This is a genomic window from Promicromonospora xylanilytica, assembly GCF_054782895.1.
Genome location: NZ_BAAGRP010000007.1, coordinates 855,033 through 912,703, shown reverse-complemented (window position 1 = coordinate 912,703; position 57,671 = coordinate 855,033). Strand labels below are relative to the sequence as shown.

Sequence of the window (57,671 nt, the reverse complement as noted above, 5' to 3'; positions counted from 1 at the left end):
GCCACGGCGAGCGCCATGCCGATGCCGAGCTGTTGCATGAACGCGACCTCGCTGGACGCGTAGACGGCGAACGACGCGGCCAGGATGAGAGCCGCGGCCGTGACGAGCGGTGCCGAGCGCGCGATGCCGGCGGGCACCGATCCGACCACGTTGCCGGTGCGCGCGTACTCCTCCTGGATGCGGGCCAGCAGGAACACCTCGTAGTCCATGCTGAGGCCGTAGGCGATGCAGAACATCAGGAGCAGGATGCTGGGTTCCACCACGCCCGTGGGGGTGAACCCGAGCAGGCCGGCGAGCGCACCGTCCTGGAAACCCCACACCACCACGCCGAACATGACGGAGAGCGAGAGCAGGTTCAGCACGATCGCGGTGAGTGGCGCGACGATGCTCCCGGTCATGACGAACAGCACGAGGAACGTCACGACGAGAATGAGCAGTGCTACCAGCGGGAGGCGGTCGACGATGCCGTCGCGGTAGTCGGCCAGCTCCGCCGGGTAACCGCCGACGAGGACCTCGAACGGTGCGTCCAGACTGCGCACCTCCCGGACCAGACCAACCGGGTCCCTGGCCAGGCGCTCGCTGGAGGGCAGGACGGACAGGCGGGTCGCCGTGCGGGACTCGAACCGGTCGGGACCGAACGGTCCCGCCGGGCCGATCCGCTCACCGGCGACGAAGGCGCCGGCGGCCGAGTCGACCCGGGCGACACCCGGGATCCGGGACAGGGACGCCGCATAGTCCTGAAGGCCGCCGTCAGGTACCGCCGCGGTTCCCGTACCGGCAGCCGCGTCCCGTGCGACGACGAAGAGCGCGTCGGCGTCCTCGGCGGCGAAATCGGCGCGGATCGTGTCGTACATCGCGCGCACCGGCTGGTCGCCGTCGTTGAGCACGCGGTCGTCGGGCGAGCCGAACGTCAGCCCTAGCGTGGGGGCACCGAGCACGAGGAGCACGAGGAGGCCCGCACCACCCGTCACGACCGGCCGGCGCATCACCGTGGCGGACACCCGGTACCAGAAGCCGTCCTCTGGCCGGCCGGGACGGGTCGGACGCAGCATGCTCGGGCCCGCGAGGCGGAGGATCGCGGGGAGGGCCACGGTAGCGCCGAGCACCGCGCAGAGCACCACGGCGATACCGGCCCAGGCGAAGGACGTGAGGAACGGGTACGGGAAGACGAACAGCACGGCCAGGGCGGCGGCGACGGTGAGGCCGCTGAACAGGACCGTGCGGCCGGCCCCGGCTACGGTTCGGTGCACTGCCGCCACTGTGTCGTGGCCTGCGGCGACCTCCTCGCGGTAGCGATAGATCATGAACAGGCTGTAGTCGACGCCCAGGCCGATCCCCATCACGAGCGAGACGTTGGCGGCGAAGGTGGAGACATCTGTGAACGGCAGCACCAGCCGGAGCAGTGCGAGGCTGCCCGCCGCGGCGAACAGGCCGACGGCGAGGGTGGCCAGTGCCGGCGCGAGCCGCCGGTAGACCAGCCACAGGAGCACGAGGACCAGGGGTACGACGATCAGCTCGGCGCGCAGGAAGTCCGTGCGGGCCTGGCCGGCGACGATCCGGAAGATCTCGTCTCCGCCGCCGAGCGTCACCTCGACGTCCTCGCTGTCGAAGCGTTCGACGACGTCGGCCTGCAGGGCGGGTAGCACCTCGGTGCGCACGTGGTCGGCGTCGCCGGGCACCCATGCGAGCACCAGCGCCTGGCGCCGGTCCGCGCCGGCCAGGGTGTCGGGCCCGTCGGGGCTCCAGTAGGACCAGGCGTCACCGACGTCCGGGAAAGCGGCAACGGCGTCGGTGAGGTCACTGCCGAGCGCGACCACAGCGTCGTCGTCCACCGTGCCGGTGGACGGCGAGACGAGGACGGCGACGTTGGGGCTGCCGGTGCCGAACAGCCGGTCGAGGGCGGTGCGCGCGGCGGCGGACTCGGAGCCCGGCGCCTCGTAACGGTTGAGGGACAGCGAGCCGACGGTGGTGGCGGCCATCACGAACGATGCGGCCAGGACGAGGGCCGAGGTGACGAGCACCCGCCAGGGGTGTCGGCTGACAAGGCGACCGAGCACGGGTGCTCCCGGGGTCTAGGATGAATGCGAGCAATGACTCGCGTAAATAATGCGAGTGATCACTCGTGTTTGTCAACGCCTAGGGTGGACGGATGGAAGACCAGCTGCAGACCGGGGTGGCCGACGGCGGCGAGGAGCGCACGGCGCCGCGCAAGCGGCAGGCCCGCGGCGAGCGGCGGATCGCCGAGATCGTCGCGGCGGCAGCCCGGGTCCTGGCCGCGCAGGGCTACGAGAAGACGACGACCAACGCGATAGCGGCCGAGGCCGGGATCTCACCGGGCTCCCTGTACCAGTACTTCCGGAACAAGGACGAGATCGCCGCGGAGCTCGCGGCCGTCTATGCGGCCGGCCTGCGCGCCGCGCACGACGCGGCGTTCGACCTCGCCGACGTCGCACGACTGACGGCCGAGGAGACCGTCGACCGTGTGATCGACCCGATCCTCGCCTTCAACGTCGCCAACCCCGGCTTCAAGGCGCTGCATGCGCGGCCGGACATGCCACCGGGTCTCCTGGCGGCGACCCGGCCCATCCACGAGGCGCTGCACGGCCGGGTGATCGGGCTGCTGCAGACCAGGTTCCCGGAGCGGTCGCCCGTGGAGCTGCACCTGGCGGGACAGCTGATGATCCAGGTCGTCCAGGCGGCGATGCCCACGATCACCGCTGCGGCCCCCGAGGAGCGGCTGGTGATCGTCACCGAGGTGAAGCGGATGCTGAGCGCCTACGTCCGCGAGCTCGCCCGGCGCTGACCGCCGTCCACCCGCCTCCACGCCCGCACGAGGCGCGGCACGGCGTCCGACAGCTCCGCGGGCGACCGGGTGAAGGTGAGGCGCACCTTGGAGCCGGCCCCGTCGCCGTCGGGCGTGAAGAGAGGTCCCGCGGCCACGAGTGCCCCCTCGGCAGCGGCGGCTGCCGCGAAGGCCTGCGCGACGGGCCGGCCCAGGTCGACCCAGCAGAACAGGCCACCGGCGGGTCGGGGGACCTCCCACGGGAATGCCCCCCGGAGCCGGTCGACGAGCAGGTCGCGACGCTCGCGCAGCATGGCCTGCCGCCCCGTCATGATCTCGCCGCGCCGCCCGAGCAGGTCGGTCACGGCGAGCTGCTCCAGCACCGCCGTCGCGATGTCCATGGACTGCCGCGCCCGCGCGAGCTGCGCGATCATCCGCGGGTGGGCCCGGATCCAGCCGACGCGCAGGCCACCCCAGAACGACTTCGACGCCGAGCCGACCGACACGACGTGCGGGGAGGTCCCGGGCCCGGCGAAGGCCGGCGGCGTCGGGTCGCCGTCCAGACCCAGCTCGACGAGGGTCTCGTCGCCCACGACGGTGACACCGTTCCGGTCGGCGACCTCGCGCACGGCGGCACGGTCGCCCTCGGAGAGCAGGTAGCCCGTCGGGTTCTGGTAGTCGGGCACGAGATAGACGAGCCGCGCCCGGGTGCGGCGCACGGTGGAGGCCAGCAGGTCCACGTCGAGCGGACCGGTCGGGACGCCGATGACGCGGCCACCCGCCTCCCGCATCGCCTCCATGGCATGGAAGTACGTGGGCGACTCGACGACCGCGCGGTCCCCGGGGCGCAGGTGGGCGCGTGCCAGCAGGGAGATCGCCTGCTGAGCGCCCGTGGTCACGAGGATCTCGTCGGCCGTGGTCGGCACCCCGCGCTCGCGGTAGCGCGCGGCCACCGCCTCGCGCAGCGGTGCGAGACCGTACGGTTCGTAGCCGCCGGAGTCGAGGTACGCGGGCAGGCCGTCCAGGGCCCGTGCGAAGGAGTCGTGCAGCTCGGGCGGCGCGGACGGGGTCGCCTGCCACAGGTCCAGGTGCCCGACGGCGGACGGCCGGGCATCACGGAGCCCGGGGTGCTGGAGCGAGTCGTCCGCCACGGGGGCGTCGCCGCCGGCCGGGCGGCGCGGACCGCGCTCGACGCGGCCCTGCGGGAGCGTGGTGACCGTGCCCGACCCCACCCGGCTGACCGCGAACCCCAGGTCCCGCAGCCGGGCGTACGCGCCGGACGTGGTGGTCCGTGAGACGTGCAGCGCGGCCGCGAGCTCGCGCTCGCTGGGCAGCCGGGTGTTGGGCGACAGCGTGCCGGACAGGACGGCGGAGCGTAGTGCGTCGGCGAGCGCGACGTACGCCGGGCCGCCGGCATGCCAGGTACCGAGCAGCCGCGCGGCGGCGGAGGAGGACAGGTGGCGTAGCGCGACCGGCGACGATGCGGGCCGTGACCTGGGCCGGGTCACCGAACCGGGCAGCGGAGCGGGTGTCGTGCTGGGTGTCGTGCTGGATGTCGTCATGGGGCTCGCGCTGGGGATCGCGGCGTGAGGCGCGGCGGACATGGGTCCACTCTCGCGGTATTGGCCATGGAAGACAAGGCCAATGGTCCCGCATCATGGGACCATGACCACCACCAGCGGCCGCCCGGCCGACGACACCGTGCGCCCTGCCCTGCCGCCGACGGGGCAGGCCCCCGTACCCGCGGCGGCGCAGGCCGTGCTGATGAGCCCGGTGCGCCGGGGCGTCCAGCTCGTGCTCGGCCTGCTGGTGTTCGGCGCGTCCATGGCGATGATGCTGCACGCCAACCAGGGAGCCATGCCGTGGTCGGTGCTGGACCAGGGGATCGTGGGCCGGACCGGCCTGGCCTACGGCTGGGTGGTGCTCGGGATCAGCTTCCTCGTGATGCTCGCCTGGATCCCGCTCCGGCAGCGGCCGGGCATCGGGACGATCGCCAACATCATCCTGCTCAGCCTGGTGATCGACCCGGCCCTCTGGCTCCTCGAGACGCTGCTGCCCGACCCGGCGCTGGCGCCCTCGATCGGGCTCGCCCTGGGCGGGATCGTCCTCAACGGGCTGGGGACCGCCGCCTACGTGGGTGCCCGGCTCGGGCCGGGGCCGCGTGACGGGCTGATGACCGGTGCGGTGCGGCTGACCGGGTGGCCCGTCTGGCTGATCAAGACGGTGATCGAGGTCACGGTCGTGGTGATCGGCGTGCTGCTGGGCGGGACGTTCGGCTGGGCGACGGTCGCGTTCGCGCTCGGCGTCGGCCCGGTGGTGCAGCTGGGCGTGCGCTGGTTCGCGCCGTCCGGTCTGGTGGCCCGCCGCTGAGCCGGTCAGGTGCCGATTCGATTCGATGTTCGTCGTAGGGTGACGGCATGGTCAACTATCGGTACCTCGGTAACAGTGGTCTCAAGATCTCGGAGATCACGTACGGCAACTGGCTCACCCACGCCTCGCAGGTGGAGAACGACGTCGCCACGGCGTGCGTCCGCGCCGCCCTCGACGCGGGCATCACCACCTTCGACACCGCTGACGCGTACGCCAACACGGCCGCGGAGCAGGTGCTCGGCGACGCGCTGAAGGGCGAGCGCCGGGAGTCCCTCGAGATCTTCACGAAGGTGTACTGGCCCACCGGCCCCAAGGGCCCCAACGACACCGGCCTGTCGCGCAAGCACGTCATGGAGTCGATCAACGGCTCCCTGACGCGTCTCGGCACCGACTACGTGGACCTCTACCAGGCGCACCGGTACGACGTGGAGACCCCGCTGGAGGAGACGATGCAGGCGTTCGCCGACATCGTCCGGCAGGGCAAGGCCCTCTACATCGGGGTCTCCGAGTGGACCGCCGAGCAGATCCGCGCGGGTGCCGCCCTGGCGAAGCAGCTCGGCTTCCAGCTCATCTCCTCGCAGCCCCAGTACTCGATGCTCTGGCGGGTCATCGAGGACGAGGTGGTGCCCGCCTCGAAGGAGGTGGGTGTCTCGCAGATCGTGTGGTCGCCCATGGCGCAGGGGGTGCTGTCCGGCAAGTACCTGCCGGGCCAGCCCGCACCGGCCGGCTCGCGGGCCACGGACGAGAAGGGCGGCGCACAGACGATCAGCCGGTTCATGGACGACGAGACGCTGGCCGCCGTGCAGAACCTCAAGCCGGTGGCCGCCGAGCTGGACCTCTCCATGGCGCAGCTCGCCGTCGCGTGGGTGCTGCAGAACGACAACGTCGCCGCGGCACTCGTGGGTGCTTCACGCCCCGAGCAGGTGGCGGAGAACGTGAAGGCGTCGGGTGTGACCATCCCCGCCGAGCTGATGAAGCGGATCGACGACGCCCTGGCCGGCGTGGTCGTTCGCGACTCCGCCAGGACTCTCGAGGGCATGCCGAAGACCCGCCCGGTCTGACCCGGCGAGGTAGTCACCCGGCGAGGTAGTCAGGTGGCCAGGTAGTCAGGTGGCCAGGTAGACATGTAGCGAGGTAGTCACCCGGTTCGTGCTGGGTGACTACCTCGCTGCATGTCTACCTCGCCGGAGCTCGAGCTCGGCGGGGTCACTCCGGGTAGTTGCCGCGCTTCTTGCTCATCGGCTTGGGCAGCCGGGACCGGCGCAGCTGGTAGGCGCGCGTGATCGTGTACATGAGCAGGCCGCGCTGGACCTCGCCGAACTTCGCGGTCAGGCGCTTCTTCAGCGACCGCCACAGGAGCCACGCGTCGATGATCGTCAGGAACAGGAACCCGTACAGGCCGAGCATCACGAAGATGCTGAGCTCCGGGTACTGCGAGGTGAAGAACGTCGCGAACAGGAAGATGAACGCGACCGGCAGGAAGAACTCGCCGAGGTTCCAGCGCGCGTCCACGAAGTCGCGCACGTACCGGCGCACCGGGCCCTTGTCCTTGGCCGGCATGTACTTCTCGTCGCCGGTCTGCATCGCCTGGTAGGCGCGCTCGCGGTCGATGCGCGACTTCTCGCGCTGAGCCTTCCGCGCCGCCTTGCGGTCGTCCGGGACCAGGGGTCGCTTGTTGGCGGCCTGCGCGACGTTGCGCTTGGGTGTCGGGCGCCCCTTCTTGGGGGCGCCGTCCGGCGTCGTCTCGGACGCGGGCGTCACCTCGTCGGGTGAGTCGCCCACGGGGGTCACGCCGTCGGGGGTCGGAGTCTTGCTGCGGGAGAACACCTCCCCAGCCTACTGGCTCGCGGCGGTGCACCGCCGCGAGCCGTTAACGTGGGGCGGTGACCTCTGATACAACCGCGGCTCTCCGGGCCCGCGTCGCCGAGCTGTTCCCCGCCCTGCAGGCCGACCTCGAGGCGCTGGTGCGCATCCCGAGCGTCTCGGCCGCAGCGTTCGACCAGGCGCACGTCGCCGCCAGCGCGGCCGCAACGGAGCAGCTCCTGCGTGACGCCGGCCTGCCCGACGTCCAGATCCTGTCCGCACCGCGCCCTGACGGCACGCCGGGCGCGCCAGCCGTCGTCGCTCGCCGCCCCGCACCTGAGGGCGCGCCGACCGTCCTGCTCTACGCGCACCACGACGTGCAGCCGCCGGGCGACGCTGCCACGTGGGAGTCCGACCCGTTCGAGCCGACCCAGGTGGGCGAGCGGCTCTTCGGCCGGGGAGCGGCTGACGACAAGGCGGGCATCGTCGCCCACCTGGGCGCGCTGCGTGCGCTCGGGCTGCCGGACGGAGCGGACCTGCCGGTCGGCGTCACGGTGTTCCTCGAGGGTGAGGAGGAGTCGGGGTCGCCGTCGTTCCGTGCCTTCCTGGAGGCGCACCGCGACCTGCTCGCCGCCGACGTCATCGTGGTGGCCGATTCCGGCAACTGGAAGATCGGCGTCCCCGCACTGACCACGTCGCTGCGTGGCCTGGTCGACGGCGAGGTCGAGCTGCGGGTCCTCGACCATGCGGTGCACTCGGGCATGTTCGGTGGCGCTGTGCTGGACGCGGTGACCCTGATGTCGCGGCTCGTCGCCACGTTCCACGACGAGGCGGGCGACGTCGCGATCGACGGCCTGGTCGTCGCACCGGAGCCGGAGGTCGACTACGAGGAGGCCGATCTCCGGGCCGACTCGTCGCTGCTCGACGGCGCCGCGCTCGTGGGGACCGGCAGCGTCGCCGGCCGGCTGTGGGCCAAGCCCGCGCTGTCCGTGATCGGCATGGACGTCACGTCGGTGGCCGCGGCCTCGAACACGCTCGCACCGAGCTGCAGCGCGAAGATCTCGCTGCGGCTGGCGCCCGGCCAGGACCCGGTGGCGGCCGACGAGGCGCTCGCCGCGCACGTCGCGAAGCACGCGCCGTTCGGCGCGCAGGTGACCTGGCGCTGCGGCGAGCAGGGCAAGCCGTTCCTCGCACCGGGCGACTCGGCGGCGATGCGCGCGGCGCGCGCCGCGTTCACGGAGGCGTGGGGCACGGCTCCCGTCGACGTCGGGATGGGCGGGTCCATCCCGTTCATCGCCGACCTGCTCGAGGTCTTCCCGGAGGCCGCGATCCTCGTGACCGGCGTCGAGGACCCGGACTCGCGGGCGCACGGCGCGAACGAGTCGGTGCACCTCGGCGAGCTCCAGAAGGTCGTCCTGGCCGAGGCGCTGCTGCTGACGAAGGTCGGCGAGGGCCTCTAGCGCGTGGCGGAGGGCTCGCGCGGCGCGACGTCGATCGCGCGAGCCCACGCCGCGACGTCCGCGGGGAGCTCGGGGGAGGGCAGGTCCTCGCCCGTCGCGTCCCGGACCACGTCGAACGCGGAGATCCGGTTGCCCTTGCGGTCCAGGAACCGGCTGGCCACGATGCCGCGGGCGCACAGCTTGCCGGCGCGAGTGAACACCTGCTCCAGGTAGAAGACGCGCTCGTCCCAGCCGAGGATCCGGGTGGTGATCTCGAAGCGGTCGAACGGCTGCAGGGACCGGCGGTACTTCATGGTCGACGCCGCGACCACAGGGGCCCAGCCCTTCTCGCGGGCGATCGGGAACATGCCGAGGTCGGCGATCTGGTTGTTCCGGGCGACGTCCATCATCTGCAGGTACGTGCCGTTGTTGACGTGCAGGTACGAGTCGAGGTCCAGGGGGCCGACGCGCATCCGGGTCACCGACGGGTCGAGCAGGTGCTGTCCGGGGCGGGCCTTGCGCGGGAAGAGTCCGGTCCAGGTGAGCTGGAGCATGCGAGCCATACGTCGCAGGCTATACCGAGAACCGGCAGTATCAGATACTTCGGTCCCTGCCCCGACGGCCCCGCGGCGGGTCAGTTCGCGGGGTGCTGGATCTCGCGCCGCAGCGCACGGGCCACCGCCGCGCTCTCGAGCCGTTCGACGAGGTGCAGTGCCATGTCGATCCCCGACGAGACGCCGGCGGACGTGACCACGTCGCCGTCGTCCACGTAGCGCGCCTCGGTGTCCACGAGGATGCTCGGGTCCAGGCCGGTGAGCTCGTCGTAGTGCGCGTGGTGCGTGGTGGCCGGTCGCCCTGCCAGCAGACCGGCGGCCGCGAACGGCAGGGCACCCGTGCAGACGCTGGCCATGATCGGCGTCTGCTTGCGGATCAGGCGCAGCCACTCGAGGTGCCCGGGCTGGGCGAGGAGCGGGCGGGTGCCGAGCCCGCCGGGATAGACGAGCAGGTGCAGCGGCCCGACGTCGTCCGCGCCGTGCGCCGGCAGGATCCGTAGACCCTTCGCGAGGCGCACCCCGGAGCCGTCCCAGGAGAACGTGCTCACCGACGGCCGCAGCTGCGAGTGGGAGCCCCACTCGGCGAACACCTCGAAGGGCCCGACCACGTCGAGCTCCTCGGCTCCGTCGAAGACGAAGATCCCGATGCGCAGCCCGCCGTTGCCGGTCATGTGCTCAGCCCGGTCAGATTCCTGGGAGGGCCAGCATCTGGTCGAGCGCCACGCGGGCCCAGTGGGCGTCGTCGGCGTCCACGACGATCTGGTTCACCATGCGCCCCTCGACGAGCGACTCCATGGCCCACACGAGGTGCGGCAGGTCGATGCGGTTCATGGTGGAGCAGAAGCACACCGTCGAGTCGAGGTAGTGCACGTTCTTGTCCGGGTGCGCCTTGGCGACCCGGCGCACCAGGTTCAGCTCGGTGCCGATCGCCCACGAGGACCCCGGCTCGGCCGCGTCGAGCTGCTTGATGATGTACTCGGTGGAGCCCACGAAGTCGGCCGCCGTGACGACCTCGTTCTTGCACTCGGGGTGCACCATCACGTTGACGCCCGGCACCGCCGCGCGGATGTCGTCCACGTTCTGCACCGAGAAGCGGCCGTGCACCGAGCAGTGGCCGCGCCACAGGATCATCCGGGCGTCCCGCAGCTCCTGGTCGGTGAGCCCGCCGTTCGGCTTGCGCGGGTCGAAGATCACGCAGTCGTCCAGGGACATCGCCAGCTGGAGGACGGCGGTGTTGCGTCCCAGGTGCTGGTCGGGGAGGAACAGCACCTTGCCGGTGCCGTCGACGCCGCCCACCTGGTCGAACGCCCAGCGCAGCGCGACCTCGGCGTTGGAGGAGGTGCACACCGTGCCGCCGTGGCGCCCGGTGAACGCCTTGATGGCGGCGGACGAGTTCATGTAGGTGACGGGGATCGTCGAGTCCGCGATGCCGACGTCCTGCAGCACAGCCCAGGCCTCCTCGACCTGGCCGATCGCCGCCATGTCTGCCATGGAGCAGCCGGCCGCGAGGTCGGGCAGGACCACCTGCTGCTGGTCCGAGGTGAGGATGTCCGCGCTCTCGGCCATGAAGTGCACCCCGCAGAACAGGATGAACTCGGCCTCGGGGCGGGCGGCGGCCTCGCGTGCGAGCTTGAAGGAGTCGCCCGTGACATCGGCGAAGTCGATGACCTCGTCCCGCTGGTAGTGGTGCCCCAGCACGAACGCCCGGCTGCCGAGGGCGGCCCGCGAGGCACGGGCCCGTTCGACGAGGTTCGGGTCGCTCGGTGCTGGTAGCTCGCCCACGCACTCCACACCGCGCTCGGAGGCCAGGTCACGGCCCTGGCCGAGCAGAAGCAGCGGCGACGGGGCGGGTTCGGAGAAACCGGAGTGTTCAGCCAGCAGGGTGCTCACGGTCACCATCATGACACGCGGTGGTGACACGAAGTCAGGACGTGCCACGATGCCGGGGTGCACGTGCTGCTGCTTGCCGAGACCCTGCCCGACGCCGAGCGACTCGCCTCGGCGTGGCGCGACGCCGCGCCCCACACCGACACCGAGGCCCGCGCGGTGCGCGTACCCGGCTCCCTCGGCGCGACCGCGGGAGCCCTGAGCCAGGGTCCGGCGCTCGGCAGCGTGCCGGGGCACGGCCCGAGCGGGGGAGGCGTGCTGCTGGCCGGGCCGGCGATCCCCGTCGGACGGCCCGACGCCGTCGGCCCGCAGGACGTCGGCCCCGCCCACCCGGGCCCGAGCGCGCCGGGCCCGTCGCCGTCGGCGCTGCCGCGGGCGGAGGGAGCCGCGCTCGCCGAGGCCGCCGCGGACGCCGACGTCGTCGTGGCGTACGTCACGCGGCTCGACGGCGAGGCGCTGCACCGGGGCGTCGTCGTCGAGGCCGCCGCGGCGGCGGCGGCGCACGCCGTCCCCGTGGTCGTGGTCACCGAGCGCAGCGAGGTGACCAGGCGCGAGTGGTCGACGGCGGGCCTCAGCGGGGTGCACGAGGTGGCCGACGGCGACGTCGCCCGCGTGGCGAGGACCTGGACGCCCGGCTGGGCGCGCTGAGATCCGGACGGGTGCTCGGCCTGGACGGCCCGTGGGCGTACGATCGTCAGAACAGACCGGCGACGGGAACAGACGGACGGCCCGACGGGTTGGCACCGCTGAGACATCGACTACCGGTATGTCGAACACGATCGGGAGATGACATGACCGACACGACCACGGACATCGGGACCCACGGCGTCAACGTCACCGACGTCGCCGCGGGCAAGGTCCGTAGCCTGCTCGAGCAGGAGGGCCGGGACGACCTGCGCCTTCGCGTCGCGGTGCAGCCGGGTGGCTGTTCCGGACTGATCTACCAGCTCTACTTCGACGAGCGTGTGCTCGACGGGGACGCGCTGCGTGACTACGACGGCGTCGAGGTCGTCGTGGACAAGATGAGCGTGCCGTATCTCGAGGGCGCCACGATCGACTTCAAGGACACCATCGAGCAGCAGGGCTTCACGATCGACAACCCGAACGCGGGCAGCGCGTGCGCCTGCGGGGGCTCGTTCTCCTGATCGAAGCTTGCTGCGCCGACCATGGCGTTGCACGACGGCGGGCCGGTCACCTTCGCGGTGACCGGCCCGTTCTCCTGCGCCGTGTGCCCGGCTCGGTGCAGACGCCCCGCTCGGTGCAGGCGCACCGCTCAGTGCAGGCGCACCGTGACGGCCCAGCCGTCGGCACCGTCGCCTGACCCTGCCGGGTGCTCGACGGTCGCGACGTGCTCGTGGCCGCGCATGCGGCACCACGCGGGCACGTCGAGCCTCGCGGCGGGATCGGTCGACAGCACGGTCAGCTCGGTGCCGGAAGGTAGGCCCTTCGCGGCCGCCGCGAGCCGGATCACGGGCAGGGGACAGCGCAGCCCTCGCGCGTCCACCAAGGTGTCTGGCACACCAGCCACCCTAGTCACCGGGCCGGAGCCACGGGGCGGAGCCACCGGGCCGGCCGTCTCAGAGACCACCGACGCCCAGCATCTCCCGGACCCGGGCCACCGCGTCCGGCAGCACCGCGCAGAAGCGGTCGACGTCGTCGGCGGTGGTGCCGCGGTCCAGCGCGATGCGTACGTTGCCGTGCGTGAGCACGCCCATGGCCGCGAGCACGTGCGACGGCTCCAGGGTGCTCGCCGTGCACGCGGAGCCCGAACCGACGGCGAACCCGTGCCGGTCCAGCTCCGTCACGAGCGCCTCGCCGTCCACGTAGAGGAAGGAGAACGTGGCGACGTGGGGCAGCCGGGCATCAGGGTCGCCCACCACCTCGACGTCGGGGATGCGTGACGCCTGGGCGCGCACGTGGTCGACCAGCTCCCGTCGCCGGGCCTCCTGGGCGACCCGGTCGGCCTCGACCGCCTGCAGCGCCACAGCCGCGGCGAACGCGAGGGGCACGCTGACGCCGCCCGGGGCCCACGGGTTCTCGTCCTCGGGCCCGACCGGTGCGGTGCGGGCCCGGTGCCGGACCGCGAGCACACCGACTCCGGCGGGCCCGCCCCAGTCGGCGGGGTCGGCGGCCAGGAGGTCCCAGCTCCCGGGCACGGCCACGTGCCCGATGCTCGCACCGGCGTCGACCAGCAGGGGGACACCGGCCCCGCGGGCCGCCTCGTGCACGGCCTCGACCGGCTGGATCGTGCCGACCTCTCCGTTCGCGTGCTGCAGCGCGGCCAGTGCCGCGCCGGGCACGCGGAGGGCGGCGATCATCGCCTCGTCGTCGACCCGGCCGTGGCGATCGACGACGACGGAGGTCTGCTGGCCCGCCGCGCGGGCGGCGTGGAGCAGGGCCGAGCGCTCGACGGCACTGGTGACGATCCCGGTGCCGGCACGCCGTCGGGCGGCGGCCGCCGCGGCAACCGCGGCGTGGAGCGACGCCGTGTGGCCAGGGGTGAAGTGGACCTCCTCGGTCCGTGCGCCGAGCACGGCCGCGACCGCCTCCCTGGCACCGTCCAGCAGGCGGGCGGCGCGCCGGCCCTCCGCATGCAGCCGTCGGGGGTCAGCCCAGCCGTCGGCGAGGGCCTGCTCGAACGCCTGCCGGGCGAGGGGGTGCCACGGGGCACGGCCGCCGTTGTCGAGGTGCACCCGGTCGGGGGCGTCCGGGGTGGCGTGGCTCACACGTCCTCCTGCTCCTGTTCGTCGCGGCTCGGGATCACCGGCCTGCCGCGCGTCGCCGGCTCCGTCGGTCCCGGTGACGCGGTACCGACGGTGGTTACGGCATCCTGCTGCCGTCTTTCGCCTGATCCTCGCACCGGTACCGGCCGGTACGCGGCCCGGATCGTTATGACACCTCCATGGTCCGTGTCTGAACAGCGTCGATAGGCGACCCGGATGCGGAGAGGATCACGTCCGGGAGGCCCCGCTCAGGGCATCATCCGGCTCCGGAGCGCGCTAGGCTGCACCCATCGAGGACGAAGGTTCTGCGTGGAGCTCGGGAGGAAACCGGTGCGACGCGCCGGACGAGACGTGAAAGGCCTCCCTTGCACTCGCAGCCACCTACCCGCACCCGGCGGGCCATCATGCGCGCGTCGGCTCTTGCCGTCGGCGTCGCACTCCTGGCCACCGGCTGTGCCAGTGATTCCGTCAAGCGCGGATACCTGCCCGGCTACACCGACGGGGAGGTGACGAACCAGACTGCGCGCATCACCGACCTCTGGGTGGGCTCGTGGATCGCTGCCCTTGCCGTGGGCATCCTGACCTGGGGCCTGATGCTCTGGTGCATCGCGGCGTACCGGAAGCGGAAGGACGACCACCAGCTCCCGGTACAGACGCGCTACCACCTGCCGCTCGAGCTCATGTACACGGCCGTGCCGATCATCATGGTGCTCGTGCTGTTCTGGTACACCGACCGCGACGTGACGGAGATCACGACCGTCGACGGCACCGCGACCGAGCACATCCAGGTCATCGGCAAGCAGTGGAGCTGGGACTTCAACTACCTCGACGCCGACGTCTACGACTCCGGTGAGCACGAGGCCAACGTCGGTGAGCTCACCAAGGAGGACGAGGTCGACGGCGCGCCCGGTACCTCGCAGTCCTTCCCGACGCTCTACCTGCCGGTGAACGAGACCGTCGAGTTCACGCTGGACTCGCGTGACGTCATCCACTCGTTCTGGATCCCCGCGTTCCTGTACAAGCAAGACATGATCCCGGGCCGGACCAACACGTTCCAGGTCACGCCGACCCGTGAGGGCACGTACGCCGGCAAGTGCGCCGAGCTCTGCGGTGAGTTCCACTCCGGCATGCTCTTCAACGTGAAGGTCGTGTCCGCCGACGAGTACGAAGCCCACATGGCGGACCTGGCAGCGAAGGGGCAGACCGGCGAGCTCGGGATGGACCTCTCCCGCACACAAGGCCCGGTCGACGCCGAGGAAGAGGAGGCTGGGCACTGATGGCCGCAGCGACCACGACCGAGCTGATCCCGGGCCTGGCGCCCGGGCGCCAGACGCTCGGCCGGACCGTCATCAAGTGGATCACGTCCACTGACCACAAGACGATCGGGTACCTGTACCTGATCACGTCGTTCATCTTCTTCTGCATCGGTGGCCTGATGGCCCTGCTGATCCGGGCCGAGCTGTTCGAGCCGGGCATCCAGCTGGTGCAGAGCAAGGAGCAGTACAACCAGCTGTTCACGATGCACGGCACCGTGATGCTGCTGCTGTTCGCGACCCCGCTGTTCGCCGGCTTCGCGAACGTGATCATGCCGCTGCAGATCGGTGCGCCCGACGTCGCGTTCCCGCGGCTGAACATGTTCGCCTACTGGCTGTTCCTGTTCGGCGGTCTGATCACCACGGCAGGGTTCCTCACGCCGCAGGGCGCCGCGTCGTTCGGCTGGTTCGCGTACGCGCCCTTGTCGACCACCACCTACAGTCCGGGGCTAGGTGGAGACCTCTGGGTGTTCGGCCTGGCGATGGCGGGCTTCGGCACCATCCTCGGTGCGGTCAACTTCATCACCACGATCATCACGATGCGTGCCCCGGGCATGACGATGTTCCGGATGCCGATCTTCACCTGGAACACGCTGGTCACCAGCCTGCTGGTCCTGATGGCGTTCCCGCCCCTGGCCGCCGCGCTGTTCGCGTTGGGTGCCGACCGGCGCCTGGACGCGCAGATCTTCAACCCGGAGAACGGTGGCGCCATCCTGTGGCAGCACCTGTTCTGGTTCTTCGGCCACCCCGAGGTGTACATCATCGCGCTGCCGTTCTTCGGCATCGTCACCGAGATCCTGCCGGTGTTCAGCCGCAAGCCGATCTTCGGCTACACGGGTCTCGTCTACGCGACGATCGCCATCGCGGCCCTGTCGGTGACCGTGTGGGCCCACCACATGTACGTCACCGGTGCGGTCATGCTGCCGTTCTTCGCGTTCATGACGATGTTGATCGCGGTGCCTACCGGTGTGAAGTTCTTCAACTGGATCGGCACGATGTGGCGCGGCAAGCTCACGTTCGAGACACCCATGCTGTGGTCCATCGGGTTCCTCGTGACGTTCCTCTTCGGTGGTCTGACGGGCATCATCCTGTCGAGCCCCGCCCTGGACTTCCAGTTGTCGGACTCCTACTTCGTGGTGGCGCACTTCCACTACGTCGTGTTCGGCACGGTCGTGTTCGCGATGTTCGCCGGCTTCTACTTCTGGTGGCCCAAGTTCACCGGCCGGATGCTGAGCGAGCGCCTGGGCAAGTGGCACTTCTGGCTGCTGTTCGTCGGCTTCCACACCACGTTCCTCATCCAGCACTGGCTGGGCGTCGAGGGCATGCCGCGCCGGTACGCGGACTACATGCCGCAGGAGGGCTTCACCTGGGAGAACCAGGTCTCCACGATCGGCGCGTTCATCCTCGCCGCGTCCACGCTGCCGTTCCTGTGGAACGTGTACATCACGTGGCGCAAGGCGCCGATGGTCACGGTCGACGACCCGTGGGGCTACGGCCGCTCCCTGGAATGGGCCACGTCCTGCCCGCCGCCGCGCCACAACTTCACGTCGCTCCCGCGCATCCGCTCCGAGTCGCCCGCCTTCGACCTGCACCACCCGGAGGTCGTCGCCATGGAGCACCCCGAGTACAACCGGGGCGTGCTCGACAACGTCTACGGCGAGGCGGACCGCCGAGGCCAGGACACGCAGGCGCAGCAGCGTGCCGCGGACGGCGGCGGCTCACCGGAGCAGAGCAGCACGACGGTCGTTGACACGCCGGACGAGGGGACCAGCAAGTGAAGATCGAGGCACGACTGTTCCTCTGGGGGACACCCTTCTTCGTCCTGGCCGGCGTCGTCTACGGGTTCATGACGAACTGGGAAGAGCCGGTGGGCTACCTGGGCATGCCGCTCGTCGGTGGCCTCGTGGCGATGATCGGTGCCTACCTGGCCCTCACGGCCCGGCGCATCGACGCACGCCCCGAGGACGACCCGAACGGCAACATCGAGGACGCGGCAGGCGACCAGGGCGTGTACGCGCCCTGGAGCTGGTGGCCGCTGGCGATCGCTAGTGCTACCGCGATCTGCTTCCTCGGCCTCGCCGTGGGCTGGTGGGTCTTCTACATCGGCTTCTGCGTCGCGGCGATCGCGCTCGTGGGCTGGGTGTTCGAGTACTCGCGAGGGATCCACTCGCACTGACGGCTCGTACTGGCCGACCACCAAAGCCGGTCGGAGCGCCCCAGGGCACTCCGACCGGCTTTCGTGTGCTCCGGACCAGAGACTTCACCCGCTACTTCACCCTCTTCCGCGACCCGCGCGCGTCGCTCGGCTGATTGGATCGAAGGTCGCCCACCGGACACGGGTGCGCCCAGGGCATCCACGGTGGCGAAAACCAAGAGAGGTATGGCGTGCGAGTTACTCAGAGGATCGTGTCGCTGGCGGCTGCCGGTGTGCTGACGTTCGGCCTGGCGGGTTGTGGTGCGGCCGCCGAGGACACTGCGTCCGACACCGCACCGGACACCGCGTCGAGCGCGGCTTCCGACGCCGCGGAGCCGGCACAGGACGAGATCACGCAGGCGACGTTCGTGGAGCGTGTCGGCGCTGCACAGGAGACTGCGACCAGCATGCACATCGAGTCGTCCTACAGCGGCGCGCTGGCCGAGGCCGGGGGGATGGCCGGTGGGACCATCCCGATGGACGTCGACGCCAGCGACCCGGAGTCGCCCCGGATGTCGATGTCCATGGACATCGAGGGCATGGAGCTCTCGATGATCCTCGTGGACAAGACCTACTACATCTCGATGGGCGAGCTCAGCCAGGGCAAGTACATCAAGGCCACCGAGGAAGAACTGATGAGCGACCCCTCGATGGGCTCGTTCCAGTCGATGTCCGAGGCGCCCGACCCGAAGGCGCAGCTCGAGGGTTTCCAGGACGCCATCGTGTCGTTCGAGGCGAGCGGGACGGACACCGTCGACGGGACGGAGGTCGACCTGTACACCCTGGTCCTCGACCCCGCCAAGGTGACCGGTCCCCAGGTCGAGCAGCTCGACCCGGAGATGCTCGACGCGATGGGTGAGATGACCGTGGTCTATGCGCTGGACGAGAGCGACCGTCCGGCTCGGGTCGAGGTCACGATGTCCATCGACGGGCAGGAGCTCGTCTCCACGTCCGAGTTCAGCCGGTGGGGCGAGGACCTCGGGATCGAGGCGCCTCCGGCGGACCAGATCGTCGAGCAGTGACCGGTCCGCAGTGACCGGTCCGCGATGACGGCTCGGGCCGGACACCCGTCGGGTGTCCGGCCCGAGCTTCGTGATCAGCGGCTCGCGGCGACCCAGCGGTCCAGCACGGCCTGTGCGGCGCCGGAGTCCACGGCCTGCGCCGCCAGCTCGATGCCCGCGGTGAGGCGCTCCGCGAGCGTCCCGGAGCCGGTGCCCGGCAGCGTGCCGTCGGCGACGAGGCCGGACGCCGCGTTGAGGAGCACGGTCTCGCGCACCGGACCGTCCTCGCCCGCGAAGACCGCGCGCGCTACCCCGGCGTTGTAGGCGGCGTCGTGGCCACGCAGGTCCTCCACCTTGATGCGGGTGAGACCGAGGTCGGCGGCAGGGTCGAGTCGGTGCTCGACCACCGTGCCGCCCGCGTCCCCGGGGAGTACCTCCCACACCGTGGCGCCCGCCGTGGCGGCGAGCTCGTCCAGGCCCTCGTCGCCCCGGAACACGAGCGCCGACTTGCCCCGCTCGGCGAACACGCCGGCCATCAGCGGCGCCATCCGCGCGTCAGCACACCCGACGGCGGCGGCGCGCGGCTGGGCGGGGTTGGTGAGGGGGCCCAGGAAGTTGAACGCCGTCGGCACTCCCAGCTCCCTGCGGGTCTGGCCCGCGTGCCGCATGGACGGGTGGAAGGCCGCGGCGAAGCAGAAGGTGATGCCGGCCTCGCGGGCGATCTGCGCCACGCGGTCCGGGGCGTGGTCCAGCCGGATGCCGAGCTCCTCGAGCACGTCCGCGCTGCCCGACGACGACGAGGCCGCCCGGTTGCCGTGCTTCACCACCCGCAGACCTGTACCCGCGATGACCACGGACGCCATCGTGGAGATGTTCACGGTGTGCGCGCGGTCGCCGCCGGTGCCGACGATGTCGACGGACGGGCCAGGCACCTCGATCCGGGTCGCGTGCCGGACCATCGAGTCGGTCAGCCCGGCGAGCTCCTCGACGGTCTCACCCTTGGCACGCAGCGCCACGAGGAACCCGCCGAGCTGGACGGGGGAGACCTCGCCCGTCATCACCTGGTCCATCGCCCAGGCGGCTTCGGCCTGGCTCAGGTCCGTCCCGGTGATCAGCCCGGCGAGCAGGCCGGACCACGTGGGTGCCTCGAGGTTCACGCGGCGCCCGCCAGGAGCTGCGCGACTGCCTCCTGGACCTTGATGGCGTCGAGGGGTCGGGCCACCACGCCGTCGGCCAGGGACCACGAGGCGAGCCAGGCGTCCTCAGGGCGGCCCGTGAGGACGAGTACCGGCGGGCACTCGTAGATCTCGTTCTTGAGCTGGCGGCACAGGCCCATGCCGCCGGTCTGGTCGGCCTCACCGTCGAGGACGAGCAGGTCCCACGTCTCGTTGTCGGCCTTGTCCACCACGGCGGCGGGGGTGGCGGCCTCGGTCCAGTCGATGTCGGGCGCACCTGCGTGCAGGCGCGGGCCGACGGCGAGCCGTACCTGCTCACGTACTGTGCGGTCGTCGCTGTACAGGAGGACTCGCGGGCTCGACGTCGCCACACCGTTCGCACCTGCGCTGGTCACATCCGTCGTCATGCCGGTCATGCGTCGATCGTGGCACAGTCCCCGCTCGGACGGCAGACATGTCCACCCTCTTTTCATGGCACTCTGCCGAATCCCGTCAGCAAGAGACGCCGCAGGTAGGGCGTTGGATGGACTTTGTGAGATTCGACGCGAGCGCCCGGGGCGCTTCGGCGTTCGGGACTCCCGAACGTCGGCCATAATGGCTGTCGTGTCGACCGCAACGGCTGCAGCCACCCCCACGCACCAGCACGTGACAGTCAATCGCCCGAACCCGGTCTCGGTCGGGACGATTGTCTGGCTCGCGAGCGAGCTCATGTTCTTCGCCGCGCTCTTCGCGATGTACTTCACGGTCAGGCAGACGATGCCTGCCGAGGAGTGGGCGCTGCAGACGGACAAGCTGAACATCACCTTCTCGACGATCAACACGATCGTCCTGGTGCTGTCCTCGTTCACCTGCCAGTGGGCGGTCTTCAAGGCCGAGCAGTTCAAGCCGTCGCGTTCCGGGAAGCTGTACCAGTTCTGGACGTGGGGCATGCACGAGTGGCTCACGATGACCTACGTGATGGGTGCGTTCTTCATCGGCGGCCAGATCTTCGAGTACACCGAGCTGGTCCACCAGGGCCTGACGATCTCGTCCAGCGCGTACGGCTCGGTCTTCTACATGACCACCGGCTTCCACGGCCTGCACGTGACCGGCGGTCTGATCGCATTCCTCTTCGTGCTCGGCCGCTCCTTCGCCGCCAAGCGCTTCGGCCACCACGAGGCCACCACCACGATCGTCACGTCCTACTACTGGCACTTCGTCGACGTGGTGTGGATCGCGCTGTTCGCGGTGATCTACCTGCTGCAGTGACCCCGTAGCGAGCACGCCTCGTGGCGTGCGTCCATCGCGGCCCGTGCGGTGGCATAGGTTCATAACAGAGAAGCTCAAACACTCACAGCGAGACGAGGACATTTTCGTGAAGGCACTCGCCGCCCGCAGGCACCACCGGTTGGCTCCGGTCGTGCTCCTGCTGCTGGCGCTGCTGACCACGGGCGGCGTCTATGCCGCCCTGGCTCCGAGTACGGCTCAGGCCGAGACCGTCAGCACCGCGGACATCGAGACCGGTAAGAAGTTGTTCCAGGCCAACTGCGCGACGTGCCACGGCCCGGACGCCCAGGGCACCGACGGCGTGCCGTCCCTGGTTGGCGTCGGCGCAGCCGCCGTCGACTTCCAGGTGTCGACCGGTCGCATGCCGATGCAGATGAACGGCCCGCAGGCCGAGGCCAAGCCGCCGCAGTTCGGCGAGGAGGACACCGCGGCCCTTGCCGCCTACGTCGCCTCGCTGGGCGCGGGCCCTGCCATCCCCACGGACGAGCAGGTGGACGCCTCGAAGGGCGATGCCGCCAACGGCATGGCCCTGTTCCGTACCAACTGCGCCATGTGCCACAACGCCGTGGGCGCGGGCGGTGCGCTCTCGGAGGGCAAGTTCGCGCCCGCGCTGTGGGACACGTCCGAGCGGAACCTCTACCAGGCGATGCTCACCGGCCCGCAGTCCATGCCGGTGTTCAACGACGCGAACATCACGCCTGACGAGAAGCGCGACATCATCTCCTTCCTCGTCGAGCAGCGTGAAGGTTCGGCCGGCGGCGTCTCACTCGGCTCTCTCGGACCGGTGTCCGAGGGCCTGTGGGCGTTCGTGATCGGCATGGGCCTGCTGATCGGCGCCGCTGTGTGGATCGGAGCGAAGTCCTCGTGAGCGAGAACCAGAACGAGAACCAGAACACCCTGGGCGACGCGTCGTCCGACGTGACGGTGTCCCGCGAGCCGGGCTCCGCCGTCGGGCCCGCCGACCGGTTCCAGGACCCGGGTGTTCCGGAGCACAAGAAGCGCCTGACCGACACCGACCCGAGCGCGGCCAAGCGCGCCGAGCGCACGGTGACGATCCTGTTCGTCCTGTCGATCCTCGGCACCATCGGCTCGATCGTCGCCTACGTGATGGTTCCGCCGGACGGCACGACGTCGGGCGTCCGGCTGTCGACGCTCCTGATCGGCCTCGGCCTCACCGTGTCGCTGCTCGGCATCGGCATCGCGGGCATCCACTGGGCCAAGACGCTCATGGGCGACCGCGAGTTCGTGCAGGAGCGCCACACGCTCGCGACGCAGGGCGAGGACCGCGAGACCGCGATCAAGGACCTCGACGAGGGCCTCGCGGACTCCGGTGTCGTCGGACGCCGCGGCATGCTCAAGGGCGCGTTCTTCGGTGCCCTGGCGCTGTTCCCGCTCGCCATCGCCGTGCCGCTGATCGGCTCGGTGGGTGGCGACTGGAACATCTCCAAGTTCAAGCACACGATGTGGCAGCGGGGCACGCGCCTCGCGATCGACCCGTCGGGTCGCCCCATCAAGGCCAGCGACGTCACCGTGGGTTCGGTCTTCCACGTGGTCCCGGAGACCACCGAGGAGTACCGCGAGACGCACGAGTGGATCACGGAGAAGTCGAAGGCCGTCGTGCTGATGGTGCGCCTCAACCCGGAGGACCTCCGGACCGACCAGTCGCCCGAGGGCGAGGACTGGTCGTACGAGGGCATCGTCGCCTACTCGAAGATCTGCACGCACGTGGGCTGCCCGGTGGCGCTCTACGAGCAGCAGACGCACCACCTCCTGTGCCCCTGCCACCAGTCGACGTTCGACATCGCCGACAGCGCGAAGGTCGTCTTCGGCCCGGCCAACCGCCGGCTGCCGCAGCTGCCGATCACCGTCGACTCCGAGGGCTACCTCGTGGCGCAGGACGACTTCGCCGAGCCCATCGGCCCGAGCTTCTGGGAGCGCCTGAAGTGAGCACCGCGACCGACGACACCAAGCGCGAGGCACCGGCCAAGCCGACGACGCCCGTCGGCAAGGCCGCTGACTACCTCGACCAGCGCACCTCCATCGGCGTGGCCGTCAAGGAGTTCGCGCGCAAGGTCTTCCCGGACCACTGGTCCTTCATGCTGGGCGAGATCGCCCTGTTCTCGTTCGTGGTGCTGATCATCTCGGGCATCTTCCTGACGATGTTCTTCGAGCCGTCGATGGCGCTGACGCGCTACGAGGGAGAGCACCCGGCGAGCATGCACGGCGAGCTCATGTCCGTGGCGTTCGCCTCGACGGTCGAGATGTCGTTCGAGGTGCGCGGCGGTCTGCTGATGCGGCAGATCCACCACTGGTCGGCGCTCGTCTTCATGGCGTCGATCGTGGTGCACATGATGCGCGTGTTCTTCACCGGCGCGTTCCGCAAGCCGCGCGAGATCAACTGGATCGTCGGCCTCATCCTGATGATCCTCGGCCTGGCCGCCGGCTTCACCGGCTACTCCCTGCCGGACGACGTGCTGTCGGGCAACGGTCTGCGTATCACCGACGGCGTGGTCAAGGCGATCCCGGTGATCGGCTCGTTCATGTCGTACATGATCTTCGGCGGCGAGTTCCCGGGGCACCACATCGTGCCGCGGCTGTTCACGATGCACATCCTGGTGGTGCCGGGCATCCTGCTGGCGCTCATCGCGCTGCACCTGTTCCTCATGGTGCTGCAGAAGCACACGCAGTACCCGGGTGGTGGCCGCACCGACAAGAACGTGGTGGGCTACCCGGCCCTCCCGGTGTACGTCGCCAAGATGACCGGCAACTTCTTCATCGTGTTCGGCGTGCTGGCGCTCATGGGTGCCACGCTCTCCATCAACAACGTGTGGAACTACGGCGCCTTCGACCCGTCGCCGGTCTCCGCCGGCGCCCAGCCGGACTGGTACATGCTGTTCCTGGAGGGGTCGCTGCGACTCATGCCAGGACCAGGCTGGGAATGGGTCATCTTCGGGTACACGATCCCGATGAACGTGATCATCCCCGCGATGGTCATCCCGGGCATCCTGTTCACGTTCCTGTTCGTCTACCCCTTCGTCGAGGCGCGGGTCACGGGCGACGACAAGGAGCACCACGTGCTCGACCGCCCGCGCAACAAGCCGGTGCGTACGGCCCTGGGTGTCGCGTTCCTCGCGGCGTTCATCATCCTGGCGCTCGCCGGGTCGAACGACCTCATCGCCACGCACTTCGCGTTGTCGATCAACGCGATCACATGGGTGTTCCGAGTCCTGTTCTTCGTCGGGCCGGTCTTCGCGTACTACATCACCAAGCGCATCTGCCTCGGGCTGCAGCGCAAGGACCGGGAGCTGGTGCTGCACGGCCACGAGTCGGGTCGCATCGTCCGCTTCGCGAACGGTGAGTACATCGAGGTCCACACCCCGCTCGACGAGCAGGAGCGCTGGCTGCGCGTCAACTACGAGGCTCCGGCACCGCTGACGCTCGCCCCGAAGACCGACGCGCGGGGTGTCAAGCGCAAGGGCTACGGCGCCGACAAGCGGTGGCACGGTCTGTCCCGGTTCTTCTACGAGGACCGCGTGGCGCCCGTGACTCCGGCGGAGATCGAGGCCTCGCACTCGCACGGCGAGCACGACCAGCTGGCCGGGTCCGAGCATCATGGTGACTCCGAGCACCAGGCCGTCGAGGCCGGTGCGGGAACCACCTCGCGGGAGCACTGAGCGACCTGCGACACCAAGCGATGGCCTGTGTCTCCCGGTCCGCGACTGCGGCCGGGGACACGGGCCATTGCCGTCCCGGCGGGCACCACTGCGGCGCACGACCAGGACGGCGTCTTCCCCCCGCACACCGTCCGGTGTGCGGCCCGATCCTGGAGGTACCTCAGCAATGGCTGTTTACACGCTCCCTGACCTGACCTACGACTACGCCGCGCTCGAGCCGCACATCTCGGGCAAGATCATGGAGCTGCACCACTCCAAGCACCACGCGACGTACGTCAAGGGCGCGAACACTGCCCTCGAGCAGCTCGAGGAGGCCCGTGAGTCGGGCAACCTGGCGAACGTGAACAAGATCGAGAAGGACCTCGCGTTCAACCTCGGTGGTCACATCAACCACTCGATCTTCTGGACGAACATGGCGCCCGAGGCGGGCGGCGAGCCGACCGGCGACATCGCCGCGGCGATCGATGAGCACTTCGGCTCGTTCGAGAAGTTCAAGGCGCACTTCACCGCCGTCGCGGCTGGTGTGCAGGGCTCCGGCTGGGCGGTCCTGGCCTGGGACTCCATCGGCCAGAAGCTGGTCGTGGTCCAGCTGTTCGACCAGCAGGGCAACATCCCCTTCGCGCTCACCCCGGTCCTCATGCTGGACTGCTGGGAGCACGCCTACTACATCGACTACCTGAACGTGCGCCCGGACTACATCAAGGCCTGGTGGAACCTGGTGTCCTGGAGCAACGTCTCCGAGCGCCTGGCCCGGGCCAAGACGCAGACCGCGGGCCTCGTCGTCCCGTCGGCCTGACCCGCTGACCAGATCCGGCGCACCCTCGGGGACAGGCTTCCCGGGGTGCGCCGGATCTGTCGTGTCACGGATCGGACGGCTCATTCGTCATAGGGGTGGAAGCAGCACCTGGCACGGTGTCTACTGGGAGGACTGGTAGACACGTGTCTCCTACCCCAGGAGTGATGGCGTGGCAAAGCAGCAGCGTCCGACCGGCGTCGGCAGGGCCGCCGACTATCTGGACCAGCGCACGAGCATCGGTGTGCTGGTCAAGGAGTTCGCGCGCAAGGTGTTCCCGGACCACTGGTCCTTCATGCTGGGCGAGATCGCCCTGTTCTCGTTCGTCGTGCTCATCGCCTCGGGCTTCTTCCTGACGATGTTCTTCGAGCCGTCCATGGCACTGGTGCACTACGAGGGGGAGCACCCGGCCTCCATGCAGGGCCAGCTGATGTCGGCGGCGTTCAGCTCCACCGTGGAGATGTCGTTCGAGGTGCGCGGCGGTCTGCTGATGCGGCAGATCCACCACTGGTCGGCCCTGATCTTCGTGGCCTCGATCGTGGTGCACATGTTCCGGATCTTCTTCACCGGGGCGTTCCGCAAGCCGCGCGAGATCAACTGGATCGTCGGTGCCACGATGCTGATCCTGGCGCTGGCCGCCGGCTTCACCGGCTACTCGCTGCCGGACGACGTGCTGTCGGGCAACGGTCTGCGCATCATCGACGGCGTGGTCAAGTCGATCCCGGTGATCGGCTCGTGGCTGTCGATGGTCGTGTTCGGCGGCGAGTTCCCCGGGCACCACATCATCCCGCGGCTCTTCACCCTCCACATCTTCGTGATCCCCGGTCTGCTGATCGCGCTCATCGCGCTGCACCTGTTCCTCATGGTGCTGCAGAAGCACACGCAGTACCCGGGTGGTGGCCGCACCGACAAGAACGTGGTGGGCTACCCGGCTCTCCCGGTGTACGTCGCCAAGATGACCGGCAACTTCTTCATCATCGCGGGCGTGCTCACCCTGATGGGGTCCACGCTGGCGATCAACAACGTGTGGAACTACGGCCCGTACGACCCGTCGCCGGTGTCCGCGGGTACCCAGCCCGACTGGTACATCCTGTTCGTCGACGGCGCGCTGCGGCTCATGCCGGGTCCGGGTTGGGAGTGGGTCATCGGCGGGTACACGCTGAGCATGAACCTGCTGATCCCTGCCCTGGTGGTGCCGGGCATCCTGTTCACGCTGTTCTTCGGGTGGCCGTTCCTCGAGGCCAAGGTGACCGGGGACCACAGGGAGCACCACGTGCTGGACCGCCCGCGCAACCGGCCGGTGCGTACCGGGATGGGGGTCGCGATCCTCATCGCGTTCGTGGTCTGCGCCCTCGCCGCCACGAACGACCTCATCGCGACGCACTTCTCCCTCGACATCTTCGCGATCACCTGGGCGCTGCGCGTGCTCTTGTTCTTGGGCCCGGTGCTCGGTTTCTGGGTGACCAAGCGCGTGTGCCTCGGGCTGCAGCGCAAAGACCGTGAACTGGTGCTGCACGGGCACGAGTCCGGTCGCATCGTGCGGTTCGCCAACGGCGAGTACATCGAGGTGCACACGCCTCTCGACCCGGAGGAACGCTGGCTGCGCGTCAACTACGAGTCGCCGGCGCCCCTCGAGATCCAGCCCCTCACCGACGGGCGTGGTGTGCGGCGCCCGGGGTACAGGTCCGACCGGCGCTGGCAGCGGCTGTCGCGCTTCTTCTACGAGGATCGCGTGTCGCCGGTCACGCCCGCCGAGCTCGAGGCCGCGCACTCGCACGGCCGCCACGACGAGATCGAGCCGAGGACCCCGACGGGCGCCGGTGCGGTCAGCGGGCGGGACGGCGCCTAGACCCAGCCGTGGGGCGCGTACCCGGCCGGGCCGGTACGGACAGGGCCGGTACAGCTAGTCGTCGAGCCCCAGGGCGAACGCCTGCTCCAGGTCTGCCTTGGAGAAGGCGCGGAAGGCGATGAGGGTCTCGGTGTTCTGCACCCCTGGCACCTTGTTCACCGTGTCGGACACGACTCCGGCGAGCTGGTCGTGCTCGGGTACGCGCACGATGGCGACAAGGTCGGTCTTGCCCGTGACCGAGAAGACCTCGCTCACCCCGTCGATGTTCGCGACCTCCTGCGCGACCTCGGGGATGCGGGACGTCTCGGCGTCGATGAGGACGATCGCGGTCAGCATGCCGACATCGTATCCACGTGCTGCGAGTTCTCGGGCGGCGTGGGCTCTATCGAGGTGCGGACCCGGTCCGAGGCCCACGCCAGGTCCGCATGCGCACCCGCCGCTCGCACAGGGCACGCCCACGTGTCGCTGACGTGCACCAGCCGGACGCCGGGGGAGTCGAGCCACGCGATCAGCAGGTCGGTCTCCTCCGGGTGCGCGGCGGGCGCCGGCGGGACCGGGGGTTCGACGTGCTCCGCCGTCGTGCGGAGCACCGAGACGAGGGGGAGGGGATCGGCGCCGGGCGCGGAGACGTCGGTAGCGGCCAGCCGGCCGTGCTTGATCACGACGATCTCCCAGCCGCCCGGCCGGCCCGGCGCGTCGCCGATGCCCGAGGGGCGCGCCGCGACCAGCTCCGCGCACGTCGCGAGAGGCGCCAGCTTCTGCGCCCGGTGCGCACCCGAGACGAAGGCGCGCAAGCGGCGGGTGACCTCGCCCGCCTCCTCGTACCGTTCCTGGTGCGCGAGCGTCGCGATCCGGTCCGAGAGCGCACGCACCACCGGGGCGGGGTCACCGGTCAGCGCGGCGCGAGCGGCGTCGGCTACCCGGGCGTACGAGGTGTCGGGTGCCTGCGTCGCCACGCACGGGGCGGAGCAGCGTCCCATGCCGGCCAGGGCGCACGGGCTGCCCGGCCTCTTGGAGACCAGGGGGATGCGCGCGGTGCACTGACGGAGGTCCAGGGCGTCGTGCAGGGCGTGGACGGCCTCCTGCGCGGTGCGCCGGGACACGAACGGGCCGATGTGCGCGGCGCCCGCCACCACGCCGCCCACGACCGAGAGCCGAGGATAGGCCTCGTCGGTGAGCCGCACCCAGGAGTGCCGTTCCGGGAATTTCGAGCGCCGGTTGTAGCGCGGGGCGTGCTCGGCGATGAGCCGCAGCTCGCGCACCTGGGCCTCCAGAGAGGTGGCGCACGCGACCGGCGTGACCCGCTCGGCGATGCGCACCATCTCCGTGATCCGCTTCCGCTTCTCCGCGGCGGTGAAGTACGAGCGCACGCGCTTGCGGATGTTGACGGACGTACCGACGTACAGGACCTCGTCGCCCGGCCCCCGGAACAGGTAGACGCCGGGTGCGTCCGGCAGGTCGTCGGCCAGGTGCCGCTTGCGGCGCACCTCGGGCGGCACGGGGTCGGCCGCGGTCGCCAGGTCCTCGAGGTGCGTGACGCCCATCGGCGCGAGCCGGTCGAAGAGAGCGTGCAGCACGTCGACGGTCGCGCGCGCGTCCGCCAGCGCGCGGTGGTCGGGGGACACGCTCGCGTGGAACAGGTTCGCGAGGGTGGACAGCTTGTGGTTCGGGGCCTCGTCACGTGTGACCAGCCGCCGGGCGAGCGGCACCGTGTCGACGACGGGGAATCCCGGCCACTCGTAGTCGAGCCGGGCGCACATGGCCTTGAGGAAGCCGACGTCGAACGGCGCGTTGTGGGCCACCAGCACCGTGTCGCGCGCGAACTCCAGGAAGCTCGGCAGGACCAGTGCGATGTCCGGCGCCGTGGCGACCATGGCGTTGGTGATACCGGTCAGGCGCGCGATGAACGCGGGGACGGGCTGCCCAGGGTTCACGAGCGACTGGAACTCGCCCAGCACCTCGCCGCCGCGCACCTTCACCGCCCCGATCTCGGTGATGCCGCCCTCGGTGGAGTTCGTCCCGGTGGTCTCCAGGTCCACCACCACGAAGGTCACGTCCCGCAGCGGGGTGCCGAGCTCCTCGAAGGTGGCCTGGTAGGCGGAAGCGGTAGTGCTCACGGCGTGCACGCTAGCTGGCGCCACTGACACTCCCACCGAGCGGGTCAGGTCCAGGTGTCGCCCGTCAGCTGCTCGTAGATCTCGACGTAGCGGGCGCGGGTCTCCGCGACGACGTCGGCGGGGATCTCCGGGCCGGGGTACGTACGGTCCCAGCCGGTCAGCGTGGAGGACCAGTCGCGGACGAACTGCTTGTCGTACGACCACTGGCCACGGCCCGGCTCGTACTCGCTCGCCTTCCAGAAGCGCGACGAGTCCGGGGTGAGCACCTCGTCGGCCAGCGTCAGTACGCCGTCGGCGTCGGTGCCGAACTCGAACTTCGTGTCGGCGATCAGCACGCCGCGCTCGCGCGCGATCTCGGCGCCCCGGTCGTAGATCTCGAGCGAGAGGTCCCGCAGCTGGTTCGTCGTCTCCTCGCCCAGGTCCTTGGCGATCTCCTCGACCGAGATGTATTCGTCGTGGCCCTCGTCCGCCTTGGTCGACGGTGTGAAGACGGGCCGCGGGAGCCGGTCCGCCTCGACCAGGCCGGGTGGGAACGCGACGCCGGAGACGCTGCCCGTCTCGCGGTAGCTCTCCAGCCCACCGCCGGCCAGGTAGCCGCGCACGATGCACTCGACCGGGACGATCTCCAGGCGCTTGCAGCGTACTGCGCGGCCCTTCCACTCCTCGGGGACGTCCTCGCTGATCACGTGGTTGGGCACGAGGTCGGCGAACTGGCGGAACCACCAGAGCGAGATCTGCGTGAGGATCGCGCCCTTGTCGGGTACCGGCGTCGGCAGCACGACGTCGTAGACCGACACGCGGTCGGAAGCCACCAGAATCACATCGTCGCCGTCCGCGTAGACCTCGCGAACCTTGCCCTTACGGATCAGTTCCACGCGGCCAAGGTTAACCCGCCGGCCGCTGTCCGTCGGGCGCGTCCAGGTCCAGCACGGCGTACCCGTGGCCGTCGAGGTGCACCACGTCGTGCCCGCCGTCACCGGGTTCGACGCGGCACCGCCGGGCGAGCACCTCCCGTGCGCCCGCCGCGCCGTCGAGCGGCAGCCGCACCGCGGCCCGGCCCGGGTTGAGCACGACCGCGAGGGTGCCGCCCCGGAGGTACGCCATGGGGTAGGCCGTGGCGAGCACCTCGACGGGCGACTCGACGTCGAGCCGGCGGTCGCCGTGGCGCAGCGCGATGAGCTCGCGCACGAGGTGCAGCAGCGACTCCTCGTCGTCGAGCTGGGCGGCGACCGTCGGCCGGCCCGGGTCGGGGTCCTGCGGCAGGTACGTCGACGTGCCGGGGTTTCCAGGGCCCAGCGTGCCGTCCGGAAGGTCGCCCCACTGCATGGGGGTGCGCGAGCCGGACCGGTCGTAGGTCGGGCTCAGGCGGGAACCCTCCAGCGTCGGCGTGCCCGGCACGTAGCGCATGCCGATCTCGTCCCCGTAGTAGACGGACGGCATGGCGGGCCACGTCATGGTCAGCACGTGCCCCACGCGCGCCTGCTCGGCGTCCCGGTCGCCCGCGACCAGCCGGGTGAAGTCGTGGTTCGACGTCGGCAGGCCCACCACCCCGCCACGCCCGGCGGTCGCGATCGCCTCGGCCGCCTCGCGCCACGCACGGGCGAACGTCTCCGCGTCCCCGCGCGCGTCGGCGGCGGCCCAGGCCGGCACCTCGGCCCAGGCGGGGTTCACGGTCCCGGCGCTGTTGTTCCACAGGGAGCGCATCGGCAGGCCGTTGTCGTCGCCGCCGAACTGGAGGAAGAAGTCGGCGTGGAAGCCCGCGGGGACGGACACCCGGGGGTTGCCCCATTCGCTGACCAGCACCCGCCCGGGGTAGGCGTCGTCCAGCCAGGACCGGATCTCGCGCCAGAGCCTGCCCGTCTCGACGTGCCCGGGGTCGTCCTTGACGAGGGACGACGCCATGTCGACGCGGAAGCCTGCGACGCCGAGCTCGAACCAGTGCGCCATGATCTCGCGCAGCGCCGCACGGTTGGCCAGCGGACCGGGAGCGTCGACCGGCTGACGCCAGGGCTCCGCGGGGTCGAGGCGTGCGTAGCCGTAGTTCAGCGCAGGCTGGACCGGGAAGAAGTTGGGCAGGTAGAACCCGCCGCGCGTACCCGGACCCGGCTCGAAGCCGTCGACCGGCGCGTCGCTCCACACGAACCGGTGGTCGTCCGGGTCGTCGGCGGACGCACGGAACCACGGGTGCTGGTCGGACGTGTGGCCCGCCACGAGGTCGAGCAGCACCGAGATGCCGCGGCGGCCGGCGTCCTCGGTGAGCCGGGCGAGGTCGTCGTTCGTGCCGTACCGGGGAGCGATCCGCAGGAAGTCCGCGACGTCGTACCCGGCGTCGGCGAACGGCGAGACGAAGCACGGACTGATCCAGACGGCGTCCACCCCGAGCCAGGCGAGGTAGTCGAGCCGACCGGCGATCCCGGCGAGATCGCCGATCCCGTCGCCGTCGGCGTCCGCGAAGGACTGCGGGTAGATCTGGTACAGCACGGTACGACCCAGGCGCGCGGCGAGGTCGACGGCGGTGGAGGTCAACGGTCTGCTCCTTCGTCGGTATGGGGACAGTCTGGTAGGCAGGGCATATGAGCGCATCCGCCCGCAAGCCCGACATCGTCCTGATCCTCACCGACGACCACGCGGCGCACGCGGTCGGCGCGTACGGATCGGTGGTCAACACCACGCCCCGGATCGACGAGATCGCGGACGCGGGCTGGCGGCTCGACCACTGCTACGCGACGAACGCGCTGTGCACCCCGAGCCGGGCGTCGATCCTCACCGGCACGTACAGCCACGTGAACGGCGTGACCACGCTCTCGACGCCGATCGACGCGAGCCTGCCGACCTTCGTGACGCAGCTGCGCGACGCCGGCTACCGCACCGGGATCGTCGGCAAGTGGCACATGGGGCACGGCGACGGGCACGACCCGCAGGGGTTCGACTACTGGGACGTGCTGATCGAGCAGGGGGAGTACTTCGACCCGACGTTCCTGTCCGCGCAAGGACGCCGGACCGTTCCCGGGTACGCGACCGACGTCATCACGGACCTGGCGCTCGGGTGGGCGGACAGCCTGGACGACGACGCGCCGCTCTGCCTGCTGATCTGCCACAAGGCACCGCACCGTTCCTGGGAACCGGACGAGAGGCACAAGGACCTGTACTCGGGCCCGATCCCCGTGCCCGCGACGTTCACCGACGACTACGCCACGCGCACGTCCTCGGCACGCCGCTCCGCCATGCGCGTGGCGGACCACCTGACGCTGGACGACCTCAAGACCGAGCCGCCCGCCGGGCTCGGCTACGACGAGCTGGCGCTGTGGAAGTACCAGCGGTACATGGAGGACTACCTGCGCTGCGTCGCGTCGGTCGACGACAACGTGGGCCGGGTGACCGACTGGCTCCGCGAGCGCGGCCGGCTCGACGACACGCTGCTCATGTACTCGTCCGACCAGGGCTTCTTCCTCGGGGACCACGGCTGGTTCGACAAGCGGTACATGTACGAGGAGTCGATCCGGATGCCGTTCGTGCTGTCCTACCCGCGCCGTCTGCCCGCCGGCGGCGTGCACGCGGGGATCGTGACGAACGTGGACCTGGCCAGGACGGTGCTGGAGGCGGCGGGCGTGCCGGCGCACCCGGGCATGCAGGGCCGCAGCTTCTTCGCGGACCTCGCGGGGGACGGGGAACCGGGCGACGCACCGGAGGGCTTCTACTACCGCTACTGGGAGCACGACGACGGCAACCATCTCGCGGCCGCCCACTACGGGTACCGGGACTCCCGGTACAAGCTGATCTACTTCTACAACGACGGGCTCGGGCTCCCGGGCACCGGGCCGGGCCGGTACCCGGGGGAGTGGGAGCTCTACGACCTGGAGCGGGACCCGGACGAGCTGCACAACGTGGCCGAGGACCCCCGGTACGCGGAGGCCCGGGCCCGGCTCGAGGTGGCGCTGTGGGAGGCGCAGGCCGCCGTCGGCGACGAGCCGCACCCGCGCCAGCCGGTCCCGGCGGGGATCGTCGGCTGACCTCGCGGCCCACCTCCGTGGTGGCCGGCGGTCAGCGCCGTGGGCGCCTCGGCTTCTCGACCTCGGGCAGCGGCAGGCCGCCCGGACCCTCCTCCGACGCGGGGATCGGGGCCTCGCCCCGGGCGACGCGTTCCTTGGCGCTGGCCGCGTACGCGTCGACGTACTCCTGGCCGGAGAGTGCGAGGATCGCGTACTCGATCTCGTCGGCGACGGCGCGGAGCACGAACTTGTCGGTCTCCATACCCTTGTACCGGCTGAAGTCGAGCGGCTCGCCGATCACCGCGCCGAGCGGCATGAAGGTGGGCAGCCCCCGCCCGGGCGGCTGCGCGACGTCGGTGTCGACCATGGCGACGGGGATCACGGGCGCGCCGGACTCGAGAGCCATCCGGGCCACGCCCGTCTTCGCCTTGTAGAGGCGGCCGTCGGGGCTTCGGGTCCCTTCGGGATAGATGCCGAACAGGGTGCCCTCGCGCAGCACGCGCAGGCCGGTGCGCAGCGCCGCCTCGCTGGCCGCGCCCCCGGACCGGTCCACGGGGATGACGCCGATGCCCGTCATGAACCAGGCCACGATCTTGCCCTTGAGGCCTTTGCCCGTGAAGTAGTCGGACTTGCCGAGGAAGGTCACCCGGCGTGGGATCAGGAGCGGCAGGATGAACGAGTCGATCACCGCCAGGTGGTTGCTGGCGACGATCGCGGCGCCGGTCCGCGGCACGTTCTTCGCGCCGACGACCCATGGCTGGTACGCGAGGCGCAGCAGCGGGCCGACCAACACGTTCCGCATCACCCAGTAGAACAAGATTCCTCCTCAAGACCCGGCCCCGCGGGCCCCTGACGACAATAGAGTGTGCCCATGGCCGCATCGAACACCGACGACCGAGACGACGACGTGCCCGGCGACACCCCACGCGAGCTGGGCGACGACGACGTGGCCTCGCGCTGGGCCGACATCGTCGCCACGCTCGGCGACCTGGACTCCTCGCGGGCCGACGGCGCGGCCGCCGACCCTGACGAGCCCGCCGAATCCTCTCAGACTTCGCGGCCGGGTGCCGAGAGCCCTGTTGACGACCGCGACGACGTCGCCGGCGCACGCTCCGACGCGTCGGCCGCGGAGCCCCTCGATTCCGGCCGCGCCGACACCGACCGGGCTGACACCGACCGGGCCGGCGACGACCAGGCGGGCGGGCCGCGGCTGATCATGCCTGCCGGGCCGCGGGACTGGCCGCTGTCGCCGGAGTCCGAGGCGCTCGAGGAGGCGGAGTCACACTTCACCCCGCCGGAGCCACCCCCGCTCCTTTCGCGCGACCCGTTGCTGACGATGGCCTGGAGCTTCGTCGTGGGCGTGCCCACGCTGGCCCTCGTCGGGATGGTCGTGTCGGCGGCGATGCCGTCGGTGGCGATCCCGCCGCTGGTCGGGCAGATCGGCGTCGGCCTGTTCGTGGCGGGGCTCGGCGTGCTGATCTGGCGCATGCCGCACCAGCGGGACCCTGACGACGACGGACCGGGCGCCGTCGTCTGACCAACAACCCCCGCCGAGGTAGTCCCGTGGCGAGGTAGTCATCTGGCGAGGTAGTCACGTACGCGACTACCTCGCCAGATGACTACCTCGCCACGGGACTACCTCGGCAGGGTTCTGGGACGGTCAGCGGCGGGCTAGGTCCGCCGCGCCCACGATGCCTGCCTCGTTGCCGTGCTCGGCCAGCTCGATCTTCGCGACCGGCCGGTGCCCCATGGCGGACAGCTGCGCCTCGAAACCGCGGCGCACGGGCCCGAGCAGCAGCTCGCCGGCCGCGCCGACGCCGCCGCCGATGACGATGAGCTCGGGGTCGAGCAGGGCCGCCACGGACGCAGAGCCCTCACCGATCCAGCGGCCGAGGGTGGCCAGCAGCTCGACCGCCAGCTGGTCGCCCTCCTGGGCTGCCTCGGTCACCATCTTGCCCCGGATCTCCTCGGGGTCACCGCCGGCGAGCTCCAGCAGCCGCGCGGCCTGGTCGACGCGCGCGACGGCCGCGTGCTGCGCGTCGCGCTCCAGCGCGCTGCCCGACGCGTACTGCTCCCAGCAGCCCTCGTGGCCGCAGCCGCAGTAGTGGCCGTCCGGTACCACGCGCATGTGCCCGACCTCCGCCGCCATGCCCCACTTGCCGCGCACGAGCTCCCGCTCGGAGATCACGGCGCCGCCGAGACCGGTGCCGACGGTGAGCATGAGCATGTCGGTGGCGTCGCGGCCCGCGCCGAACCGGAACTCGGCCCAGCCGGCAGCGTTCGCGTCGTTCTCCACCACGATGGGCAGGTCGGCGTCCACGAGCTCCGCGACCCTCGCCGCCAGCGGGTACTCCCGCCAGGCGATGTTGGGGGCGAAGTTCACGGAGGTGCGGTCCGGGCTCACGAAGCCGGCTGCCGCCAGCCCGATCGCGCCCACCTCGTGCTCCTTGACGAGCTCGTTGCAGGCGTCGGCGATCGCCTTGTCGATGTGCGCGACGTCGTCGGCGTCGGTCTCCCGCCGCACCTGGGCGAGGATCTTGCCCTCCTCGTCGACGACTCCCACAGCGATCTTCGTGCCGCCGATGTCGACCCCGATGGCGTGCATTCGTCCTCACGTTCTCTCGTTGCACGACGGTCGTACCGACCGTCGAAAAGGAGGCTGCACCGAGTAGGTGCGCACAACCAGGGTAGCGACCGCTCGGGATGCAACACGCGGCGTCCGTTTCCCGGTATCTTTGCAGGCACGGTCAGTACTGCCACTGGAGTCAGAATGGACGAGATCTTCAGCCCGATCCTTATCGAGCTGCCCCCCACCTCCAACCTCAACGACGTGCTCGCTGAGCGGGTCGGCGCTGGTGCCGACAAGCCGATGATGGAGGTACCCGGCGGCCAGGGCGAGCCCTGGCGCGTCGTCACGGCCGGCCAGTTCGACGCCCAGGTGGTCGCCGTGGCCAAGGGTCTCGTGGCCCGCGGCATCGAACCGGGAGACCGGGTCGGCATCATGTGCCGCACCCGGTACGACTGGGCGGTGCTGGACTTCGCGGTCTGGGCCGCCGGAGCCGTGCCCGTGCCGATCTACGAGACGTCCTCGCCCGAGCAGGTCGAGTGGATCGCGTCCGACGCCGAGGTGAAGCTCGTCTTCGCCGAGACCGCCGGCAACGCCGCCACGGTCGCAGAGGTGCGTGACGCCTGCCCGCTCCTGTCCGAGGTGCTCGTCATCGACGACGGCGCGCTGGACGCGGTGGCGGCACAGGGCACCGACGTGCCGGACACGGAGATCGCCCGTCGCCGGGCCATCGCCGACCTGGACGACCTGGCCACGATCATCTACACCTCGGGGACGACCGGCAGGCCGAAGGGTGCCGAGCTGACCCACCGCAACTTCGCGTCGCTCGCGGTGAACGCCGTCGAGGCGGTGCCGGAGGTGTTCGCGAAGGACGGCGGACGCACCCTGCTCTTCATCCCGATGTCGCACGTGTTCGCCCGCTACATCCACGTGCTCGCCGTGGCGGGCGGTGTGGTCACCGGCCACTGGGCCGACACGTCGACGCTGGTCAACGGCCTCGGCGAGTTCAAGCCGACGTTCATCCTCGCCGTGCCGCGCGTGTTCGAGAAGGTCTACAACACCGCGGAGCAGACGGCGGCGGCCGGCGGCAAGGCGAAGATCTTCCACTGGGCCACCGCGACCGGGATCGCCTGGTCGCGAGCGCTCGACACGCCGTCGGGCCCGAGCCTGGGCCTGCGGTTGCAGCACAAGGTCGCCAGCGCCCTGGTGTTCTCCAAGCTGCGCGCCCGGCTGGGCGGCCAGGCGGAGTTCGCGGTGTCGGGCGGCGGGCCGCTCGGTGAGCGGCTCGGCCACTTCTACCGAGGGCTGGGCCTGAAGGTGCTCGAGGGTTACGGGCTCACCGAGTCGACGGCGCCCACCAGCGTGAACCGGCCGTCGGCGACGAAGATCGGCTCGGTCGGCCTGCAGCTGCCCGGCTGCGGCGTCAAGATCGCCGCCGACTCGGAGATCTTGCTCAAGGGCCACCACATGTTCCGGGCCTACCACAAGAACGAGGCGGCGACGGCGGAGGCGTTCACCGACGACGGCTGGTTCCGCACCGGAGACCTCGGGGTGCTGGACGACGACGGGTTCCTCACGATCACCGGCCGCAAGAAGGAGATCATCGTCACCGCGGGCGGCAAGAACGTGGCGCCCTCGAACCTCGAGGACCGCATCAGGGCGCACGCGCTGGTGAGCCAGTGCGTGGTGGTCGGTGACAACCGGCCCTTCATCGGTGCGCTCATGACGCTCGACGCCGAGGGGCTGCCGGGCTGGCTCAAGATGCACGGCAAGCCGGCGCTGTCCGTCGACGAGGCTCGGAAGGACCCGGACGTGCTGGCCGCGCTGGACTCCGCCGTGCAGCGCGCCAACAAGGCGGTCTCCCAGGCGGAGTCGATCCGCAAGTACACCGTGCTGCCGGGCGACCTGACCATCGAGAACGGATATCTGACGCCGAAGCAGAGCGTGAAGCGCGCGGTGTTCCTCAAGGATTTCGACGCCGACGTCGAGCGGCTGTACGCGGACAAGAACAAGGAGAGCCTGCACCTGATCGGCTGAGCCCTCCCCGGGCGCCGCACCGCGTGACTTCAACCGGTCGAAGTCACGCGGTGCGGCCGTCCGGCCCCGCCGCTAGGCGCCGGCGCTCTCCGTGAACAGTCGGGGGAGGAAGTCGATGAGCGACTTCTGCCAGACGTCCCAGCTGTGCGGACCCGGGATGATGGGCGCGAACTCGTGGTTCACGCCGCGGTTCTCCATGGCCGCGACCAGCTGCAGTGTCGCGCCGTAGGTGAAGTCCTGCACGTCACCCGAGTAGACGCGCAGCAGCTTCGTGCCCTCGTTGATGGCCTCGACGTCCGCGGTGGCCGGCGGCGCACCGAACGCCGACATGGCGCCGATGTAGCCGAACTCGCCCGGGTGCGCCCAGAGCGTGCTGAGCGTGTGGCCCGAGCCCATCGAGAGGCCCGCCAGAGCGCGCCGGTCACCCTCGGAGCTGATGTTGAACTGCTCCTCGGCGGCGGGCACGACGCGGGTCGTGATCTCCGTGGGGAAGTCCACGCCGTTCCCGTTGGCCATGACGACCACCATCGGCTCCATGGTGCCCCGCAGGTAGTGGTTGTCGAGGATGCGCTGGACGTACCCCACCTCGACCCAGTCGGTCCACGTCTGCCCGCCGCCGTGCTGCAGGTAGAAGACCGGGTACTCCTCGGCACGGTCCTCGTCGTAGTCCGGCGGCGTCCACACGTACGCCGACCGCTGCGTGCCGCCGCCCGCGGTGCTCGGGTAGCTCATGACGCTGACCTCGCCGCGCGCGTCGGCCGGCACCTGGGCGGTGTACCGACCGCGGATCGTGTCACCCTCGGCGGTGAAGGTGCTCCACGTCGGCTCCGAGAACACCGTCGTGGGGTTGTCGGCGTCCTTGTGGTCGACGCCGTCGACCACGAACTTGTAGTAGTACGAGCCGCCCTCGAGGGCCAGCGAGAGGCGCCACGACCCGTCGGCCTGCTTGACCATGTGGGTGCGCGGCCAGCTTCCGGCCGGGCCGAAGTTGCCCCAGACGGTGATGTTGTTCGCGTCGGCGAACTCGGTGCCGAGCTCGAAGGTGACCACGCTGTTCTCGTCGACCCACGGCGTCGGGGTCGTGCCCGGCGCCGGCAGCTCGTGCTCGACGAACGGCAGGTGCCCCTCGCTCGGGCCCTCGTCGTCGACCTCCTGGAAGACGCGTCCGGCGAAGTCGTGCAGGTTCTTCTGCCACGTGTCCCACGTGCCGCCGGTCTCAGGGTCCGACCCGTCGGGCTGGAACTCCACGCCCGCCTTCGTCAGCCGGTCGGCCAGCGCGACCGTGTCGTCGTACGCGGGGTCGGTGACGTTGCCCGCGTACAGCCGGACGACGTCGGTCGAGGCGTTGATCTGCTTGGCCTTTCCCCGCGAGATCGCCTTGTCGTAACCGCCCGAGAACGAGCCCACGCCGCCGAACTCACGCGGTGTGGCGACCAGGGTGCTCAGAGCCAGCTCCCCACCGCGACCGATCCCGGCGAGCGCGCGGCCCGACCCCTCGTCGGAGACGTTGAACGCCCGCTCGGCGGCCGGCAGCAGCTCCTTCGTCACGCCGGCCGGGCCCGCTGTGTCGGAGTCGCCCATGACGACCACCATCGGCTCGGCGTCCCCGTCGAGCGTGAGGTTGTCCATGATCTGGCCGAGCCGGCCCAGCTCGACCCACTCGCGGTAGCTCTGGCCCTCGTCCTGCAGCAGGTACAGCACCGGGTACTGCTCCGCACGGTCCGCGTCGTAACCAGGGGGCGTCCACACGAGCGCCTCCTTCCCGCGCTCCGGACCCTTGCCGTACTCGAGCGTCTCGAGCTCGCCGCCGCCCGCCACGTCGTCGAGCCACTCCGCTCCCGGCCCGGGGACGAACATCGTGCTGTAGGTGGGCTTCGACGTCACCTCCTGGGGTGCGTCGGGGTTGCGGAACGCGACCGCGTCCTGGTCCGCGGCGGGGCGCGCGGCGTACTGGTAGTAGTACAGGCCGGGCTCGAGAGGGCCGAGCGTGGCGGTCAGGTTCGCCCCGCTGGTCCCCATGTTGAGGTCGGTCCACGCCTTGCCCGGGCCGAAGTTCCCCTGCACCGCGACGGGCCCGTCCCCGAGGCCGGTCGCCTCGGTCACCGCCGCGCGAGGCACCGTGAAGCGGTAGACGTCCGAGATCGGGTTGTCCGGCACCTCGCTCACCCACGGGTCACCGCTGACCGCTTGCGCGGCAGCGGACGGCGCGACGAGCATCGCCCCCACCGCCACCGCGGTCGCAGCCGCGGCCGCGAGCGCTTGTCGTCCTCGCCGGACCGGGTGGGCCGGCCTTGCCTGAGATTCCATCGCCATTGACTTGCCTCTCGTTCGGACTTCGATGTCGTCGAGCACGAGGACCGGCGCCATGCCGTACCTCGCGGTTGACCGGTCACCGTGCGGGTGCCTCTGTCACGTCGGCGTCGGGTCCGGCACGGTGCCGTGCCCCGGACCGCCTCGGGTCATCTGCGTGCTTCCTTGCACGGTCTGATCGGTCGGCGGAACTTTATCGTTAAACCTGAGGCGCGACAAGGGCTGTTCCGGCCCGCGGGGCCTGCTGGCCGCGCCTGTTGACGCCCTTGTCGATGCCGGGTACTTTATCGATAAATATCGCCAGGATGGCGGGTGGCTCGAGGCCGGCCGGCGGGCGGCAGCTATGCGTGCCGGTTCGGCAGGCTGGTGAACGAGATCCAGGTGTCCGGCGGCAGGTCCGGGCGACCGGGCACGGCGCGGTGCTCCTCGTTCCACTCGTGCCCGGCGGCGGCGGTCGCCACCTCCCGCCAGAACCGCACGGCAGGCGGGTTGGTGTCCTGGAACGCGATCTCCCATCGGCCGGGGAAGCTCGTGAGCGCGTGCGCGGCGAGCTGCCGCCCGATGCCGGCCCGCCGTGCGCCCCGCACCACGAAGAACGAGCTGAGCACCCGGATCCGGCCGTCCAGGCCGCGCACCAGTGCGAACCCGACGGGTGATGCCGGGCCGCCGTCAGCGGGCTCGAGGTGTGCGACCAGCCCGCGCCACCCGGGTTCGGTGAACGCGGCGTCGAGCCGCTCGCGCCGGAACTGGCCGCTCGCGTCGGGGAGCGCGCCCGACACCTCTGACATGTCGTGCCGGAACAGGAGCCAGAGCCGCTCCAGGACGGGGCGGTCGGCGGGCGTGGTCGGGCGGATGCTCAGGCGAGGCGGGCGGGCCGCCGAAGAACGGATCGTCATAACAGAAAGCCTCCCGGGCCGCTAGGCACCGGGAGGCTCCTGGAGATCCTCTCACGCGCTGTGTGCCCGAGTCGAGCAGCAACTTCGCGTGGGCACGTGCGGGTTGCGGCTGGGCCATCAGGTGCTCATTCACCGGACGCGCCGGGCGTGGTCGCCGGCCGTCAGTAGGATGACGACGAAGGGTTCCGCGCGGGCGATCGCCGGCCGTGGTTCCCGTGAACTTTTCCCGATGAGAGGTGCTCCTGAAGATGGCTGTTCGTCGTGTGGCCCTGCTGACCGCCGGCGGCTTCGCGCCCTGCCTGTCGTCCTCGGTCGGCGGTCTGATCGAGCGTTACACCGAGCTCGACCCGGAGATCGAGATCATCGCCTACCTGCACGGCTACCACGGCCTGCTGACCGGCAACAAGATCGAGATCGACGAGGAGGCTCGCAAGCAGGCCCCCATCCTGCACCGTTTCGGCGGCTCGCCGATCGGCAACTCGCGGGTGAAGCTGACCAACGTCAAGGACGCCGTCAAGCGCGGCCTCGTCAAGGAGGGCCAGGACCCGCTGCACGTCGCCGCGGAGCAGCTCAAGGCCGACGGCGTGGACGTGCTGCACACCATCGGTGGCGACGACACGAACACGACGGCCGCCGACCTCGCCGCCTACCTGCACGACAACGGCTACGAGCTCACGGTCGTGGGCCTGCCGAAGACCATCGACAACGACGTGGTGCCGATCAAGCAGTCGCTCGGCGCGTGGACCGCGGCCGAGGAGGGTGCCAGGTTCGCGGCCAACGTCATCGGCGAGAACCGCGTGGGCCCGCGCATGCTGATCGTGCACGAGGTCATGGGTCGCCACTGCGGCTGGCTGACCGCCGCGACGGCCGGGAAGTACCGCGAGTGGCTCGACGAGCAGGAGTGGGCCCCTGCGCTGGGCTTGTCGCGCGAGCGCTGGGACGTGCACGCGGTGTTCCTGCCGGAGCTGGAGATCGACCTCGAGGGCGAGGCCAAGCGCCTGCGCGGCGTCATGGACGAGATCGGCAACGTCAACATCTTCCTGTCGGAGGGTGCCGGCATGCACGAGATCGTGGCCCAGCTCGAGGCGGCGGGCGAGACGGTGGAGCGCGACCCGTTCGGGCACGTGAAGCTCGACACGATCAACCCCGGCCAGTGGTTCGCGAAGCAGTTCGCGGAGAAGCTGGGCGCCGAGAAGACGATGGTGCAGAAGTCGGGCTACTACTCGCGCGCCGCGGCCGCGAACAGCGACGACCTGCGTCTCATCAAGTCGATGACCGACTACGCGGTGGAGTGCGCGCTGCGCGGCGAGTCCGGCGTCATCGGCCACGACGAGGAGGACGGCGACAAGCTCAAGGCGATCGCGTTCCCGCGGATCGCCGGCGGCAAGGCGTTCGACGTCTCGCAGGAGTGGTTCGGCGAGCTCCTGGCGGACATCGGCCAGCCGCTCGTGCCGGCCGCCCCGACGGAGCACTGAGCACGGTGCGGGCACCACTGACGGTGAGCCGATGAGCACGGTCACCGACCCGGCCGAACGGTCGGCGGGCCTGACGGGCCTCGACCACTACCGCACGCTCACGGCGCTCCAGCAGCCGACGTGGCCGGACCAGGTCGCTCTGGCGGCCGCGACGGGCCGCCTGGCGCAGGCCGCGCCCATCGTGGTGCCCGCACAGGCCGACACCCTGACCGAGCGGCTCGCCGCCGCCGGCCGGGGCGAGGCGTTCCTGCTCCAGGGCGGGGACTGCGCGGAGACGTTCGCCGAGGCGAACGCCGACCGCATCCGCAACAAGGTCCGCACCATCCTGCAGATGGCGGTCGTGCTCACGCACGGCGCCAGCACGCCGGTGGTGAAGATGGGCCGCATGGCAGGCCAGTACGCCAAGCCGCGCTCCAGCGACACGGAGACGCGCGACGGCGTGACGCTGCCCGCCTATCGCGGCGACATGATCAACGGGTTCCCGTTCACGGCGGCCGACCGTACGCCCGACCCCGAGCGGCTCGAGCAGGCGTACCGGATCTCGGCGGCGACGGCGAACGTGGTGCGTGGCTTCACGCAGGGCGGTTTCGCCGACCTGCGCCAGGTGCACGAGTGGAACCGCGGATTCATGCGCAATCCCGCGTACGCGCGCTACGAGAAGACGGCGGACGAGATCGACCGCGCGATCCGGTTCATGCACGCGTGCGGGGCCGACTTCGACGCGCTGCGCTCCGTCGAGTTCTTCCTGAGCCACGAGGCACTGGTGCTCGACTACGAGCGCGCGATGACCCGCACCGACCAGCGCACGGGCCGTGCCTACGACACCAGCGCGCACTTTCTCTGGATCGGTGAGCGCACGCGCCAGCTCGACGGCGCCCACGTCGACTTCATGTCGCGCATCGCCAACCCGATCGGAGTCAAGCTCGGCCCCACGACCACCCCGCACGACGCCCTGGCGCTCACCGAGCGGCTCAACCCGGACAACGTGCCCGGCCGGCTGACGTTCGTCACGCGCATGGGCGCCGGCCAGGTCCGGGACGTGCTGCCGAACATCGTCGAGGCCGTGACCTGGTCAGGCGCGAACGTCACCTGGGTGACGGACCCGATGCACGGCAACACCATCACCTCGGACAGCGGGTACAAGACCCGGCGCCTGACGGACGTGCTCGACGAGGTCGCCGGCTTCTTCGAGGTGCACCGCTCCCTGGGCACGGTGCCCGGTGGCCTGCACATGGAGCTGACGGGCGACGACGTGACCGAGGTGCTGGGCGGTGCGGAGGAGATCTCCGACGCCGGCCTCGCACTGCGCTACGAGACGCTCGTGGACCCGCGGCTGAACCACCAGCAGTCGCTGGAGCTGGCCTTCCAGGTCGCGGAGATGCTCCGCGGCTGACGCGCTCACGACGAAGGTCAGAGCAGCGTCTGCGCCACCCGGCGCACGGCGGCCCGCTTGCCGTTGATCAGGGCGTCCACGGGCTTCTCGCCGAGCTCGTCGTTCGGCGTGAACAGCCACTCGAGGATCTCCTCCTCGCTGAACCCGGCGTCCGACAGCACCATCACGGTGCCGCGCAGGGTGGGGATCACACCGGGGCGGCCGTCGACCTCCGGCAGCACGAACCTGGCGGGCACCTGGAAGGTGGTGCGCTCGCCACGCTTGATGCCGACGACGTGCTGGTCGCGGACGAGGCCGCGTGCCTTGCCTACCTCGATGTCGAGGGCCTCGGCGAGGTCGGGCAGGGTCAGCCATTCGCCAACGAGGGCGTCGAGATCTGTCACGGTAGAAGGGTATGCGACGAGGCGGGGGCCGCGACGCCGCAACGATCCGGCAACGGCATCCTGTCCACTATGCGAGTTTCATTCGGAGCGTGGGCGGTCACCCGTACACTCCGAGCGTGGCTCAGGTGACGGCAGACTCTCTCATCGGCCGCCTGGTCGACGGGCGGTACCAGATCGTCGCGCGCGTGGCGCGAGGTGGCATGGCCACGGTGTACCGCGCGCACGACAACCGGCTGAACCGCGAGATCGCCCTCAAGGTGATGCACCCGCACCTCGCGGAGGGCGAGCAGGCGGCGAGCTTCCGGGAACGCTTCGAGCGCGAGGCGCGCTCGGCGGCCGGCCTGCAGCACCACGGCGTCGTGGCGGTCTACGACCAGGGCACCGACGGCGACATGCGCTACCTGACCATGGAGTACGTGCCGGGCACCAACCTGCGCCAGCTGATCCGCGACGGCGACCTCACGCTGCGCCGCTCGTTCGCGGTCCTCGACGTGGTGCTCTCCGCGCTCGCCGCCGCGCACGCCAAGGGCATCGTGCACCGTGACATCAAGCCGGAGAACGTGCTGCTGGAGCAGGGCACCGGCCGCCCCAAGGTCGCCGACTTCGGGCTGGCCCGCGCCATCTCCGAGGTGTCCAACACGACGACGGGCACCGTGCTGGGGACCGTCGCGTACCTCGCGCCCGAGACCATCTCCACGGGGCACGTCGACGCGCGCGCCGACGTGTACGCCGTGGGGATCCTCGCGTTCGAGATGTTCACCGGCCGCCTGCCGCACGCGGGCGAGGGGCCCATCCAGGTCGCGTACGCGCACGTGAACAGCGACGTGCCGCCCGTGAGCGCGTTCGCCGGGCACCTGGGCCGCCCCCTGGACCTCCTGGTCCGTGCCCTCACGGCTCGGGACCCGGACCGGCGTCCGCGTGACGCGGCCGTGGCGCTCGACGCGCTGCGGAACACCTTCCAGCAGATCCCGAACGAGGTGCTGGACATCCCGGCGAGCGCGGCGCCGCCGCCGTCGCAGGCCGCCGTCAAGGCGGCACGTACCGCGGTGGTGGAGCGGCCGGCCGCGGGGCGCTGGGTGGCGCAGCAGCCGCCACAACCTCCCGCGCCGCCCGCGACGAAGCCCCGGCGCGGGCGCAAGGTCCTGCTGGCTGTCGCACTCGTGGCGGTCCTGCTCAGCGCCTGGTGGTACACGGAGCGTGGCCCCGGCGCCTACGCGGTGGTGCCCGACGGCGTCGTCGGCGTGGCGGCGCAGGACGCGCAGGAGGCACTGACCGAGGCGGGCCTGACGCCGTCGAGCGTGGAGCAGCACGACTCCGAGGTGCCGGAGGGCGACGTGATCTCCGTGGTCCCCGACGAGGGGGAGCGCTGGAACCGCGACGAGCCGGTGCGCCTGGTGGTCTCCCTCGGGCAGGAGCTGGCCGAGGTCCCGGCGGGCCTGGTCGGCATGACCGAGAAGACGGCACGGACCGCGCTGCGGGACGCGGGCCTGGCCGATGTCGAGGTCTCCCGTGAGTACACGAACGACGGCGCGCAGGACGAGGTCATCTGGGCCTCGGTCCGCGACGGCGACATGGTGCCGACGGACGAACGGGTTCGGCTCACGGTGTCGGACGGGCCGCCGCCCGTGACGGTTCCGGAGGTCGCCGGACTCGGTGCCGACGAGGCCACGGCGGCGCTGGAGGCAGAGGCCTTCGACGTCGAGCGGCAGGAGCGGTTCGACGAGGAGGCCCCGGCCGGCACGGTGCTCGGTACCGATCCGGCCGGCGGGGCCGGCGCGCAGCAGGGGGACACCGTCACGGTTCTCGTCAGCAAGGGTCCGGAGGGTGCGGTGCCCGACGTCGTGGGGATGTCCGTCGAGGATGCCCAGACCGCCCTCGAGGAGGCCGGCTACACCGTCGTGGTGCGCGGTTTCGGCGAGCTGTTCGGTGACGGTGTCACCGAGACGGAGCCGGCGGCGGGCGAGCGGCTGAAGCAGGGCGGCGAGGTCACCGTCTGGACCTGGTGAGTCTGGACGTGGTGAGTCTGGACGTGGTGAGTCTGGACGCGGCGAGCCCGGGCTCGGTGAGCCCGTCGGGTGGCGGCGTCAGGAGGCCCGGTCGACCGCCGCGTGGGCCAGGTCGGTCAGTACGCCCCGGCCGGGCTCGGTGAGGTGCGCGAGGTCCAGCAGCGCGTGTGCCCGGACGGACAGGTCGGCGATGAGGTGCTCGACCGCGTCCAGCGCGCCCGAGCCGACGATGATCTCGCGGACGCGGGCGACGTCCTCCTCGGACAGGTCGGCGTCCCCCAGTGCGGCGGTCAGCGCGGCGGCCTCCGGCCCCCCGGGGTCGGGCAGCAGCGCCAGGGTGCGCGCCACGACCACCGTGCGCTTGCCCTCGCGCAGGTCGTCGCCCGCGGGCTTGCCCGTGACGGCAGGGTCACCGAAGACCCCGAGCACGTCGTCCCGGAGCTGGAAGGCCTCGCCGAGCGGCAGACCCGCCGCCTCGATCCCGGCGGCCGCCTGCGCACCCCGACCGGCCAGCAGCGCGCCGAGCGCCAGCGGGGCGGCGGCCGAGTAGCTGGCGGTCTTGGCGCGGAGCACCCTCCGTGCACGCTCCTCGTCGGAGGCAGGGTCGTCGCCCCACGGCTCGGCCTGGACCAGCACGTCGAGGTACTGGCCCACCACCACCTCGCTCTGCATGGCGTCGAAGCGGGCGCGGACCGCCTCGGCGACGTCGGCGGGCAGCGGTGCGAGCGCAGCCGACAGCTCGCGCTGGGCGGCGAGGAGCACGAGGTCACCGAGGAGGATCGCGGCGGCGTCGCCGAACCGCACCGACTCGCCGGACCAGCCGGCCCCGGCGTGCCGGGTGCTGAACGTCCGGTGCGCGGTGGGGCGGCCGCGGCGGGTGTCGGAGTTGTCCATCACGTCGTCGTGCAGCAGCGCGGCCCCCTGGAACAGCTCGAGCGCCGCACCCACCCGCACGGTCGCGGTGCGGGCCGGGTCCGCCCGATCGGCGGCGCCACCGTGCGCCCGGAAGGACCAGTAGCAGAACGCTGACCGCAGCCGCTTGCCGCCCATGAGCAGCGCCGCTGCCTCCTCGACCAGGGCCTCGGCGCTCGGGCTGATCGCGCTCACCTCCGCCGCCAGCCGGTCGAGGTGAGCGGTCACCGCGGCGTCGACGTCGGCTCGGAGGCCCTCGGTGTCGAGCAGGGCGGCTGGGTCGAGGGCGCCGGTACGCGCGGGTGAGACGGACACGGGCCCAGCCTATGCGGTGCGAACCGTGCCGCTGATCGAGGCGAGACGGCGCTCGCCGTCGTCGAGCACGCCCACGATGAGCGACTCCTGGACCTCACCGGACTTGGTCTCGGAGACCCGCAGGAACGCGGTCTGCGCGGAGAGCCCGCTCGACTCCGGTGCCTCGATCTGCTCGAAGCCCTGGTCGACCAGGATCTGCTCGACCTGCGCCACGAACTTCTTGGTCGGCAGGTTCGACGCGAGGTTGAGTGTCACCTGCGTCATCCGGATGCCCTTGGCCTTGGCGTCGCGTGGCGCGGGCGCCGGGCTGGCGGACGACGCGAGCAGGAGGGCGCCCTTCGGCACCGGGAACAGGTCGGGAGGGAACCCCTCGGCATAGGTGCCGACGGCGGACGCCGGGTCGAAGCTCGGGAACTCGGTGGGCCCGCCCGACACGTCGGACCGAGGCTCCGGGGTGCTCGCCGCCGCGGCGGCCGACGCCGGCGGCTCGGCCCCGCTGCCGCAAGCCCCTGTCGCCAGCGCCAGCCCGACGGCGGCGGCGAGCGCGGCCGTGCGACGGGTGGGGGCGAGACGAGGCACGTCGGACACCGTAGCCGGAGAGACCCTCGTGAGGACAGTGCAAGGGACGGAGCCCGACCACAGGGTGAGCCGTCGTCCACACCGGCCTCCTGAGCGCGCCGCGGCCCCGCGGGACGGCTGGGATCGAGGACATGAACCCCAAGGACACTCCCGCCCAGAACCTCGGCCGGCGATCCGCCGTGCCGAACGCGACGGTGGTCCGCGTCGCCGGACCCGAGGACCTGCTCGCCTACATCCCCTACCGGCTCGGCTTCGAGCCCGCCGAGTCCCTCGTCGCCGTGAGCCTGACCGGACCACGTCAGCGCGTCGGCCTCGTCGCCCGCGTCGACCTCGACGACCTGCGCCTGCGGCAGCCCGACGACCCCGGCGGACCGGACGGCGCGGCCACCGCCCGCTGGCTCGCCGACCACGTGGTCGCCGACGGCGCCGACCGCGCCGTGGTGGTCCTGTACACCGCCACCGACCCGACCGTGCCGACCGGAGCAGCCCGGCGGGCCGTCGACCTGCTCCGGGCACGCCTCGAGCGCCGGCTCCCCGGCACCGAGGCATGGCTCGTGACCCCTACGGGGTACCGCGCGCTCGACTGCGCCGACCCGACGTGCTGCCCCGCCGAGGGGCGCCCTCTGACCACGCTGCAGGGCAGCAGGATCGCCGCCCACATGGTGCTGGAGGGGCGCACGGTGGCCGGCACCCGGGAGGAGCGGTACGCCCTGCGGCCGGCGCCCGAGGCGGCCAGGACCCAGGCACGCCGGGCAGCCGCCCGCTGGAGCGACACTCACCGGCGCCTCCTGAACCGGACGAGATTTCCCGACGGCGGCGGGCCCGTCGACGGCACGGCACCCGTCGACGCCCCCGCGCGGCGCTCGCGCGGCCCTCTGGCGTCGTCGTCGCAGGCCCTGCGCGCCGAGCGGGAGCTGGCGGAGTGGGGCGCCCAGAGCCTCGATCTGTGGCGCTCCGCGGTCCGTGCGGCAGCCGGTGCCGGTCCAGGGCAGAAGGCGACACTGGCGCCGGTGGATCTCGGGAAGATCGGCGCGGCGCTCGCGGACACACCGGTGCGGGACGCCGTGCTGCTGAGCCTGGCGCCGGGTACGGAGGAGACGGCGTCGCGTACCGCCCGTCGGCAGGTGGACGGTGACACCGACACGGCCACGGGGGCGGTCATGGCGCGGATCGTCGACCCGGAGCTGGGAGTTCCTCCGGACGAGAAGCTCACGCGTGCGGCTCGCGACGTGCTGGAGGCGGTGGTCACCCACGTGCCACGCAACCGGCGCGCCCCGGCGTACCTGCTGCTGGCGCTGGTCGCGTGGTGGCACGGCGACGGCGGGCTGGCCGCCGAGCGGGTGGCGGACGCGCTCGGCGTGGACCCGGGCTACCGGCTCGCGCTGCTCCTGCGGGGGGCGATCGTCGGTGGAGTCCCGCCTGGCTGGGTGCGGCGGGAGCGGGTGCCGTTCCCCGGTGAGCAGGAACCGGGGGAAGCGGCGGCCGTGTGAGGGCACGTTCCGGGCGCCGCGTGGGGTAGCGTCGGTGGACATGACGATCGTCGTCGGCCACCTCGCCACGCCCGAGGGCCAAGAGGCTCTGCGTACCGCTGTCACCGAGGCCAGGGAGCGTGCGGTGCCGCTGGTCGTCGTCACCAACAGCAAGCAGCCGGCGGACGAGTGTCAGGCCGAGACCGACGAGCTGGTCGGCCGGCTCGCCGGCGACGTGGAGGTGCGCGTCGAGCACGGCGCGGCGGACCTCGCCGAGGACCTGATCCGTACCGCCACGAGCACGGGTGCCGAGCTGATCGTGATCGGCCTGCGCAAGCGCAGCCCCGTCGGCAAGCTCATCCTGGGCGCGGGTGCCCAGCGGATCCTGGTCGAGGCGCCGTGCCCGGTGCTGGCCGTCAAGGTCTGACGGGCTGTCGTCCGACGCGCCGCCCGGGCGGTGTCCGCCGGGCCGGTGTCGGGCCGGTGCCCTGGCCTGATCCGGCGCGGATTCGCGGGGCCGGGAATGGTGTGGGCGCCTCGTTCGTTGACTCTTGGCACGCGAGATCAGATACACCTGCGGGGCACGCCCGCCGGACGTGACTTCGCACTGACTTTGTCCATATCGCCGCGTTCGTCGCGGCAGACATGGAGGTCGACGGTACAATATATATGTTCGCCGACGGAAGCAGAAGGTCCAGTGAAGGCCCCGTCGGCGGTACACCGCCCCCTCGAATGCCGAAAGGTCGGTTTGTGGCGCCCACTCCGCTGAAAGCCCCCCAGGACATCGCTCCTGTCCCTGCACGCGACAACCTGCCCCGTGAGTTCGAGCATCCTGCCCTGCAGGAGCTCCTTGCTCGCGGCGCCGCCGACGGCTCGGTCGACGCCGAGAACTTCCGGCGAGCATGCGAGACCGCGGAGGTTGGTGACGCCAAGCGGCTCAAGGCGGTGCTGCGCGCACTGGCCAACGCCGGTGTGCAGGTCGGACTACCTACCGTGACGAAGGTGGCCGCCGCCGCGGCCACGCGCTCCACCGCGGTCGCCGCGAAGGCGCCCGCCGACGGTGACGAGACCTCCGCGAAGCCCGCTCGGCGTACCCGCTCGACGGCCGCGAAGACCACCGCCAAGAAGGCTCCCGCGCGGTCCGCCGCGAAGCCCGCGGACGTCGACGAGGTCGACGAGGTCGACGAGACCGAGCTGAACGACGTCGACGAGGCTGCCGCGACCACGCGGAAGAAGCCGGCGGCGAAGACCGCCGCCAAGAAGCCTGCTGCTCGCGGCAAGTCGAAGTACGACAACATCGAGCCCGACGGCGTCGCCGTCGACGACTCCGAGGAAGAGGCCGACGCCGGTCCCGAGATCGTCACCAAGGCGACTCGTGGACGCGGTGGCAAGGCGGCCAAGGAGGAGAACGAGAACTCCGGTTTCGTCGTCTCCGACACGGACGACGACGACCAGCCCGCGCAGCAGGTCGTCACGGCCGGCGCGACGGCCGACCCGGTCAAGGACTACCTGAAGCAGATCGGTAAGGTCGCGCTGCTGAACGCGGAGCAGGAGGTCGAGCTCGCGAAGCGGATCGAGGCCGGCCTGTTCGCGGAGGAGCGCCTCGCGACCACCGAGTTCGACCGGAACGACAAGGACCAACGCCGGTTCGAGCGCGACCTCAAGTGGATCGCGCACGACGGCAAGCGGGCCAAGAACCACCTGCTGGAGGCCAACCTCCGCCTCGTGGTCTCGCTGGCCAAGCGCTACACGGGCCGCGGCATGCTGTTCCTGGACCTGATCCAGGAGGGCAACCTCGGTCTGATCCGTGCGGTCGAGAAGTTCGACTACACCAAGGGCTACAAGTTCTCGACCTACGCCACCTGGTGGATCCGGCAGGCGATCACGCGTGCCATGGCCGACCAGGCCCGCACCATCCGCATCCCGGTGCACATGGTCGAGGTCATCAACAAGCTGGCCCGCGTCCAGCGCCAGATGCTCCAGGACCTGGGCCGCGAGCCCACGCCGGAGGAGCTGGCCAAGGAGCTGGACATGACCCCCGAGAAGGTGGTCGAGGTCCAGAAGTACGGCCGCGAGCCCATCTCGCTGAGCACGCCGCTCGGCGAGGACGGCGACAGCGAGTTCGGCGACCTCATCGAGGACTCCGAGGCCGTCGTGCCGGCCGACGCGGTGTCGTTCACGCTCCTGCAGGAGCAGCTGCACCAGGTGCTCGACACGCTCTCCGAGCGTGAGGCCGGAGTGGTCTCCATGCGGTTCGGCCTGCAGGACGGCCAGCCCAAGACGCTCGACGAGATCGGCAAGGTCTACGGCGTGACGCGCGAGCGCATCCGTCAGATCGAGTCCAAGACGATGTCGAAGCTGCGCCACCCCTCGCGGTCGCAGGTGCTGCGCGACTACCTCGACTGAGCTCCGACGGTCCTGGCCGGTCTTCCGACCTGGGCCTGACCCCAACGCCGGGCGGGTGAACTTTCTCCGAAGTTTCACCCGCCCGGCGTTGTCGTGCCGCGGGTGCCCTGCTGCGGATGACAGCGCTGGACAAAAAGGGCGTTGCGACCGCTGTTCGTCGCCGCCGGCGGACGTTACGGTAGCTCCTGGCAACGAAGCCGGCCGTGTTTCGGACCAGGAAGGTGACGCCGATGTCGCTAGCAAGGTCGCACCGCAGACACCCCTCCACACCCACCCCGCCAGGTACCGCCCGACGACGCGTCGGCGCTGCGTTCGTGGCACTCGCCACCGGCGCGGTGCTCGCCGTCGTGCCGAGCACCTCCGCGCCCGCCGCGGAGTCCACGGGCGAAGGTCAGGCCGCGTGGCCGATCACCGACGCGCACCTGCCGACACCGTGGACCGACGAGGTCACGCCTGACAACGCGCTGCCGGAGTACCCCCGGCCCCAGCTCACCCGGGACCGCTGGGCCAACCTCAACGGGCTGTGGGAGTTCGCGGGGGCCGCGGAGGGTGAGGCGCCGCCCTTCGGCGAGACCCTCGCGGAGGACATCCTGGTGCCGTACCCGACGGAGTCCGAGCTCTCGGGCATCGACCGGCACGAGGACCACATGTGGTACCGCCGCACGGTCGAGGTGCCGGCGACCTGGCGCACCGGGGGCCAGCGCGTGCTGCTCAACTTCGGCGCCGTGGACCACACCGCGACGGTGTGGGTCAACGGCCAGGAGGTGGCCCACCACGAGGGCGGCTACGGCCGGTTCTCGGCCGACGTCACCGACGCCCTGACGACGTCGGGCCCGCAGGAGGTGCTGGTCGGCGTCACCGACCGCACGGACGCGACCTGGCAGCCCGTGGGCAAGCAGCGCAACGTGCCGGACCGCGGCATCTTCTACGAGGCCGCCTCCGGCATCTGGCAGACGGTCTGGATGGAGCCGGTGGCCGGCGCGCACGCCGAGAAGCTGGACATGACCACCGACATCGACACCAGCACCCTCGCTCTCACGGTCGAGGGCAGCGAGGCGGCCGACGGTCGCACCGTCGACGTCGTCGTGCGCGAGGGCGGTGTCGCGACCGGCGACGACCGTGCCAAGAAGGGCAAGGTGGTGGCGCGGACCGTCGGCACCGTCGGCGAGGAGGTCTCCGTGCGGGTCCCGCGCGCCCATCTGTGGACGCCCGACGACCCGTACCTCTACGACCTGCAGGTACGCGTCCGCGACTCGCGTGGAAAGGTCGTGGACACCGTCGGCTCGTACTTCGGCATGCGTGAGATCGGGATCGCCGAGGGGGAGGACGGGCGCAACCACATCACGCTCAACGGCGAGGTGCTGTTCCTGCAGTCCACCCTCGACCAGGGCTACTGGCCGGACGGCATCTACACGGCGCCGACGGACGAGGCTCTCGCGTTCGACCTGGTCAAGCACAAGGATCTGGGTTTCAACACGGTGCGCAAGCACATCAAGGTGGAGCCGGACCGCTGGTTCTACCACGCGGACCGCCTCGGGCTGCTGGTGTGGCAGGACATGCCGTCGATGAAGACCGGCCGCCCGCCGGTCGAGGGGCAGGAGCGGTTCGAGCGCGAGCTGCGGGAGATGGTCGACCAGCACTCGAGCTGGACGTCCGTGATCGGCTGGGTCCCGTTCAACGAGGGCTGGGGAGAGTGGTCGAGGGAGGCCACCGGCCGGATCGCCCGTGAGGTCAAGGCGCAGGACCCGACGCGGCTGGTCAACGCCCACTCGGGCGTGAACTGCTGCGACTCGCTCGGGGACAGTGGTGAGGGCGACATCATCGACTGGCACCAGTACGTGGGCCCGGCGCAGCCGGTGCCGGACGCCACGCGCGCCTCGATCGACGGCGAGCACGGCGGGTTCGGCCTCGAGGTGGACGGTCACATGTGGTTCGGGGAGGGCCACGCGTACGAGATGACGCCCGACGTCGCCACCCTCACCCGGCGGTACGTCGAGAACCAGGAGGACGTGCTGACCGCCGCGCTGCAGTGCGGGATCAGCGGTTCGATCTACACCCAGATCACCGACGTGGAGCACGAGGTCAACGGCTTCTTCACCTATGACAGGCAGGTGGAGAAGATGGACTTCGCGCAGGTGCGCGCCGTGAACGAGCGGATCATCGAGGGCGCGGACGGCTCGGGCGGTGAGCCGCCGGTCGTCGACCCGGGGACGCCCGGCCTGGACGGCGTGCACGCGTGGGGCTTCGACGAGGGCAGCGGTACCACCGCGGCGGACGGCGTCGGCGACGCCGACGCCACCCTGACCGGAACCACCTGGACCGACGGCGTGGCGGGCGGCGGCCTGTCGTTCGACGGCGCCGGCGAGGCCGACACGGGGCAGACGCTGGTCCGCACGGAGGGCTCCTACAGCGTCTCGGCGTGGGCGAAGCTCGACGTGGCCGACGGCGGCTTCCAGACGGTGGTCAGCCAGGACACCGGGAGCAACAGCGCGTTCTTCCTGCAGTACTCGGGGCAGGACCAGCGATGGGCGATGAGCTTCGTCGGCATGCGCGCGCTGTCGCCCACCAAGCCCGTGCCGGGCCAGTGGTACCACCTGACGGGCGTGCGGGACGCCGAGACCGGCACCCTCTCGCTCTACGTGGACGGCGAGCGGGTGGCCACGCAGGACGTGTGCACGGTTCCGGCCACCGAGGGGTCGCTGGTGATCGGCCGGGCGCAGTACGGCGGCAACGAGGTGGACCACCTGCGCGGTGACGTCGACGACGTCCGGGTCTTCGACCGGGCGCTGTCCGACGCCGAGGTGGCTGAGCTCGCCGCGGGCTGACGTGCTCCGGCGGGGGTCCTACGGGCCCCTGCCGGACCCCGGCCGGGCATGACGACGGCGGTGAGTCACCTCACAGGGTGACTCACCGCCGTCTTTGTCGTCTTGGGTCCGGTGGGTGTCCGGCCTGGGCTCAGGCCTGACCGTGCTCCGCGTGGAGCCGGTCCGTCTCGTCCTGGACATGGGTGGCGATGTCCGCATAGGCGGACGCGTGTGCACGGGCGTGGTGGCCGCAGAAGAGCAGCTCGCCTACGGGCAGAACGACACGCACGTAGGCCTGGGCGCCGCAGCGGTCGCAGCGGTCGAGGGCGGTGAGCGGTTCGGTCGTCAAGGTCGTCACATCTCCATCCAACCATTCGCTCGCGCGGTTCATGCCAGCCCGGGTGGCCGGTTCGCTGCGAGCATAGCGGCGTGTCTCACAGTGTTGGTGCCACTCGGCCCCCAATTGCGCTGAAAGGGTAATTTTCGTCATGGGGTGAATCCGGGTGTCACCGGAGGTGTCCAGGGAGCGCCTCGCCGAGGTTGTGGGTGACCTCGTCTACGCTGTCGCCGTGACCGCAACGTCCGAGTCGTACACCGCTCGCCACCTGTCCGTCCTCGAGGGTCTCGAGGCGGTTCGTAAGCGTCCCGGCATGTACATCGGGACCACCGACTCCCGTGGCCTGATGCACTGCCTCTGGGAAGTCATCGACAACTCCGTCGACGAGGCCCTGGGCGGGTACGCCACGAAGATCGGCATCGTGCTGCACGCGGACACGTCGGTGACGGTGACCGACGACGGTCGCGGCATCCCGGTCGACATCGAGCCCAAGACGGGTCTGAGCGGTGTCGAGGTGGTCTACACCAAGCTGCACGCCGGCGGTAAGTTCGGCGGCGGCTCCTACCAGGCGTCCGGTGGTCTGCACGGTGTCGGCGCCTCCGTCGTGAACGCGCTGTCCGCGCGCCTCGACGTCGAGGTGGACCGCGGCGGCAAGACGTACCGGATGACCTTTCACCGCGGCGAGCCGGGCAAGTTCTCCGACCCGGACTCCGGGCCCAACCCCGACGCGGCGTTCCAGCCGTTCGTGGACCACTCCGAGCTCGGTGTGGTGGGCAAGGTGCCGCGCAGCCGCACCGGCACCCGCGTGCGCTACTGGGCCGACCGGCAGATCTTCCCCAAGTCCGCGGTCTTCAGCTACGACGAGCTGGTCACCCGCGTGCGCCAGACGACGTTCCTGGTGCCCGGCCTCGAGATCACGGTGCGCGACGAGCGGGGGCTGCCCGGCACGCCCGGCGAGGGCGGGCCGCACGAGGAGGTCTTCAAGCACAGCGGTGGCGCCGCCGACTTCGTCGAGTTCCTCGCGCCCGACTCGCCGGTCACGGCGACGTGGGTGCTGCAGGGCTCCGGCACGTTCAAGGAGACCGTCCCGGTGCTGGACGAGCGTGGCCACATGTCGCCGCGCGAGCTGCAGCGCGACTGCGAGGTGGACATCGCGCTGCGCTGGGGCACGGGCTACGACACCGAGGTGCGCTCCTTCGTCAACATCATCTCGACGCCCAAGGGCGGCACCCACCTGACCGGGTTCGAGCAGGGTCTGCTCAAGGTGATCCGCAAGGGCGTGGAGACCAACGCGCGCAAGCTCAAGGTGTCCACCAAGGACGGCGCCGAGCGCATCGAGAAGGACGACGTGCTCGCCGGGCTGACCGCCGTGGTGACCGTGCGCCTGTCCGAGCCGCAGTTCGAGGGACAGACCAAGGAGGTGCTGGGCACCGGACCGGTGCGCCAGATCGTCTCCCGGGTGGTCGAGAAGGAGATCCAGGCGCGCCTCACCTCCACCAAGCGCGACGAGAAGACGCAGGCCTCGCTGCTGCTCGACAAGGTCGTCGCCGAGATGCGGGCGCGTATCACGGCCCGTAAGCAGAAGGAGATCTCGCGCCGCAAGAACGCGCTGGAGACCTCCTCGCTGCCCGCCAAGCTGGCCGACTGCCGCTCGAACGACGTGGAGCGCTCCGAGCTGTTCATCGTCGAGGGTGACAGCGCGCTCGGTACCGCCAAGCTCGCGCGGTCCAGCGACTTCCAGGCGCTGCTGCCGATCCGCGGCAAGATCCTCAACGTCCAGAAGGCGTCGATCAGCGACATGCTCCGCAACGCGGAGTGCGCGGCGATCATCCAGGTGCTCGGTGCCGGCTCCGGCCGGTCCTTCGACATCGAGGCGGCCCGCTACGGCAAGATCATCATGATGACCGACGCCGACGTGGACGGCGCGCACATCCGCACGCTCCTGCTGACGCTGTTCTACCGGTACATGAAGCCGATGGTGGAGGCCGGCCGCGTCTTCGCCGCGGTCCCTCCGCTGCACCGCGTCGAGGTGATCGGCAACGGCCGGCGCAAGAACGAGTACATCTACACGTACTCCGAGGCCGAGCTGGTCGCGACGCTCAAGAAGCTGGACAAGGCCGGCCGCCGGTACAAGCCCGACATCCAGCGGTACAAGGGTCTGGGGGAGATGGACGCCGACCAGCTCGCGGAGACCACCATGGATCCGCGGCACCGCACCCTGCGCCGGGTCACGGCGGCGCACGCGGAGGCGGCGGAGCGTGCGTTCGAGCTCCTGATGGGCACCGACGTGGCCCCCCGCAAGGAGTTCCTCATCGCCGGTGCGGCCGAGCTGGACCGCTCGCGCATCGACATCTGACCCGAGTGCTGGGACGGTCGGCGCGCGTGGCGCCGTCCGACCTACACTCGCCGGCGTGAACACGACTTCTCGCCGTCCGCTCTGGGCTGCCCGTGCGGCAGCCTCCGCCCTGCTCCTGACGGGCCTGCTCGCTTCCTGCGGCAGCACGGCGGAGCCGGAGACGACGACGTCCGCGACGACCTCCGCGACGGTCGGCGCGCCGTCGGACACGGCCTCCGCGAGCGCGTCGCCCAGCGCGACGGCCTCCGACGGCGCCGAGACCCTCTCCTACCCCGGACGCACCGGGTCGACCGCCCTGGAGCTGCTGCTCGAGGCGGACCCGTCGGCCGAGGTGACAGGCAAGGGCGAGAACGCCTTCGTGACAGCCATCGGCGGTCGTGCGGCGGACGACGGGAAGAGCGAGTTCTGGTCGCTGTCGGTGGACGGCGAGCCGGCGCAGGTCGGAGCGGGCACACTGGAGACGACGGACGGTCAGGAGATCACGTGGACGCTCGAGAC

The 57,671-nt window shown here is 70.9% G+C and carries 51 protein-coding genes (3 of these 51 running past the window's edge); 29 read left to right on the top strand and 22 right to left on the bottom strand.

All coding sequences use genetic code 11. The features are described 5' to 3' along the window. Positions 1–2,057: the 5' portion of an MMPL family transporter gene (locus tag ACYVK7_RS11880; RefSeq protein ID WP_460887885.1), read on the bottom strand. Its footprint begins 205 nt before the window's first position; only the first 2,057 of its 2,262 coding nucleotides appear in the window; it begins with the start codon at positions 2,055–2,057; the stop codon falls past the left edge of the window. A gap of 92 nt (positions 2,058–2,149) precedes the next feature. On the opposite strand from ACYVK7_RS11880, the gene ACYVK7_RS11875 reads away from it, so the two are divergent. Then, a complete protein-coding gene (locus tag ACYVK7_RS11875) occupies positions 2,150–2,803 on the top strand; it encodes a TetR/AcrR family transcriptional regulator (protein WP_460887884.1) in 654 nt (217 codons plus the stop codon). Here ACYVK7_RS11875 and yczR read toward each other — a convergent pair. Beyond that, positions 2,776–4,386, bottom strand: a complete 1,611-nt coding sequence (gene yczR / locus ACYVK7_RS11870; protein ID WP_460887883.1) for a MocR-like transcription factor YczR — start codon at positions 4,384–4,386, stop codon at positions 2,776–2,778. The two genes, ACYVK7_RS11875 and yczR, sit on opposite strands and share 28 nt — an antisense overlap. A 61-nt stretch (positions 4,387–4,447) precedes the next feature. Between yczR and yczE the strand changes: the two genes are divergently transcribed. Both yczE and ACYVK7_RS11860 read left to right on the top strand, forming a co-directional pair. Beyond that, a complete protein-coding gene (yczE, locus tag ACYVK7_RS11865; protein ID WP_460887882.1) occupies positions 4,448–5,152 on the top strand; it encodes a membrane protein YczE in 705 nt (234 codons plus the stop codon). Positions 5,153–5,199: 47 nt separating this feature from the next. Beyond that, on the top strand, positions 5,200–6,213 hold the full coding sequence (locus ACYVK7_RS11860; RefSeq protein WP_460887881.1) for an aldo/keto reductase family protein: 1,014 nt from the start codon (positions 5,200–5,202) through the stop codon (positions 6,211–6,213). A 145-nt stretch (positions 6,214–6,358) separates the two neighbouring features. Here ACYVK7_RS11860 and ACYVK7_RS11855 read toward each other — a convergent pair whose 3' ends face one another. After that, entirely contained in the window at positions 6,359–6,979 is a 621-nt protein-coding gene (locus ACYVK7_RS11855; RefSeq protein WP_460887880.1) for a DUF3043 domain-containing protein, read from the bottom strand. 56 nt (positions 6,980–7,035) lie between these two features. Here ACYVK7_RS11855 and ACYVK7_RS11850 point away from each other — a divergent pair, with 56 nt between their 5' ends. Further along, positions 7,036–8,415: a M20/M25/M40 family metallo-hydrolase gene (locus ACYVK7_RS11850; RefSeq protein ID WP_460887879.1), complete on the top strand. Its 1,380-nt coding sequence runs from the start codon at positions 7,036–7,038 to the stop codon at positions 8,413–8,415. Here the strand turns inward: ACYVK7_RS11850 and ACYVK7_RS11845 are convergent. From ACYVK7_RS11845 to nadA, 3 genes are all read right to left on the bottom strand, one after another. Further along, entirely contained in the window at positions 8,412–8,957 is a 546-nt protein-coding gene (locus tag ACYVK7_RS11845; protein ID WP_460887878.1) for an acyl-CoA thioesterase, read from the bottom strand. The genes ACYVK7_RS11850 and ACYVK7_RS11845 overlap by 4 nt on opposite strands. A gap of 71 nt (positions 8,958–9,028) precedes the next feature. Continuing rightward, on the bottom strand, positions 9,029–9,619 hold the full coding sequence (locus ACYVK7_RS11840) for a DJ-1/PfpI family protein (RefSeq protein WP_460887877.1): 591 nt from the start codon (positions 9,617–9,619) through the stop codon (positions 9,029–9,031). 13 nt (positions 9,620–9,632) lie between these two features. Further along, the gene (gene nadA / locus ACYVK7_RS11835) at positions 9,633–10,847 is read right to left on the bottom strand and encodes a quinolinate synthase NadA (protein ID WP_460887935.1); all 1,215 of its coding nucleotides are present in this window, start codon (positions 10,845–10,847) and stop codon (positions 9,633–9,635) included. Positions 10,848–10,895: 48 nt separating this feature from the next. Here nadA and ACYVK7_RS11830 point away from each other — a divergent pair, with 48 nt between their 5' ends. Continuing rightward, positions 10,896–11,483, top strand: coding sequence for a hypothetical protein (locus tag ACYVK7_RS11830; protein WP_460887876.1), 588 nt, complete (start codon positions 10,896–10,898; stop codon positions 11,481–11,483). A 143-nt stretch (positions 11,484–11,626) separates the two neighbouring features. After that, positions 11,627–11,980 carry an iron-sulfur cluster insertion protein ErpA gene (gene erpA, locus ACYVK7_RS11825; RefSeq protein WP_108495706.1) on the top strand — a complete coding sequence of 118 codons (354 nt, stop codon included), beginning with the start codon at positions 11,627–11,629 and terminating at the stop codon, positions 11,978–11,980. 128 nt (positions 11,981–12,108) lie between these two features. Here the strand turns inward: erpA and ACYVK7_RS11820 are convergent, their stop codons facing one another. Together ACYVK7_RS11820 and ACYVK7_RS11815 are read right to left on the bottom strand one after the other, a co-directional pair. Beyond that, positions 12,109–12,354 (bottom strand): sulfurtransferase TusA family protein, encoded by a 246-nt coding sequence (locus ACYVK7_RS11820; protein ID WP_460887875.1) that lies wholly within the window; start codon positions 12,352–12,354, stop codon positions 12,109–12,111. 58 nt (positions 12,355–12,412) lie between these two features. After that, complete coding sequence (locus tag ACYVK7_RS11815; RefSeq protein WP_460887874.1) at positions 12,413–13,561, bottom strand: cysteine desulfurase family protein; 1,149 nt, start codon at positions 13,559–13,561, stop codon at positions 12,413–12,415. A gap of 401 nt (positions 13,562–13,962) precedes the next feature. Between ACYVK7_RS11815 and ctaC the strand changes: the two genes are divergently transcribed. The 4 genes from ctaC (at position 13,963) to ACYVK7_RS11795 (ending at position 18,087) form a co-directional block, all read left to right on the top strand. Further along, the gene (gene ctaC / locus ACYVK7_RS11810) at positions 13,963–14,835 is read left to right on the top strand and encodes an aa3-type cytochrome oxidase subunit II (protein WP_460887873.1); all 873 of its coding nucleotides are present in this window, start codon (positions 13,963–13,965) and stop codon (positions 14,833–14,835) included. Continuing rightward, positions 14,835–16,649, top strand: a complete 1,815-nt coding sequence (ctaD, locus tag ACYVK7_RS11805; RefSeq protein ID WP_460887872.1) for an aa3-type cytochrome oxidase subunit I — start codon at positions 14,835–14,837, stop codon at positions 16,647–16,649. Before ctaC ends, ctaD begins: the two co-directional genes overlap by 1 nt. Beyond that, positions 16,646–17,047 carry a cytochrome c oxidase subunit 4 gene (locus ACYVK7_RS11800; RefSeq protein ID WP_460887871.1) on the top strand — a complete coding sequence of 134 codons (402 nt, stop codon included), beginning with the start codon at positions 16,646–16,648 and terminating at the stop codon, positions 17,045–17,047. The genes ctaD and ACYVK7_RS11800 overlap by 4 nt, the downstream gene beginning before the upstream one ends. A gap of 230 nt (positions 17,048–17,277) precedes the next feature. After that, entirely contained in the window at positions 17,278–18,087 is an 810-nt protein-coding gene (locus ACYVK7_RS11795; protein WP_460887870.1) for a hypothetical protein, read from the top strand. 74 nt (positions 18,088–18,161) lie between these two features. On the opposite strand, the gene trpD is transcribed toward ACYVK7_RS11795, so the two are convergent. Both trpD and ACYVK7_RS11785 read right to left on the bottom strand, forming a co-directional pair. Continuing rightward, positions 18,162–19,223 (bottom strand): anthranilate phosphoribosyltransferase, encoded by a 1,062-nt coding sequence (trpD, locus tag ACYVK7_RS11790; RefSeq protein WP_460887869.1) that lies wholly within the window; start codon positions 19,221–19,223, stop codon positions 18,162–18,164. Beyond that, a complete protein-coding gene (locus tag ACYVK7_RS11785; RefSeq protein WP_460887868.1) occupies positions 19,220–19,657 on the bottom strand; it encodes a response regulator in 438 nt (145 codons plus the stop codon). The genes trpD and ACYVK7_RS11785 overlap by 4 nt, the downstream gene beginning before the upstream one ends. A 178-nt stretch (positions 19,658–19,835) precedes the next feature. Between ACYVK7_RS11785 and ctaE the strand changes: the two genes are divergently transcribed. From ctaE to qcrB (ACYVK7_RS11755), 6 genes are all read left to right on the top strand, one after another. Further along, entirely contained in the window at positions 19,836–20,489 is a 654-nt protein-coding gene (gene ctaE / locus ACYVK7_RS11780) for an aa3-type cytochrome oxidase subunit III (protein WP_460887867.1), read from the top strand. Between the two features lie 106 nt (positions 20,490–20,595). Further along, complete coding sequence (gene qcrC, locus ACYVK7_RS11775; RefSeq protein ID WP_460887866.1) at positions 20,596–21,375, top strand: cytochrome bc1 complex diheme cytochrome c subunit; 780 nt, start codon at positions 20,596–20,598, stop codon at positions 21,373–21,375. Continuing rightward, entirely contained in the window at positions 21,372–22,454 is a 1,083-nt protein-coding gene (gene qcrA / locus ACYVK7_RS11770) for a cytochrome bc1 complex Rieske iron-sulfur subunit (RefSeq protein ID WP_460887865.1), read from the top strand. The genes qcrC and qcrA overlap by 4 nt, the downstream gene beginning before the upstream one ends. Next, on the top strand, positions 22,451–24,181 hold the full coding sequence (gene qcrB / locus ACYVK7_RS11765; protein ID WP_460887864.1) for a cytochrome bc1 complex cytochrome b subunit: 1,731 nt from the start codon (positions 22,451–22,453) through the stop codon (positions 24,179–24,181). Before qcrA ends, qcrB (ACYVK7_RS11765) begins: the two co-directional genes overlap by 4 nt. A 166-nt stretch (positions 24,182–24,347) precedes the next feature. Next, entirely contained in the window at positions 24,348–24,977 is a 630-nt protein-coding gene (locus ACYVK7_RS11760) for a superoxide dismutase (RefSeq protein WP_460887863.1), read from the top strand. 169 nt (positions 24,978–25,146) lie between these two features. Next, positions 25,147–26,823, top strand: a complete 1,677-nt coding sequence (qcrB, locus tag ACYVK7_RS11755) for a cytochrome bc1 complex cytochrome b subunit (RefSeq protein WP_460887862.1) — start codon at positions 25,147–25,149, stop codon at positions 26,821–26,823. Between the two features lie 54 nt (positions 26,824–26,877). Here the strand turns inward: qcrB (ACYVK7_RS11755) and ACYVK7_RS11750 are convergent, their stop codons facing one another. Genes ACYVK7_RS11750 through ACYVK7_RS11735 form a run of 4 tightly spaced genes read right to left on the bottom strand, consistent with a single transcriptional unit; the run spans position 26,878 to position 31,466 of the window. Continuing rightward, on the bottom strand, positions 26,878–27,159 hold the full coding sequence (locus ACYVK7_RS11750) for an Lrp/AsnC family transcriptional regulator (RefSeq protein WP_460887861.1): 282 nt from the start codon (positions 27,157–27,159) through the stop codon (positions 26,878–26,880). Next, a complete protein-coding gene (locus tag ACYVK7_RS11745; protein WP_460887934.1) occupies positions 27,153–28,949 on the bottom strand; it encodes a DEDD exonuclease domain-containing protein in 1,797 nt (598 codons plus the stop codon). The genes ACYVK7_RS11750 and ACYVK7_RS11745 overlap by 7 nt, the downstream gene beginning before the upstream one ends. 35 nt (positions 28,950–28,984) lie before the next feature. After that, positions 28,985–29,815: a phosphoribosylaminoimidazolesuccinocarboxamide synthase gene (locus ACYVK7_RS11740; RefSeq protein WP_460887860.1), complete on the bottom strand. Its 831-nt coding sequence runs from the start codon at positions 29,813–29,815 to the stop codon at positions 28,985–28,987. 10 nt (positions 29,816–29,825) lie between these two features. Continuing rightward, entirely contained in the window at positions 29,826–31,466 is a 1,641-nt protein-coding gene (locus tag ACYVK7_RS11735; protein WP_460887859.1) for an alpha-amylase family glycosyl hydrolase, read from the bottom strand. Between the two features lie 47 nt (positions 31,467–31,513). Between ACYVK7_RS11735 and ACYVK7_RS11730 the strand changes: the two genes are divergently transcribed. Continuing rightward, complete coding sequence (locus tag ACYVK7_RS11730) at positions 31,514–32,950, top strand: sulfatase family protein (protein ID WP_460887858.1); 1,437 nt, start codon at positions 31,514–31,516, stop codon at positions 32,948–32,950. Between the two features lie 31 nt (positions 32,951–32,981). Here ACYVK7_RS11730 and ACYVK7_RS11725 read toward each other — a convergent pair whose 3' ends face one another. Next, on the bottom strand, positions 32,982–33,746 hold the full coding sequence (locus ACYVK7_RS11725; RefSeq protein ID WP_460887857.1) for a lysophospholipid acyltransferase family protein: 765 nt from the start codon (positions 33,744–33,746) through the stop codon (positions 32,982–32,984). Positions 33,747–33,800: 54 nt separating this feature from the next. On the opposite strand from ACYVK7_RS11725, the gene ACYVK7_RS11720 reads away from it, so the two are divergent. After that, positions 33,801–34,466: a hypothetical protein gene (locus tag ACYVK7_RS11720; RefSeq protein ID WP_460887856.1), complete on the top strand. Its 666-nt coding sequence runs from the start codon at positions 33,801–33,803 to the stop codon at positions 34,464–34,466. 123 nt (positions 34,467–34,589) lie between these two features. On the opposite strand, the gene ACYVK7_RS11715 is transcribed toward ACYVK7_RS11720, so the two are convergent. After that, positions 34,590–35,534, bottom strand: coding sequence for an ROK family glucokinase (locus ACYVK7_RS11715; RefSeq protein WP_460887855.1), 945 nt, complete (start codon positions 35,532–35,534; stop codon positions 34,590–34,592). A 165-nt stretch (positions 35,535–35,699) separates the two neighbouring features. Here ACYVK7_RS11715 and ACYVK7_RS11710 point away from each other — a divergent pair, with 165 nt between their 5' ends. Continuing rightward, on the top strand, positions 35,700–37,532 hold the full coding sequence (locus tag ACYVK7_RS11710) for an AMP-dependent synthetase/ligase (RefSeq protein ID WP_460887854.1): 1,833 nt from the start codon (positions 35,700–35,702) through the stop codon (positions 37,530–37,532). 72 nt (positions 37,533–37,604) lie between these two features. On the opposite strand, the gene ACYVK7_RS11705 is transcribed toward ACYVK7_RS11710, so the two are convergent. Together ACYVK7_RS11705 and ACYVK7_RS11700 are read right to left on the bottom strand one after the other, a co-directional pair. Next, positions 37,605–39,845: an alpha/beta hydrolase-fold protein gene (locus ACYVK7_RS11705; RefSeq protein ID WP_460887853.1), complete on the bottom strand. Its 2,241-nt coding sequence runs from the start codon at positions 39,843–39,845 to the stop codon at positions 37,605–37,607. 338 nt (positions 39,846–40,183) lie between these two features. After that, positions 40,184–40,738, bottom strand: coding sequence for a GNAT family N-acetyltransferase (locus ACYVK7_RS11700; protein WP_460887852.1), 555 nt, complete (start codon positions 40,736–40,738; stop codon positions 40,184–40,186). Positions 40,739–40,986: 248 nt separating this feature from the next. On the opposite strand from ACYVK7_RS11700, the gene ACYVK7_RS11695 reads away from it, so the two are divergent. Together ACYVK7_RS11695 and ACYVK7_RS11690 are read left to right on the top strand one after the other, a co-directional pair. Then, a complete protein-coding gene (locus ACYVK7_RS11695) occupies positions 40,987–42,213 on the top strand; it encodes a pyrophosphate--fructose-6-phosphate 1-phosphotransferase (protein ID WP_460887851.1) in 1,227 nt (408 codons plus the stop codon). A gap of 31 nt (positions 42,214–42,244) precedes the next feature. Beyond that, positions 42,245–43,606, top strand: a complete 1,362-nt coding sequence (locus ACYVK7_RS11690; protein ID WP_460887850.1) for a class II 3-deoxy-7-phosphoheptulonate synthase — start codon at positions 42,245–42,247, stop codon at positions 43,604–43,606. Between the two features lie 17 nt (positions 43,607–43,623). On the opposite strand, the gene ACYVK7_RS11685 is transcribed toward ACYVK7_RS11690, so the two are convergent. Continuing rightward, positions 43,624–43,989 carry an Rv2175c family DNA-binding protein gene (locus tag ACYVK7_RS11685; RefSeq protein WP_460887849.1) on the bottom strand — a complete coding sequence of 122 codons (366 nt, stop codon included), beginning with the start codon at positions 43,987–43,989 and terminating at the stop codon, positions 43,624–43,626. 125 nt (positions 43,990–44,114) lie between these two features. Between ACYVK7_RS11685 and pknB the strand changes: the two genes are divergently transcribed. Continuing rightward, positions 44,115–45,995: a Stk1 family PASTA domain-containing Ser/Thr kinase gene (gene pknB, locus ACYVK7_RS11680; protein WP_460887848.1), complete on the top strand. Its 1,881-nt coding sequence runs from the start codon at positions 44,115–44,117 to the stop codon at positions 45,993–45,995. 78 nt (positions 45,996–46,073) lie between these two features. On the opposite strand, the gene ACYVK7_RS11675 is transcribed toward pknB, so the two are convergent. Both ACYVK7_RS11675 and ACYVK7_RS11670 read right to left on the bottom strand, forming a co-directional pair. Then, positions 46,074–47,222, bottom strand: coding sequence for a polyprenyl synthetase family protein (locus tag ACYVK7_RS11675; protein ID WP_460887847.1), 1,149 nt, complete (start codon positions 47,220–47,222; stop codon positions 46,074–46,076). A gap of 9 nt (positions 47,223–47,231) precedes the next feature. Beyond that, complete coding sequence (locus ACYVK7_RS11670; RefSeq protein WP_460887846.1) at positions 47,232–47,801, bottom strand: hypothetical protein; 570 nt, start codon at positions 47,799–47,801, stop codon at positions 47,232–47,234. Between the two features lie 131 nt (positions 47,802–47,932). On the opposite strand from ACYVK7_RS11670, the gene ACYVK7_RS11665 reads away from it, so the two are divergent. The 4 genes from ACYVK7_RS11665 (at position 47,933) to ACYVK7_RS11650 (ending at position 54,501) form a co-directional block, all read left to right on the top strand. After that, entirely contained in the window at positions 47,933–49,291 is a 1,359-nt protein-coding gene (locus ACYVK7_RS11665; RefSeq protein ID WP_460887845.1) for a DUF4192 domain-containing protein, read from the top strand. Between the two features lie 40 nt (positions 49,292–49,331). After that, positions 49,332–49,697 carry a universal stress protein gene (locus ACYVK7_RS11660; protein WP_460887844.1) on the top strand — a complete coding sequence of 122 codons (366 nt, stop codon included), beginning with the start codon at positions 49,332–49,334 and terminating at the stop codon, positions 49,695–49,697. Between the two features lie 305 nt (positions 49,698–50,002). Next, the gene (locus ACYVK7_RS11655) at positions 50,003–51,676 is read left to right on the top strand and encodes an RNA polymerase sigma factor (protein ID WP_460887843.1); all 1,674 of its coding nucleotides are present in this window, start codon (positions 50,003–50,005) and stop codon (positions 51,674–51,676) included. Positions 51,677–51,990: 314 nt separating this feature from the next. Beyond that, on the top strand, positions 51,991–54,501 hold the full coding sequence (locus tag ACYVK7_RS11650) for a LamG-like jellyroll fold domain-containing protein (RefSeq protein ID WP_460887842.1): 2,511 nt from the start codon (positions 51,991–51,993) through the stop codon (positions 54,499–54,501). A 130-nt stretch (positions 54,502–54,631) separates the two neighbouring features. Here ACYVK7_RS11650 and ACYVK7_RS11645 read toward each other — a convergent pair whose 3' ends face one another. Next, positions 54,632–54,838: a DUF7455 domain-containing protein gene (locus tag ACYVK7_RS11645; protein ID WP_253867690.1), complete on the bottom strand. Its 207-nt coding sequence runs from the start codon at positions 54,836–54,838 to the stop codon at positions 54,632–54,634. A 211-nt stretch (positions 54,839–55,049) separates the two neighbouring features. Here ACYVK7_RS11645 and ACYVK7_RS11640 point away from each other — a divergent pair, with 211 nt between their 5' ends. Further along, complete coding sequence (locus ACYVK7_RS11640) at positions 55,050–57,173, top strand: DNA gyrase/topoisomerase IV subunit B (protein WP_460887841.1); 2,124 nt, start codon at positions 55,050–55,052, stop codon at positions 57,171–57,173. Positions 57,174–57,228: 55 nt separating this feature from the next. After that, on the top strand, positions 57,229–57,671 hold the 5' portion of the coding sequence (locus ACYVK7_RS11635) for a DUF4430 domain-containing protein (protein WP_460887840.1). Its footprint extends 7 nt past the window's final position; the window shows 443 of its 450 coding nt (coding positions 1–443); it begins with the start codon at positions 57,229–57,231; its stop codon lies off the right edge, out of view. Then, a protein-coding gene (locus ACYVK7_RS11630) for a DUF6580 family putative transport protein (protein ID WP_460887839.1) crosses the window boundary here: on the top strand, positions 57,657–57,671 show its 5' end (the start). Its footprint extends 615 nt past the window's final position; the window shows 15 of its 630 coding nt (coding positions 1–15); the start codon lies at positions 57,657–57,659; its stop codon lies beyond the right edge, outside the window. The genes ACYVK7_RS11635 and ACYVK7_RS11630 overlap by 22 nt, the downstream gene beginning before the upstream one ends.

Coding starts and splice junctions, on each gene's coding strand:
- nadA (WP_460887935.1), bottom strand. CDS start 10,847: ATGGTGACCGTGAGCACCCTGCTGGCTGAACACTCCGGTTTCTCCGAA.
- erpA (WP_108495706.1), top strand. CDS start 11,627: ATGACCGACACGACCACGGACATCGGGACCCACGGCGTCAACGTCACC.
- ACYVK7_RS11710 (WP_460887854.1), top strand. CDS start 35,700: ATGGACGAGATCTTCAGCCCGATCCTTATCGAGCTGCCCCCCACCTCC.
- ACYVK7_RS11860 (WP_460887881.1), top strand. CDS start 5,200: ATGGTCAACTATCGGTACCTCGGTAACAGTGGTCTCAAGATCTCGGAG.
- ACYVK7_RS11660 (WP_460887844.1), top strand. CDS start 49,332: ATGACGATCGTCGTCGGCCACCTCGCCACGCCCGAGGGCCAAGAGGCT.
- ACYVK7_RS11700 (WP_460887852.1), bottom strand. CDS start 40,738: ATGACGATCCGTTCTTCGGCGGCCCGCCCGCCTCGCCTGAGCATCCGC.
- ACYVK7_RS11785 (WP_460887868.1), bottom strand. CDS start 19,657: ATGACCGGCATGACGACGGATGTGACCAGCGCAGGTGCGAACGGTGTG.
- ACYVK7_RS11655 (WP_460887843.1), top strand. CDS start 50,003: ATGCCGAAAGGTCGGTTTGTGGCGCCCACTCCGCTGAAAGCCCCCCAG.
- ctaD (WP_460887872.1), top strand. CDS start 14,835: ATGGCCGCAGCGACCACGACCGAGCTGATCCCGGGCCTGGCGCCCGGG.
- ACYVK7_RS11875 (WP_460887884.1), top strand. CDS start 2,150: ATGGAAGACCAGCTGCAGACCGGGGTGGCCGACGGCGGCGAGGAGCGC.
- ACYVK7_RS11715 (WP_460887855.1), bottom strand. CDS start 35,534: ATGCACGCCATCGGGGTCGACATCGGCGGCACGAAGATCGCTGTGGGA.
- ctaC (WP_460887873.1), top strand. CDS start 13,963: ATGCGCGCGTCGGCTCTTGCCGTCGGCGTCGCACTCCTGGCCACCGGC.
- ACYVK7_RS11690 (WP_460887850.1), top strand. CDS start 42,245: ATGAGCACGGTCACCGACCCGGCCGAACGGTCGGCGGGCCTGACGGGC.
- yczR (WP_460887883.1), bottom strand. CDS start 4,386: ATGTCCGCCGCGCCTCACGCCGCGATCCCCAGCGCGAGCCCCATGACG.
- ACYVK7_RS11760 (WP_460887863.1), top strand. CDS start 24,348: ATGGCTGTTTACACGCTCCCTGACCTGACCTACGACTACGCCGCGCTC.
- ACYVK7_RS11845 (WP_460887878.1), bottom strand. CDS start 8,957: ATGGCTCGCATGCTCCAGCTCACCTGGACCGGACTCTTCCCGCGCAAG.
- ACYVK7_RS11665 (WP_460887845.1), top strand. CDS start 47,933: ATGAACCCCAAGGACACTCCCGCCCAGAACCTCGGCCGGCGATCCGCC.
- ACYVK7_RS11750 (WP_460887861.1), bottom strand. CDS start 27,159: ATGCTGACCGCGATCGTCCTCATCGACGCCGAGACGTCCCGCATCCCC.
- yczE (WP_460887882.1), top strand. CDS start 4,448: ATGACCACCACCAGCGGCCGCCCGGCCGACGACACCGTGCGCCCTGCC.
- ACYVK7_RS11705 (WP_460887853.1), bottom strand. CDS start 39,845: ATGGCGATGGAATCTCAGGCAAGGCCGGCCCACCCGGTCCGGCGAGGA.
- ACYVK7_RS11730 (WP_460887858.1), top strand. CDS start 31,514: ATGAGCGCATCCGCCCGCAAGCCCGACATCGTCCTGATCCTCACCGAC.
- ctaE (WP_460887867.1), top strand. CDS start 19,836: ATGGCTGTCGTGTCGACCGCAACGGCTGCAGCCACCCCCACGCACCAG.
- ACYVK7_RS11695 (WP_460887851.1), top strand. CDS start 40,987: ATGGCTGTTCGTCGTGTGGCCCTGCTGACCGCCGGCGGCTTCGCGCCC.
- ACYVK7_RS11840 (WP_460887877.1), bottom strand. CDS start 9,619: ATGACCGGCAACGGCGGGCTGCGCATCGGGATCTTCGTCTTCGACGGA.
- ACYVK7_RS11720 (WP_460887856.1), top strand. CDS start 33,801: ATGGCCGCATCGAACACCGACGACCGAGACGACGACGTGCCCGGCGAC.